The organism is Streptomyces sp. NPDC002851 (genome assembly GCF_053591935.1).
Genome location: NZ_JBSFUT010000052.1, coordinates 1 through 43867, shown reverse-complemented (window position 1 = coordinate 43867; position 43867 = coordinate 1). Strand labels below are relative to the sequence as shown.

Here is a 43867-nt window from a genome sequence, read left to right as displayed (position 1 = left end):
GCAAGAGGTCCAATGGACCAGGCCAGTGCTCTTGGGACGTCCCGGCGTGGGTGGAGGGGGGAGCGGTGGCGGAGGTGGACGGGGCGGTGGGGGAAAAGGGGGGAGAGGGGGGAAGCTGGGGTGAGGTCTCGTGGTGCAGGCGGTCGTTGAGCCAGATCGACTCCTGCTCGGGGGACATCGGGTACGAAGCGTGCGCGGGTTGCGTGGGGTGCGCGGTGTGCGTCGCCGGGTCCTGGGCCGGGGGCGGGGCCGGGTGGGGCGGTGTTGCGGGGTGGTCGTGGGGCGCGGGAGTCACGGGGTGCTTCCGGGGGTTGGGGGTTCGGTGGTCAGGGCGGAGCGGTCGACCTTGCCGTTGGGGGTGACGGGCAGGGTGGGCAGCTCGCGGACCAGGTGCGGGACGAGGTGGCCGGGCAGTGCGGCGCGCAGGGCGCGGCGGACGGCGGGTGGCGTGGTCGGGGCTCCGGGGTCGGGCGTGTAGTACAGGGCCAGGCGGCCGCCCTGGGGGACCGCGGCACAGTCGCGGACGCCGGGGACGCGGCGGGCGGCGGCCTCGGTCTCGGCGGGTTCCACCCGGTGCCCGGAGATTTTGACCTGGCGGTCGGTGCGGCCGCGGAAGTAGAGGAGTCCGTCGGCGTCCAGGGTGCCGAGGTCTCCGGTGCGGTATACCCGGATGGGAGTGCCGGGTGTGCCGGGTGTGCCGGGTGGGCTGGGGCTGCGGAGGTTGCCGGGGGCGTCCTCCGTGGTGATGGTGGTGAACCGTTCCGCTGTGGCGTCCGGGAGGCCGAGGTACCCGGCAGCGAGGCCGTCGCCGGACACACAGATCTCGCCGTCGATGAGATGAATGCGGGTGCCGGGCAGGGAAGTTGCGGTGGTTGCGGTGGCTCCGGGGGTGCCGTCGGCGCCGGTGACACCTGCGGGATCTAGGTGGCCGATGGGGATGCCGTACGGGCGGTCCGGGTCGTCCGGGGTGATGCGGTGGAGGGTGGCGAAGACGCAGGTTTCGACCGGGCCGTAGCCGTTGAACAGGGCCGTGTTCGGATGGCGGTCGAGGAAGCGGCGTATATGCGCGGGGGACGCGGCCTCGCCGCCGGTCAGGACGTGGCCGAGGCCCGTGAAGCAGTCGAGGTCCTCGTCGACGAAGAGATTGAAGAGGGACGCGGTGATCCACAGGGTGTCCACGCCGTGGTCCCGCACCAACTCCCGTAGGTCCTCCGGGAGGAGGGGCCGGGCCTCGGTCATCACGCAGGTCGCGCCGGTGAGTAGCGGTACCCATACCTCCAGCGTGAAGGCGTCCCAGGACACGGGTGCGGCCTGGGCCATCACGCGGCCGGGGCCGAGCCCGGCGAGCGGTGCGTCGGGCGGGCAGAGGCGGGTCGTGGCGCGGTGCGGGGACAGCACGCCCTTGGGGGTGCCGGTGGTGCCGGAGGTGAAGAAGACGGTGGCGGTGGAGGCTGGGGAGACGGAGGTTGGGGAGACGGAGGTTGGGGAGACGGAGGCTGGGGAGACGGTGGTACTCGGGGTCGCCATCGGAACAGGTAGCTCCGCCTCGGGCTCCGGCTCCCACACCGGCACCCCTAACCCCGTGAGAGCCGCCCCCACGACCACCACCGGTCGCAGCGCCGTCACCACGGTCCGCAGCCGTTCCCGTGGCCAGGACGGGTCCAACGCGGCGTACCCCGCACCGCACTTGAGTACCCCGAGCAGCAGCGTCACCAGTCGTGGCGAGCGGTCGAGGGCGACCGGGACGAGGGAGCCGGGGCCGACCCCGTGCCGCCGTAACTCGCTCGCGTACGTCTCGGCGGCGAGGTCGAGATCCCGGTAGCTGAGTCGCAGGGCGCCCTGGATCAGGGCGGGGGCGTCGGGGTGTAGGGCGGCGTGCCGGGCTATGCCGGTGTGGATCAGGCCGTCCGGGCCCGTGCCGTCACGCAAGGCTCTGGGCGGGAGCGTTCGCGACCGAGGCGCAGAAGTCCCCGAGCGTCTCGCTCTCGAAGAGGTCCTCGGGGGATGCCTTGACGCCGAGTTCCTTCTGGATCCGGGCGCAGATGCGGATGCCCTGTAGGGAGGAGCCGCCCACGTCGTAGAGGTTCTCGTGCAGGGGTGCCTCGGGCAGGCCGAGTACCTCCGCGATGATCGCGGCGGCCCGCTCCCCCGCGGGAGCGGTTTGCACTGGGTGCGTCGTATTCGTCATGGTCGTCCAACCCCCTCCGGCCGGTGGTTTTCGCCTCTCGAAGCCGCTCGAAGCCTTTCGATGCCGCTCGAAGTCTTCGAAGCCTTTCGAAGTCGCTCGATGCCGCTCGAAGGCTGTCGCAGGTCCTCGTAGAGGGCTTGCGCGGGCGCTCGTAGATTCGAACAACTACAGGACTGATTTGTATCAGGAGGGTCCCCTGTAGAGTGTTGGCGCCCGCCTCCTTAGCTCAGATGGCCAGAGCAACGGTCTTGTAAACCGTAGGTCGTCGGTTCGAATCCGACAGGGGGCTCAAGGACGACTGTGGGGCTCCTCCGCCGGGGAGCCCCACAGTTTTTGTGCCCGGGCCCGGGCCGGGCCCGTACCTGTTCTCGTACTCGTACGTCCCTGTTCTCGTACTCGTACATCCGCTACTGCGCGTTGATCGCCCGCAGCATGTTCAGGCGGGCCGCCCGCCGGGCCGGCCAGATCGCGGCGAGGATGCCGATGGCGAGGGCGAGGAGCAGGAAGAGCCCGAGGCGCAGCCACGGCAGTACGGTCTCGTACGTCGTGAGCGAGGACGCCGTGAGGCTGCCGCCCGCCCAGGCGAGGAAGATGCCGGTGCCGATGCCGAGGACCGCGCCGAAGAGCGAGATCACCACCGACTCCAGACGGACCATCTGCTTCACGCCGGACCGGTCGAGGCCGATGGCGCGCAGCATGCCGATCTCGCGGGTGCGCTCGAACACCGACATGGCCAGGGTGTTGACGACGCCGAGGACGGCGATGACGACGGCCATGCCGAGCAGTCCGTAGAGCATGTTGACCATGACGGTGATCGGTCCGGACTCGGCCTTGGCGAGCTGTTCCTGGTTCTGCACCTTGAGCAGCGGGCTGTTGCCGAGCGCGGTGCGCAGGTCGTGTTCGAGGCCGGTGGCGCGGCCGGGTGCCGCCTTCACCAGGATGTTGTCGAGCTTGCCGCCGCGGGCGTGCGGCAGTACGTCGCCGAGGGTGCCGAGGGCGTCGTCGACCGCGCGGGTGGGCTGGTAGACGCCTGCGACGGTGAGCTTCTTCTTCCCCTCGCCCGCCTTGTCCTTGTCCTTGTCCTGGCCCTTGCCTTTGTCATTGTCCTTGCCCTCGTCCTCGTCCTCGTCCTTGTCCTGATTCCCCGTTCCCGGGCCGAAGTCGAAGTTCGCCTCGAAGGTGTCGCCCGTGGTCAGGCCGGTCGTCTTGGCGAGGGGCTCGGAGAGCGCGACCTTGCCGGGGCCGACCGCGTCGAGCGAGCCGCTGGTGAACCGCAGCTCCGCGACCTTGGCTAGGCGCTGCGGGTCCGCGCCCGTGACCAGCGCGAACTCTCCCCCTACGTCGAACGCCGAGGACGTGACCGGCGCGGCCGCTGCGACGCCGGGAACCTGGTCGGCCTTCTTGCCGAGGCCGGTGTCCAGGCCCTCGTAACCGGCGGTGGAGATCTTGTAGTCGGCGGTGAGGCCCTGGGTCGCCTCCTCGCGCAGGGCCGCGTCCACGGAGTTCCCGGCCACGCTCAGGCCGGTGATCAGGGTGAGCCCGATCATCAGGGCGGAGGCGGTGGCGGCGGTGCGGCGCGGGTTGCGCAGTGCGTTCTCGCGGGCCAGCTTGCCGCTGACGCCGAAGAGGCGGGTGGTCAGGCGTCCCGCCACCGCGACCAGGGGCCGGGAGAGCAGCGGCGCGAGCACGATCGTGCCGGTGAGGGTCAGGATCGAACCGAGCATGGCGATCATGAGGTTGGCCTCGTCGCCGCCCTCGAGCGTGGTGACGTACAGCATGACCAGGACACCGGCCCCGGTGAGCAGCCCGCCGAGGACGTTCCTGAGCACCGTCGAGCGGACCTTCGGCGCCAGGTCGACGCTGCTCAGCGCCTCGACCGGGGCGATCCGCGCCGCCTTGCGGGACGGCAGCCAGGCGGCGAGCACGGTGACGACGACGCCGACCACGAGCGACCAGCCGAGCGCCGCCGGGGAGATCACCAAAGAGCCCTCCGGCAGCCCCGCGCCTCCCGCGTTGAGCAGTGGTCGAAGGCCCGCCGCGATGCCCAGGCCGAGCGCGAACCCGGCCGCCGACGCGCCGAGTCCGAGCAGCCCGGCCTCGACCAGGACGGACCGTACGACCTGCCGCCGGGACGCGCCCACCGCCCGCAGCAGGGCGATCTCGCGGCTGCGCTGGGCGATCAGCATGGTGAAGGTGTTGGCGATGATGAACACGCCGACGAACAGCGCGATCCCGGCGAAGACAAGGAGCATCTTCGTCAGCGCCTTGGTGTTCTCGGCGATCTGCGCGGACTGCTCGGCCGCGAGCTGTGCGCCGCTGGTGGCCATGGCGCCCTCGCGCGGCAGCAGGTCCCGTACGGAGGTCGTCAGGGCCTCGTTGTCGGTGCCGGGCTTCGAGCCGATCGCGAACTCGTCGAACCGGCCCTTGTGGAGAAAGAGTTGCTGCGCCGTGCGGGTGTCGAAGAGCGCGAGCGTGCCGCCCGCGGTCACCCGTGGGTCGTCGGTGCGGACGGTGCCGACCAGCTTCTTGGTGAGCGCCGGGCCGTCGGTGGCGAAGCGGACGGTGTCGCCGATGCGGTATCCGGCCTTCTCGGCGGTACGGGTGTCCAGGGCGATCTCGTCGGCGGCGGCCGGGCCGCGGCCCTCGCTGATGGGGTAGTGCGGGTCGGGACCGGGGGCGGGGTTCCGGTCGCGGCCGGGACGTGAGTGGGAGCCAGAATCGGAACTGGAGCCGGAACCAGAGCCGGAGCCGGAGCTCCCGCGGTCTGGGTCAGGCACGTAATTGGTGGCCAGGTTCTGCCAATTGTTGTCGGCGTTCACCGGGCGGCCGCTCTTGTCGGCGAGCGTGACGGTGCCGTTCACGAGGGGGCGTACGGAGGTGACCCCGGGCAATTCGCGGATCTTGTCCGCGAGTTCGGTGTCGAGGACGGTCTTGCGCTTGCCGTCGTCCTCGGCGGGGTCCTCGCCGGGCAGCGCCTCGGCCTGCACGGAGACGGCGACGTCCGCGAGCGACTTGGAACTGGCGTCGCGGAACGCCTGGGTCACGGAGTCGCCGAAGACGAGCGTGCCGGAGACGAAGGCGACGCCGAGCATCACCGCGAGCGCGGTCATGATCAATCGGGCTTTGTGCGCAAGGACGTTGCGCAGGGCGGTACGCAGCATGGGTATCGGTCCTGGTCCTGATCCTGGTCCTGGTACTCGTACGGGTTCGGGTTCGGGGGTACGGAGGGAGGGGTTCAGGTCGTACGGCCCCTGCCGTCGAAGAGGCGCATGCGGTCCAGGACGGTCGCGGAGGTCGGCGCGAGCAGCTCGTCCACGACGCGGCCGTCCGCGAGGAAGATGACCCGGTCCGCATACGCCGCGGCCACCGGGTCATGCGTGACCATCACGACGGTCTGCCCCAACTCCCGTACCGAGTCCCGCAGAAAGGCCAGGATCTCGGCGCCCGAGCGGGAGTCGAGATTGCCGGTCGGCTCGTCCGCGAAGATGATCTCCGGCTTGGAGGCCAGGGCGCGCGCCACGGCGACCCGCTGCTGCTGCCCGCCGGAGAGCTGCGTGGGCCGGTGCCCCAGGCGCTCACCGAGGCCCACGGTGCGGACGACCGTGTCGACCCACGCCTTGTCCGGCGTACGGCCCGCGATGGCCAGGGGCAGCGTGATGTTCTCGTACGTGCTGAGCGTGGGCAGCAGATTGAACGCCTGGAAGACGAAGCCGACCTTGTCCCTGCGAAGCCGGGTGAGCTGCCGGTCGGTCAGCCGGGACAGCTCGGTGTCACCGATCATGGCCGAACCGCCGGAGATCGAGTCGAGCCCCGCCATGCAGTGCATCAGGGTCGACTTGCCGGAGCCGGACGGCCCCATGATCGCGGTGAACCGCCCGCGCTCGAATCCGACGGAGACCGAGTCGAGCGCGACGACCCGGGTCTCACCCGTGCCGTAGACCTTGCTCAGGCCGGTGGCGCGGGCGGCGTCCCCGGTCGCGGCCGGGGCGTATGCGGGCGAGGGCAGGGGTGCGGGGGCGGACATGACGGCTCCTGGGATAGCGGGATAGGACGTTGACGGCACGTCCATCCTTGGCGCGCGACGGCGCCGAACCGTCGGCCTCAGGGTGTGAATACGGGGCCTGTCCCAGGTCGGGGGAGAGGGGCGTGCGTAGTCCCGGAGGCTGATGGGGGATCTGCCTTATGGCAGATGCTCGGGTCCGGCAGCGTACGGATGAGATCAAGCTGATCGGCGTACGAGGTCGAGCTGGTCGTCGTAGGAGATCGAGCCCGTTGGCGTACGAAGTGGAGCTGATCGGCGTACGAGGACGAGTTGGTGAGCGATCCCGCCGCGACGGGCGGCCCTTTCAGTCCGAGACCGGCCTGGTCAGCGTACGAGACCGGCCTGGTAGGCCAGGATCGCTGCCTGGACGCGGCTCGTGGAGCCGGTTTTTTCCAGGATCGCGCCGACGTGAGTCTTCACCGTGCCGACGCCGATGCCGAGTTGGCGGCCGATCTCGAGGTTGGCGTGGCCCTGCCCGAGCATCGCGAGGACCTCGCGCTCCCGGTCGGTGAGGGCGGCGATGCGTTGCGCCGGACCGGATTCCTTTGCCTCTGCTCCTGCCCCTGCCTGTCCTTGTCCCGTCGGCGAGGTCGGCGAGCTCGGCGAGGTCGGCCCGGTCGGCCCGGTCGCCGGGGTGCCCTGGAGCATCCGCTGGATGACCGTCCCCGTGACCCCGGGCGAGAGGACGGCGTCGCCCGCGGCGGCGGCCCGTACCGCGCTGATGAGCTCCTGCGGCCCCTCGTCCTTGAGCAGAAAGCCGGTGGCGCCGGAGCGCAGGGCGTGCGTCACGTTCTCCTCGTCGCCGAACGTGGTGAGCATGACGACCTGCGGCGCCGGGTCGAGGGCGACCATCTGCTCGACCGCGGCGAGCCCGTCGAGCACCGGCATCCGGATGTCGACGAGCGCCACGTCGGGCCGGGTCTCGGCGGCGAGCCGGACGGCTTCGGCGCCGTTCACGGCCTCGGCGACGACATCGATGCCCTCGGCGTGCCGGAGGATCAGCCGGACGCCGTGCCGGATCATCTCCTCGTCGTCGGCGAGCAGGACGCGTACGGGGCTGGGGACAGGGCTGGGGGTGTTCATCGGCGCCTCGGAGCTGTGCATCGGGGGGTCATCCGGCCTTCCACGGCGGTGTCCGGGACACCATCGGTACGGTGAAGCGGTCGATGGCGATCAGCGTGTCCCGCTCGAAACAGTAACGGGTGATGCGCAGCCGACCGGGCCCCTCGGCCCCCTCGGCCCTCTCGGCCCCCTCGGAGCCGTTCCGATCGGACCGCGCGGGCAGCGCCTCCTCGGCCCCGACCATCGGATAGACGCAGCTGGTCGCCGACTCGGGGTGGGCGGGTTCGCGTCCGGTCGCGGCCGCGCGTACCGCTTCGCTGTCGCCCCAGACTGCCTCCATGACCTTGTCCCGGTCCATGCCGATCCGGGGCTCCTCGGGCGGCCGGTAGCCGGGGTCCGGCCGTGCCTGGAACAGCAGGATGATCCCGAACAGCATCATCACGCCGACGCCCGCGAGCCCGAGGAGTCCGGTGAGGGCGCTGACGGCACGGCGCGGCAAGTCGGAGAACGCCCGGCGCGGGGGTGGGTGTCCGGTGCCCGCGTCGGCCCCGTGGGCCTCCGTAAAGCCGTAGTCGGAAAGGCCGTGGTCAGAAGGGCCGTAGTCGGATTCCCCGGCCCGTGAGCCACCGTCGCCCGTGCCCGCCGCCACCCCCGGCTCCGCCGGAATCACGGCCGTCACCGCGAACCCCCCGGACTCCGTCGGCCCCGCCTCCAGGCTGCCGCCGAGCAGCGCCACCCGTTCCCGCAATCCGGTGAGCCCGCGCCCGGACCCGAGCCCGGTGGCGACGCCGGGCTCGGGTCCTGACCTGGGCCGCACTCCGTTGCGTACGACGATCTCGACGCGCTCGTCGGTGTGCGTGACCGTCACCGTGACATGAGCCCCGGCGGCGTACCGGTGCACATTCGTGAGGGACTCCCGCACCACGCGGTGCACGGCCCGGCGCACCCGGGCCTCGCGTCCGTCCAGATCGGCCCCGTGCCAGGCGAACTCCACGGGGATGCCGCCCCGCCGCGACTCCTCGACCAGAGCTTCGACGTCGGCCCGGGTGCCGGTGGCGTCGGTCAGGGCGCTGGTGCCGGTGTCGCGCGCCAACGGGCCCAGGACGCCAAGCACTTCGCGCAGCTCACGCATGGCGTCGCCGGTGGCGCGGCGTACCAGTGCGGCCTCGTCGCGCAGCTCGGCCGACTGGCCGCTGCTCTGCAGGGCCATTTCCAGGCCGCCCGCGTGCAGCGAGATGAGGCTGAGCCGGTGGCCGACGAGGTCGTGCATCTCGGCGGCGATCCGGGACCGTTCGTGGATCCGGGACTCGCTGTCGGCGAGGCGGCGGGCCTCCTCGGCCGCGGCGGTACGTTCGCGCAGCGCCCGGAGCAGCCGTTCCTGCTGCCCGGTGCTGGTGCCGAGCAGGCCGGGTACGACCACCACGGTCGCGGAGAGCACGGTGCCGAGCGCCAGGCCGAAGATGTGGCTGCCCATCCCGATGAACGGCGCGGACACGGCTGCGGTCAGCATGGCGAGCCCTGAGGCGCCGAGCAGGACGGCGGCGCGGCGGCGTGGCACGACCTGGCGTCGGGCGGTGGTGTACGCGATCACGGCGACCGGCAGGCCCGCGGCGGGCAGCAGGCCCATGATCGCGCCCGCGCCGAGCAGGCTGACGGCCGGAAACCGGCGGCGTACGACGAGCAGCGCGAGCATGGCCGTGCCGAGCGCGAGCATGACGTCGCTGTCGAGGGTCTCGCCGAAGCCTTCACCGAAGCCGCCATAGGTGAGGAGCATCAGCCCCCCGGCTCCGGTGGCCTCGGCCAGGGCCCGCAGAACCAGCAGGCTCCGGCGCTGCTCCCGAGGTGCGTCGGGGTCGCCGAGGGCGGTGAAGAGGGGGGCCATGGCATTCAGTATCGGCCGCGGGACGGGCGCGGCCGTGGTCCCTGGGGGTGAGCGGCCGTGGTCCCTGGGGGTGAGCGGCCGTGGTCCCTGGGGGTGATGCGTGCCTCTGCCGAAGGGGGGACGACATGCGCATTTACCTCGGCACCCGCTCCTCAATCGGAGGCGCGACCGATGTGGGTGACCAGAATGCGGATCACGTCGTCGTCCATGAGGTAAAGGGCCCGATCGCTGCCGACCCGGAGGCGTCGGTAAGCACTGCCGTACGGCGTGGAGTTGGCGGGTCGTGGGTCCTCGGCGAGGCGGTCGACGGCCTCGTACAAGGCGCTCAGCCCGTGGGGGTCCTCCTTCAGGAACCGCACGGCCGTGTTCGTGGCCTCTGGCTCCCAGATAATGGTGTACGTCACGCACGCAGCCCCAACAGCCGGCCGACCTCTTCGTGCGACATGCCCTCGCCGAGCGTGCCCTCCGCCTTGCGCCGTTCCCGCTCGGCGATCGCGAGCGAGTCCTCCAGGTCCTCTATGACCTGTGGTGACACGAGGAGCGCGGCGACGTGACCGTGATCGGTGAGCGCGATGGTCTCGCGGCCGTGCGCGGCGCGGCGCACCAGGTCCCCGAGCTCGGAGCGGGCCTTGCTGATGGCAATCTCAGTCATGCCTACACGATTGCAGAAGGTTCACCTTGTGGCACCTTGTGGGCATTTCTGGTTGCCGGTTGCACTCAGCGCGGGCCCCTCATTCCCCTCATCTCTCTTCACCTCGGAAGGCTTCCAGAAGGTGCTCGACCCGGCCGGGGCCTGAGCCGCACCCCCGGCAGCAGCCCGGGGCTCGTGCCTAGGATCGGCCCGTGATCGACGACATCCGCGTCCCGGAAGAACTCGCCCGTACGCAGATCAAGTACAACGGCGACGCGGGCCGCGCCTTCATCGACGAACTCCCGCGCCGCGCCGCCGACTTCCTGGAGCGCTGGGAGCTGCGGCTCACCGGCCCGTCCATGTACGGCATGGCTTCCCTCGTGCTCCCCGTGGAGCGGGTCCTCGACGGCACCCCGGCCGTCCTGAAGCTCCAGCTCAACGACGAGGAGAGCGAGGGCGAGGGGCCCGGCCTGCGCCGCTGGGGCGGTAACGGGATCGTGCGCTTGCTCGCCCACGACGTGGCCAGCAACACCCTGCTGCTCGAACGCCTCGATGAGACCCGCCACTTGTCGAGCCTCGACGACACTCGTGCCGCCACCCGCATCCTCGCCGGGCTCCTCGCCCGGCTCACCGCCGTGCAGGCCCCCGCCGGGATCCGCCGCCTCGGCGACATCGCGCAGGGCATGCTCGACGCGGTACCGAGCGCCGTGCGCTCACCGCTCGTCGGCGCCGGTTCCCGTGCTGGTACCCGTGCCCGGCAGACGCTCCTGAGCTGCGCCTCCGCCGTACGGGATGTCATCGATGAGCCCGGCGACCGGCTGCTCCACTGGGACCTGCACTTCGACAACGTCCTGGCCGCCGACCGCGAGCCCTGGCTGGCCATCGACCCCAAGCCGCTCGCCGGTGACCCGGGCTTCGACCTGATGCCCGCGCTCTTCAATGAGCTGACGGACGGTTTCGACGAGGCCGAAGTCCTGTACCGCTTCGACCTGTTGACGGAGGTCGTCGGCCTGGACCGGCAGCGGGCGGCGGCATGGACGATGGGCCGCGCCCTGCAGAACCTGCTCTGGAACATCGAGGACGCCGAAGACGCCAAGGGTGTCAAGGACGCCAAGGACGCCAAGGGCGCCGACGTCGTCGAGGACGGGCTGGACCCGGACCAACTGGCCATCGCGGAACTTGTACGGGACCGCAGGCTCGGTTAGGCCCGTGCATCGGCCGAGGCTTCGGCCAGGGCCCGCAGCCCCTCCGCGCAGGAGGCGTACCGGGGGTGCCAGCCCAGCTCCGTGCGGGCCCGGTCGGTCGACAGGCGGATCCTGGACGACATGATCGTGTGCGCGTACGACATCGGGCGCATCAGCCACAGCGGCACCCGCAGCGGCTGCGGCGCCCCGAACGCCTCGGCCGCCGCCCGGACATGGCTGCCGAAACCGGTCGGGGTGGCGTCGGCGATGTTGTACGCATGGCCCGGAGCTCCGTGTTCCACGGCGGCGACCGTCGCGGTGGCCGCGTCGCCGAGCTCGATCCAGGGCAGCACCCGGCCCTGGTCGTCCGGCACCGGCAGGCTCCGCTTGCGCAGCAGTGCCACCAGGGCCTCGGTGCCGCCGGGCCCGTAGAAGAGCCCGAAGCGCAGCGCGATGCCGTCCAGGCCGGGCGTGTTGAAGGCCAGCTCCTCCTTGGTGCGCATCGCCGCGATGTGCCGTTCGAGCTCCGGGGTGCGGCCGGGCGGCCCGAACACGTCCTTCTCCTCGACGAGTTCGTGGTCCCCGAAGTCCCCGTACCCGTATCCGAACGTCATCGACTCGACGACGAACCGGCGCGCTCCGGTGGCCTGCGCCGCCTCGATGAGATACCGGGTGCCGGTGGTGCGCAGCGCGTTGGTGGCGTACATGTCGCGGTGGCGCATGGGCGGCTTGCGCAGCGCGGTGGCCGCGTGGATGACGGTGTCGTACGTCGTGCCGTCCACCGCCCGCAGCAGGGCGTCGCGGTCGAGCAGATCGGCGCGCAGGTCGTTGCCGGCGCCGCGGCTGAGCCCGGTGACGCGGTGCCCCGCGGCGGTGAGCGCGCGGGTGAGATGGCGGCCAAGGACACCGCTCGCGCCCGCCAGGAGGATGGTCTGGGAGGTGTGCGGGGGCTCCGGGGCGGCGCGCGGGGTCGGCGCGGTCCCCGGGGTCTGCGGGGACTGTGCGGTCTGCGGGGGCTGTGGGGACTGTGGGGTCTGTGCGGTCTGCGGGGACTGTGGGTTCTGCGCGGTCTGCGCGGTCTGAGGGGTCCGCCGGGTCTGCGGCGGCTGTGGGGTCTGCGCGTTCCGCAGGGTCTGCGGCGTGCTCGAGGATGCGTTGTCTGGGGTGGTCATCGCTCTCCCCGTCCTGGTGATGTGGTGGCTCCTTGTGGTGGCTCCTGTCCGTTCCGACGGCGGCGGGGCCGGGAAGGTGACATCCCCGTGTCCCGCTGCCCGCCGTGCCCGGCTACCGTGCGGTCATGATCCGTACCGCGACCCCCGCCGACGTCCCCGCCATCCACGCCATGATCCGTGAGCTCGCGGAGTACGAGAAGGCCCTGCACGAGGTCCGGGCCACTGAGGACCAGCTTCGCACCGCTCTCTTCGGTGAGCACCCCGCCGTACACGCGCTCATCGCCGAGGACGAGAACGGCGCCCCGGTCGGCTTCACGCTCTGGTTCCTGACCTTCTCCACCTGGCGCGGGACGCATGGCATCTACATGGAGGACCTGTACGTCCGCCCCGAGGCCCGCGGCGGCGGTCACGGCAAGGAGATGATGGCCGAACTGGCCCGCGTCTGCGTGGCCCGCGGCTATCAGCGCCTGGAGTGGGCGGTGCTCGACTGGAACAAGGTCGCCATCGACTTCTACGACGCACTGGGCGCCCGCCCACAGGACGAGTGGACCGTCTACCGCCTGACCGACGACGCGCTGGCACGGCTCGGCGGGACGTTGTAGCCGGACCTCGGGAGGGGCCCCGGGGTGGGGGCTCAGGCGGGGGTCTCTGCCGGGCCTCGGGAGGGACCTCAGGAGGCGTCGAGAGGACTGACCTTGATGCCTATCTCCGCCGCGAACACCGGGGCCAGATCCATGAGCTGGGTCGGCGAGATGACCGCACCCGCAAGCCGGTCCGCTCCTCGTATCAGGTCGAGCTCGGTAGCGCGGCGCAGATCGACGTCGGTCATGCGTACGCCGCTGAGGTCCGCCCGCTTCAACGCGCAGTCGACGAACTCGACCCGCTCCAACGACGCACCGCCGAAGTCCGGCTCCGCAAGCACACAGTTCTCGAACACCACGTCTCTGAGGCGGGACTTGCGCAGGTTCAGGTAGTCGATCTTGCCGCCGCGGATCACCACCCGCTCCAGGACCGCGCCGTGCACCTGAAGCCCACCCAGACGGGCGTCCACCAGCTCCACGTCCCGCAGCGCCGCCCCCGCGAGATCGGCGCCCACGCCACGTACCGCCGTCAGCCGGGAGTCGATGAATCGGGCGTTCCGCAACGACGTCTCGTCCAGGGCGCAGCGCTCAAGGGCACAATCCAGGAACCGGGCACCCTCGCCCCGTTGCCCCGTCAGATCGGCGTCGGCGAACAGCAGTCCGTCGTAGTCGCCGTCCGGCGAGAGCCCGGTCCCGCCGGTCCCGCCGGTGCCGCCGACGCCACCTACGCCGTCGTACGGGGTCAGGGGAGGCAGCCTGAGCTCGGGCCGCCGGGCCGGGCGAACCGGGCGGGCCGCGCGGGCCGCGCGAGCCGCGGGTGGATTCGGGGGCGGTCGTCGTGCCATGTCCCCATGGTGGAGCACGCCACTGACAATCCCCGTCGCACGCTTGTGACCTGCGGATTTCCGGAGATGTCACAGACGCGGGACCTTCGTCCGTCGGTACCTGTGAGACGTAGAGACAGACATAGAGACAGACGTAGCGGAGGAGACGCAGTCATGTCGCAGCCGTACCGCATCACCGTTGTCGGCGGCGGGTTCGCCGGGCTGACCGCGGCCATCACCGCCGCCGAGGCGGGTGCCGACGTCACCCTGTACGAGTCCCACCGGGAGCTCGGCGGCCGCGCCCGCACCACAGTGACCGGCCCCTACCGCACCAACGAAGGGCCGCACGCCCTCTACAACGGCGGCCCCCACTGGGCCTGGCTGGCGCAGCGCGGTCTCATCGGTTCGCTCGCCAAGCTGCCGTTGCGCGAGCTCACGCGGGCACAGGTGCGGCACGGCGGCCGACTGCGCCGGGTGCCGCCGCTCGGCATGCTGAAGCTGCTGCTCCGCAAGGCCGAACAGGCGCCCGTGGACCGGGACTTCTTCAGCTGGGCGGCCGGTGAGGTAGGCGAGGAGGGGGCGCGTGCGGCGGCGCACTACGTCGCCGTGGGGCTGTTCCACCACGACCCCGGCTCGCTCTCCGCCGCGTTTGTGCACGAGCGGCTGCGGCGTACCACCAAGCTGCCTCCGGAGGCGCACTATCTGCGCGGCGGCTGGGGCGGCCTCGTGGAGCGGATGGCCGGGCACGCCCGGAACCTGGGGGTCCGGATCGAGACCGGGGCGCGCGTGGACGCGCCGCCGGAGGACGGGCCCGTGGTCGTCGCTACCTCGCTCGCCGCGGCCCGGCGACTGCTCGACGACGCGTCCCTGCGCTGGGAGAGCGGCCGCACGGTCCTGGTCGACCTGGCGGTACGGGCCCGGCGCGGGGACCTGTTCATCGTCTCCGACCTGGACGCGCCGGGCTGGATCGAGCGGTTCTCGGCCGCCGATCCCACCCTCGCGCCGCGCGGCGAGCAACTGATCCAAGGGCAGGTGCCGATCGGCCCGGACGAGCCGCGCGACGCCGGTGAGCGGCGCGCCGATGACCTCCTCGACCTGGGGTTCCCCGGCTGGCGCGAGCGCACCGTCTGGCGGCGCACGGCGCTCGCGGACGGCCGCAGCGGCGCCCTCGACCTGCCGGGCGCGACCTGGCGGGACCGACCGGCCGTCGACCGGGGCGACGGGGTCTTCCTCGCGGGCGACCAGGTGGCGGCGCCCGGCGTGCTGGCGGAGGTCTCCTTCAACAGCGCGGTGATGGCGGCGACGCTCGCGGTGCGGGCGGCCAAGGAGACCAACAAGGCCAACAAGGCCAACAAGGCGAGTAAGGCCAACAAGGTCAGCACGCCGTTGACTTGAACCTAGGTTCAAGTTGCAGTCTGGCTGCCTCATCCCGGTCCACGCCGTGTGCGGACCACGAGGTGTGCGGGCCACGCCGTAAGTGGTTCACACCGTCTTCGGTTCACACCGTCTTCGATCCATGCCGCATACGGTCCATGCCGCATTCGGTCCATGCCACATGCGGTGCCCGCCGAATCCGGGTTTACGCAGCCAAGGGAGCCGCCGCCATGCACGCCATCCGCCAGTACGCCTTCGGTCCGGCCGAGAACCTCGTGTACGAGGACGTCAAGGATCCCGAGCCCGGCCCGGGTCAGTTCCGTATCGCCGTCGCGGCGTCCGGCGTACACCTCCTGGACACCGTGATTCGCGCGGGCATGCAAGGCCCGTTGCCCGAACTGCCCGCGCTGCCGACCATTCCCGGCCGCGAGGTCGCCGGTGTCGTCGACGCGGTCGGGGAGGGCGCCGACCCCGCCTGGCTCGGCCGCCGCGTCGTCACCCACCTCGGCTTCGCGCCCGGCGGCTACGCCGAACTGGTCACCGTCGACGCGGACCGGCCACACGAGATCCCGCCCGGGCTCGACCCGGCCACTGCCGTCGCCATGATCGGCACCGGGCGCACCACCCTCGGCATCCTGCGCTTCGCGGAGCTGGACGCGGATTCCGTGGCGATCGTCCCCGCGGCCGCGGGCGGCATCGGCACGCTCCTCGTGCAGTACGCCAAGAATGCCGGGGCCACCGTCATCGGCCTCGCGGGCGGCCCCGAGAAGACCGCCCGCGTACGGGCCAACGGGGCCGACCTCGCCCTCGACTACACCGACCCCGCGTGGCCCGACCTGATCCGCGGGCGGTACGGGGACCGCCCGGCCACCGTCCTCTTCGACGGCGTCGGCGGCGACGCCGCGCGCACCGCCGTCGACCTGCTCGCCCCCGGCGGTACGCACCTCGTCTTCGGCTGGTCCGGCAAGGGCCTGCACGACGGAGAACCCCTCACCATCCCCGAGGCCGAACTGGCCGCACGCGGCATCGAGTCCATCCAGGTCCTCGGGCCCGCGATGCTCGCCAAGGCGGGCGGCGACAACCCGCTGCGCACCCTGGAGGGCGAGGCCCTCGCGGAGGCGGCGGCAGGACGCCTGCGGCCCGCGGTAACGCGCTTCCCGCTGGCGGAAGCGGCCGCGGCCCATCGCGCACTCGAGTCGCGAGGGACGGTCGGCAAGGTGGTTCTGGAGCCGTAGCCGTGAGCGGTGCGGTGTGTGCCACTCACCCCCCACCACTCACCACCCATCACCCATCACCGGAACCCGGGCAATCCACCCCTACCTATGCTGTTCTGGAAGTTATGAGTACTCCCTCCGACGGGCCGATACCGACCGACGGGCGGCCCCTGCCGACGGCGGCCACCGCCGCTCCCGCAACGCCCGTCGCCCCGCCCGATCCCCGCCGCTGGTGGGGCCTGGTCGTCATCGCGTTGGCCCAGCTCATGGTCGTACTCGACGCGACGATCGTGAACATCGCGCTCCCCTCCGCCCAACGCGACCTCGGGATGTCCGACGGCAACCGGCAGTGGGTCATCACCGCCTACACCCTCGCCTTCGGTGGCCTTCTGCTGCTCGGCGGCCGTATCGCCGATCTCGTCGGCCGGAAGCGGACCTTCGTCATCGGCCTCATCGGCTTCGCCGGGGCGTCCGCGCTCGGCGGTGCCGCCGCCGGGCCCGGCATGCTCTTCGGGGCCCGCGCGCTACAGGGCATCTTCGCCGCCGTACTGTCCCCGTCCGCGCTCTCGCTGCTCACCACGACGTTCACGGACCCGAAGGAGCGCGGCAAGGCGTTCGGCATCTATGGCGCCATGGCGGGCGGCGGCTCCGCGATCGGACTGCTCGCGGGCGGGCTGCTCACCGAATACCTGAACTGGCGCTGGTGCCTGTACGTCAATGTCCCGATCGCCCTGATCGCCGTGCTCGGTGGCCTCACGATGCTCCGAGACCGGCCGGGCCACGCGGGCGCCCGGCTCGACGTGCCCGGCGTCCTCCTTGGCTGCGGCGGCCTGGTCGCTCTCGTGTACGCGTGCAGCGAGGCCGAACCCCGCGGCTGGACCGACCCGCTCGTCCTCACCCTGTTCGCTGTCGCCGTCGTCCTCCTCTCCGCCTTCGTGTGGTGGCAGAAGCGGGCCCCGAAACCGCTCCTGCCGCTGCACATCCTCAGGGACCGCAACCGCGCGGGCTGCTTCCTGACGATGGGCCTGGCCACCATCGGCATGTTCGCCGTGTTCCTCTTCCTCACCTACTACATGCAGCTCGTCCTGGGGTATTCGCCGATCAGGACCGGGCTCGCCTTCCTGCCCATGACGGCTGCCATCATCACCGGCTCCACACAGGTGGCGGCCCGCCTTCTGCACCATGTCCCGCCACGCGCCCTGATGGCGCCGGGCATGCTGACCGCCGCGCTGGGCCTGACCCTGCTCACCAGGCTCACCCCCGACGGTGGCTACGCCTCCCACGTCCTGCCCGGAATGCTGCTCGCCGGCTTCGGCATGGGCCTGACTTTCATGCCGGTCTTCGCCACCGCCACCGCGGGCATCGCGCCCCAGGACGCCGGGGTGACCTCCGCGACCGTCAACACCGCGCAGCAGGTGGGCGGTTCCATCGGCACGGCCCTCCTCAACACCATCGCCACCACCACGACGACCACGTACGTCGCCACGCACCTGCGCGACCCTGCCGACCGCGCCGAGGTGGTCCGCGAAGGCGTCGTACACGGCTTCACCGTGGCCATCTGGTGGGCAGCCGGAATCATCCTGCTCGGCAGCTTGGTAGCGGCCCTGATGGTGACGGCCCGCGCCCCCAAACACACCCCCAGCGAACCACCCCCGGGCGCCGCCCTCGGACCAGGACCACCCCCTGGGCTGGGCCCGGGACCGGCACCCGGACTGGGATCCGGACTGGGATCCGGACCGGCGTCCGGGCCAGGGCCAGGGGCCGGGCCGGATACCTCTCCCCGCCCCGGCCCGACGAGATCACCGTGAACCCCGTCCGACGAGATCACCGTGAACCCCGTCCGACGAAGAACCGCGTGGCTCCCGGGACTTGGGACCCGGGAAGAGACTCACACCCGCGGAAACCGAGCCTGCAGCTCCCAGATCGCGGGATTGTCGAGCAGGTCCTCATGCAGATCGCCCAGATCCGCGATCAGGTCATGCAGGAAGTCCCGGGCTTCCCGGCGCAGTTCGGCGTACGGGAAGGAGAGCGGCGGCTCGTCCGCGGGCTGCCACTCCGCCTCGATATCCACCCAGCCGAACCGCCGCTCGAAGAGCAGCCGGTCCGAGGATTCGGTGAAGTCGAGCTCGGCGTGCTGCGGCCGGGCGGCACGGCTGCCCAGCGGGTCCCGGTCGAGCAGCTCGACGATGTCGCACAGCGCCCACGCGAAGTCGAGCACCGGCACCCATCCCCAGGCTGTGGACAGCTCCCGGTCCTTCTGGGTGTCCGCGAGATAGACGTCACCGCAGAACAGGTCGTGCCGCAGGGCCTGCCGGTCCGCACGGCGGTAGTCGGTCTGCGGCGGGTCGGGGAAGCGGTTGGAGAGGGCGTAGCCGATGTCGAGCACGCCCGTGATGGTGTCATGGCGGCCCGCGCCCACTCACCGCAGCAGTCTTCTCGGCTCACGGCAACAACCTCCTTTCCTTGGCCACCGCCACCGCTCCCGCCCGCGTCTCCACGCCCAACTTCTCGTAGATCCGGCCGAGATGGGTCTTCACCGTGGCCTCGCTGATGAACAGGGCGCGGGCGATCTCCCGGTTGCTCAAGCCCCGGGCGAGCTGGCCCAGAATGTCCCGCTCGCGGCTGGTCAGCTCCGGCCGCGGGCTGCGCATCTGGGCCATGACACGGCTGGCGACCGGTGGCGACAGCGCCGTACGTCCCTGCGCCGCCGAGTGGATCGCCGCGAACAACTCCTCCGGCCGCTCCGCCTTCAGGAGATAGCCCGTCGCGCCCGCCTCGATGGCGCGGGTGACATCCGCGTCGGTGTCGTACGTCGTCAGGACCAGGACATGCACTTCGGTGGCCGCGATGCGCCGGGTGGCCTCCACGCCGTCCATCCCGGGGCCCAGCTGGAGATCCATCAGGACCACGTCCGGGGTCAGCTTCGCGGCGAGCGCGACCGCCTCCTCGCCGGTTCCGGCCTCGCCGACGACCTCGATGTCCGGGGCACTGCCGAGCAGGGCGAGCAGCCCGGCGCGTACGACGGTGTGGTCGTCGCAGAGCAGGACGCGCACCGGACTGGTCGATTCCGGGGTGGTCATGGGCGGGGCTCCAGGGGTATCGCGACGGAGAGCACCGTGCCCTCGCCGGGCGCGGACTCCACGGTCAGGGTGCCGCCCAGCTGGGCGACCCGGGCGCGGATGGCGGGCAGACCGTGCCCGCGTATCCCGTCCGGCGAGGTGGGTATCGTGGTCGGGTCGAAGCCGCGCCCGTCGTCCGCGATGTCGAGGACGACCTGGTCCTCGAAGTGGACGAGGGTGAGCTGCGCGGTGGCCGCACCGGAGTGCTCGCGTATGTTGGCCAGCGCGCCCTGCGCGATGCGGAGCAGCGCCGACTGCACCCGCTCGGGCAGCGGCGGCTCGCCGCCCGTCGCCCCTTCTCCTCCGGTGTCCCCTTCGACCCGGCAGCGCACCGTGAGCCCGCCGCCCGACTCCCGCTCCGCGAGCGCCCGCAGGGCGGACCCGAGCCCGCCGCCCCCGGCCAGGTCCGCCGGGGCCAGGTCGTGCACAAAGCGGCGGGCCTCGGCGAGGTTGCGTTCCGCAAAGGACTCGGCCGTCCGGACGTGGGCCCGGGCCGCCGCCGGGTCCGTGTCCCACACCCGGTCCGCGGCCTGGAGCAGCATCTGCTGGCTGGACAGGCCCTGGGCAAGGGTGTCGTGGATGTCCATGGCGAGGCGCTGCCGCTCGGCGAGCGTGCCCTCGCGGCGCTCGGTGGCGGCGAGCCGCGCACCCTGCTCCCGCATCCGCTCCGCCTGGTGCCGCATGTGCACGAAGACGGTGACGGCGATGGCCGCGACCGCGGGCGGCGCGAACACCAGATTCGGGTCGAAGCCGTCCGCGAGCCGGAGTTGGGCGGCCACCACGAACGCGGTGAGCCCCACGACCAGGAAGAACGCGGGCCGGTCGGGCAGCGTGCGCAGGCCCGTATAGAGCAGGGGCACCGCGCACCAGGCGAAGCTGGGCGCGAGCTCCACCAGGACCATCCACGTGACGACCACCGCGCAGAGCCAGAACACGCGCCGCGTCGTGGGCTCGGCGTCCACGCCGCGGGCGGGCCCGCCGAGCACGTAAAGCAGCGCGAGCAGGGCGCTCAGCGTGACGATCCACGTGGTCGTGGGGGAGCCGGGGTGCCGGATGAGATAGCGGGCCAGGGACGCGCCGAGCAGCACGAAGAACGCGGTGTGCAGCACCGCCGCGAGCCGTCGAGTCCCTTGATCCTCCATTCGCCCATCGTCACCCGCCGCCGCGGCCCCCGCATCAACCGATCGGTCGACCCTCTTGTCGTCCGAGACGCGCGCCGGACAGAGCCGGTACGCCGACAAGGAACGGCAGGTTCCGGGCTGAGGATCGAAAGCGAGCGGCACCGCAGACCATGCGACCGCACCTCACGCTTCATCGCTCCCGAAAGGACCGCACACCCATGAACCTTCGCGCCCGCATCCTCACCGGCACCGCCCTGACCGCGGCCCTCGCCGCCGGCACGTTCGGAGCCGTATCGGCCAACGCCTCCTCGGCCCCGACGTCCGCGGCCCCGGCCAAGGCCCCCGCCGCCGCGACCGCGGACGCCGCGAGCGGCAACCTGCGCAAGACCACCCACCTCACCATCGACGCCGCCACCGAGGCCGCACAGGCCACCCTCGACGCCGCCGAGAAGGACAACCAGCGCGTGACCGTCGCCGTCGTCGACCGGGACGGCAACACGATCGTGACGCTGCGCGGCGACGGCGCGGGCCCGCAGTCCTACGAGTCGGCGGAGAAGAAGGCGTTCACGGCGGTGTCGTGGAACGCCCCGACCTCCGAGCTGGTCAAGCGCCTGGAGCAGGCCCCGAACCTGAAGGACATCCCCGGCACCCTGTTCCTCGCGGGCGGCGCCCCGGTCCAGGCCAAGGGCGCCCCGATCGCGGGCATAGGCGTGGCCGGCGCCCCCAGCGGCGACCTGGACGAGAAGTACGCCCAGGCGGGCGCGGCCACGCTCTCGCGCTGAGCGCCGGCGTGGACGGGGTGCCCCCACGGGGGCGCCCGAGTCGGGTGCTCCCACACTGACCCCGACATCAGGCCCACATAGCATCACCAGGGTGATACGACGACATCTCGCTCACCGCGCGCCCCGGTCCCTGGCCCTCGCCGCGGCCACCGCACTCGTCCTCTCGGCCTGCGGCGACACCGGCGTCCAGGGTGAGCCCGGAGCCGCGGGCGTGCGGGACCCGTACTTCCCGAACCTCGGCAACGGCGGCTACGACGTCACCCACTACGACCTGAAACTCGGCTACTACGCGGATGTGGAGGAGCTGGACGGCGAGGCGGTGATCACGGCTCGCGCCACCCAGGACCTGAGCGCCTTCAACCTGGACCTGGCGGGCCTGGACGTCGAGAAGGTCACGGTCGAGGGCAAGCAGGCCCGCTTCAACCGGGACCGCGACGAACTGACCGTCCGCCCCCGCGACGACCTGCGCGCGGGCGAGACGTTCCGCACCACCGTTCGCTACTCCGGCAAGCCACGCACCATCACCGACAAGGACGGCGCCGAGGAGGGCTGGCTGCCCACCGAGGACGGTGCCGTGGCCCTCGGCGAACCGGCCGGGTCCATGGCCTGGTTCCCCGGCAACCACCACCCCAGTGACAAGGCCGCCTACGACATCGAGATCACCGTCCCGGAGGGCCTGAAGGCCGTCGCCAACGGCGAGTTGACGGACGAGCACCCCGCCGACGACGGCGACGGCACGACGTTCGTCTGGCACAGCGCCCAGCCCATGGCCAGCTATGTGGCGACGGTGGCGATCGGCACGTACGACATCGAGAAAACGGAGGTGAAGAACGCGACACGCAAGGGAGGGCTGCCCGTCTACACGGCGGTGGACCCCTCCCAGACCGAGGCGAGCGAGGACATCCTCGCCGAGCTCCCCGACATCATCGAGTGGCAGGAACTCAACTTCGGCCCCTACCCGTTCTCTTCGGTCGGCGCGATCATCGCCCAGGAGAACGACGCGGGCTACGCCCTGGAGACCCAGACCAAGCCGGTCTACCCGGGCGCCCCGGACACCGAGTTGATGGTGCACGAGCTGGCTCACCAGTGGTTCGGCAATTCCGTGACGCCGAAGACCTGGCAGGACATGTGGCTGAACGAGGGCTTCGCGACCTACGCCGAGTGGCTGTGGAGCGAGGACCAGGACGGCCTCACGGCTCAGGAGATCTTCGACCAGGTGTATGCGGGCAAGGGCGAGTACGTCGAGGACCAGATCGGCGACGCCGGGGCGGTCAGGGAGATCTGGGCCTACCCACCGGCGAAGCCGACCGGGCCCGAGGCCATCTCGGACAGCCCGGTGTACTACCGGGGTGCCATGGTCATCCACAAGATCCGTGAGGCCGTCGGCGACGACACCTTCTACGACATCGTGCAGGGCTGGACGCGGGACCACCGCCACGGCAACGCGGACACCGCGGAGTTCAAGCAGTACGTGGAGAAGAAGGCGGGCAAGGACCTGTCGGCCAAGGTCTGGGACCCGTGGCTGCACGGAGAGGGCAAGCCACGGCGACCGTAGGCAGAGGGGCTGCGGACCGTTGGCCGACGGGCTACGGACCGTAGGTCGACCGGGCTTGGACCGTTGGCCGATGGGCTACGGACCCCGGGGCCGAAACCGGCCTTGGACCGTTGGCCGACCGGCTAGGCGCCTCGGCTGTGTCCGCAAAGTCGCTGACTCGTAGGCCGATTACGTCACGGGGCCGAGGTGGCCTTCGAGGACGGTTCGGGTGATCAGGGGGCGGTGCCAGAGGGCGAGGAGTTCGTTGGCGAGGTCCACGATCGGGAGCAGGGGCGGGTTGCCGTGCACGGTGATGGCCGCGGCCGACAGGCTGCGCGGGACGGCTCCGGCGTCGAGGAGAACGCGCCACTCCTCCGGGCCGAGCTCCAGGAACTCCAGGGGCAGTTCGGCGATCTCCAGTGGGTCGGCGAGCGTCCCGGGGTAGGCGGTGAGGGTCCGGAGGCGGGGTAGCCCGGCGACGGGGGCGAGGCTGAGCGGCGTACCTTCCCATACCCCGATGCAGAGGACCTCCAGGCCGGGGTGGGCGGCGGACTGGACGTCGGGCAGGCTCCGGATGTTGACGTGAGCCACGGCGGGTGGCTGGTTCCAGCCGCGGCCGGGGCGTTCCTTCGGGCTCTGGTTCAGTACGAGGTCGGTGAGGGAGTCGGCGATCAGTTCGGCGCCGACGCTCTGCTCGTGGTCGAGCACGATGACCTGCCCGGTGTGGCCGTGCGGGCCCGGTGTCAGGTCGACCGCGAGCCGGTCGCCCCCGCCGGTGTCGCCGAACACGATCCAGCCGGGTGAGCCGACCAGGTCCTGCACCGCGGCGTCGGGCGCGGTGACGGACGCCTCCGTGGCCGCGTGCGACCAGGGGGACGGGCGGGACGACGTGTCGGCGATGTACAGCCCGTCCAAGGAGAGGAGTTCGCAGCCGACCGCCATACAGACGCGTTCCGCCGCGTCGTAGTCGTCGCCCCAGTCCTCCCACCGGGCCCGGGTCACTCGGTAGAGCGCCTTGAGTTCGTCGGGCAGCGCGATGCCGAGGCGCGTCTCCACGGCGGCGATGTCCGTCTCGGTGGCGCCGATGGCGTCGGGGAGCCGCTCGCGCAGCACCCGTTCCAGCGCGGCCGGGTCCGCCGACGGGGCCGGTCCCGCCCCAGGTATGGGGTCGGGCAGTCGGCGCCAGGGTTCGGGGACGGCGTTCTCGACCAGGACGAGCGCGCCCGGGTGCGGGCGGCCGATGCCGGGCTCCACGGCCTGGCCGGGATGGAGCAGGTGGAGCACGGCCCTGCCGGAGGGGGAGAGCTCCGCCGTGAACGAGATGCTGTCGGCGCCGGTGTCCGCGAGTGCGCTCTGCACCCGCTGCACCGCGTCGAACTCGGCCCGCATGTCGTCGACCTGGGCGGCCTGGCCGGGCGGTGGGAAGTGCCGCTGGATCGGCAGGCTCCACGAGCCGCGGCCGATCTGCCCCGCCAGCGGGCTGCCCGAGCCGGTGAGGTGCTCCGCGTTGCCGGACTGAAGGAGCCTCAGCAGTGGCTCCCAGGTGGCGAAGTCATGGATCGGGGTCAACGGGGCGGCCTCCGGTCGTTCCGTGCACGCAGCGGCGTACCTGAATGCAGCGACGTAAAGGAGGTGATTATTACGGCAGATGGCCGCAGGCCGGGCGACCGGGGTCGGGTCAGAGCTCCTTGAGCATCAGCGAGCAGGGCCGCTGCCGCTCCAGGTCCTCGCCCTCGCCGACCAGCGCGTAGCCGAGCCGGGTCCAGAACCACCCGGCCTGGTCGTTCCCCTCCAGGATGGCCAGACGCACTGCTTGCCGCCCCGCGGCCCGGAACCGGTCCTCGACGAGTCCCGCCAACTCCCGTCCCAGTCCGGCCCGTTGACGGCTTCCGTGGACGAGCAGCAGGCCGATCCAAGGGTCCGGGTCCGCCGGGTCCGGGTGCTCGCCGAGCGCGATGGCGAGCCCGACCAGCTCACCGTCCACGCGGGCGAGCAGCACCTCGGCCGAGGGGTGCGCGAGCTCGTCCGCGAGGGCCCGCACGACCTGCGCCTCGGTGATGTGCTCGGGGTCGGGAAAGTCCCCGCTGAGCGCGAAGAACTCCGGGTTGGAGGCGTACACGCCGGTGATCTCGGTGAGCACCGAGCGGGGCAGCGTGCCATCGTCGTCCAGGGCGAGCGGTTCGAGGATCATCCCGGCAGCGTAGGCCCTGTGCCGACAGAGCCTCGCGGCGGGCGGCAACGGAGGGTTCCTGGTGCGCAGGGGCGGGGCCCTGGCGCAACGAGACGGTCCCTGGTGCAACGGGGCAGGCGGGGCCCCGGGGCAGAACCGTGGGCCATTGCGCAAAGGCGCGGGCCCCCAGCCGGTCGGCCAGGGGCCCGCGTGCCGCGGTGGGAGGTCGGCTCAGATGTTGACGCCGAAGTCCTGGGCGATGCCCGCGAGGCCGGAGGCGTAGCCCTGGCCGACGGCGCGGAACTTCCACTCCGCGCCGTTGCGGTAGAGCTCGCCGAAGACCATCGCGGTCTCCGTGGCGGCGTCCTCGCTCAGGTCGTAGCGGGCGATCTCGGTGCCGCCGGCCTGGTTGATGATGCGGATGTACGCGTTGCGCACCTGGCCGAAGTTCTGCGAGCGGGACTCCGCGTCGTAGATGGAGACCGGGAAGACGACCTTGTCGACGTCGGCGGGCAGGCCCGCCAGGTTGACGTTGATCGCCTCGTCGTCGCCCTCGCCCTCGCCGGAGCGGTTGTCACCGGTGTGGACGATGGTCTGGTCCGGCGACTGCTTGTTGTTGAAGAAGACGAAGTGGCCGTCGGTGAAGACCTTGCCGTCGGCCTTGACCGCGATCGCGGAGGCGTCGAGGTCGAAGTCGGTGCCCGTAGTGGTGCGGACGTCCCAGCCGAGGCCCACGGTGACGGCGGTCAGGCCCGGTGCCTCCTTGGTCAGCGAGACGTTGCCGCCCTTGGACAGGCTTACAGCCATGGAAGTCCCTTTCCCCTAGATACATGCGTGCGTGCGGAGTTGGGCTCCCGCACTTCTTGCGGGAGCTCCGGCTCCGTCCGAGACGAAGCTACCGTCACCGGCATTAACGCCGCCGGGGGACCTTCGGTTCCCGGTTCCCGGTTCTGCGCATGGACCCAAGGCCCCGAGCCAAGGACCCAAGACTCCGAGCCAAGGACCCAAGGCTCCGAGCCAAGGCCCCAAGGCCCCGAACGCAAGAACCCAAGACCTCGAGCGCAAGGACCCAAGGCCCCGGAAGTGGACTAGACCTTTCCCGCGCCGCCCGCCACACTGTCCGGGTGAGACATGTCATCGCCCTTGACGTGGGCGGCACCGGGATGAAGGCCGCCCTGGTCGCCGCGGACGGCACCCTGCTGCACGAGGCCCGGCGACCCACCGGCCGGGACCGCGGCCCCGACGCCGTCGTCGACGGCATCCTCGGCTTCGCCGCCGACCTGCGCGCCCACGGCGAGCGGGAGTACGGCGAGAGCGCCGCGGCGGCGGGCGTGGCGGTCCCCGGGATCGTCGACGCCGAGCGTGGCATCGCGGTCTTCGCCGCCAACCTCGGCTGGCGCGACCTGCCCCTGCGCGAGCTGCTCAGCAAGCGGCTCGGCGGCGTTCCGGTGGCGCTCGGCCACGATGTGCGTACCGGCGGCCTCGCGGAGGGGCGGCTCGGCGCGGGCCGGGACGCCGACCGGTTTCTGTTCGTGCCGCTGGGCACAGGCATCGCCGGAGCCATCGGCATCGGCGGGCGGATCGAGCCCGGGGCGCACGGAAGCGCGGGCGAGATCGGTCATGTCGTCGTACGCCCCGACGGGCCGCCCTGCGGCTGCGGCCAGCGCGGTTGCCTGGAGCGGCTCGCCTCCGCCTCGGCCGTCACCGCCGCCTGGGCCGAAGCGAGCGACGACCCCGGGGCGGACGCGGCGGACTGCGCCAAGGCCGTGGACGCGGGCGATCCACGGGCCGCCGCCGTGTGGCGGGAGGCCGTGGGCGCGCTGGCCGACGGGCTGCTCACCGCGGTCACCCTTCTCGACCCGCGCACCCTGATCATCGGTGGCGGACTGGCCGAAGCCGGGGAAACCTTGTTCACACCGCTGCGGGCCGCCGTCGCGGAGCGCATCACCTTCCAGCGGCAGCCCGAGATCGTCCCCGCCGCGCTCGGGGACACCGCCGGCTGCCTGGGCGCGGGCCTGCTCGCCTGGGACCTCGTCGGCCACACCGTCAACGCCCCACCACCGTCCGCACGAACCGCCGCCGTCCCGTCCTCGCGAACCACCCCGGAGCCCGGCTCCGCACCGGCCCCCGAGGAATCCGTCCCGCCTTCCCGATCCACCCCGGAGCCCGGCTCCGCACCGGCCCCCGAGGAATCCGTCCCGTCCTCCCGATCCACCCCGGAGCCCGGCTCCGCACCGGCCCCCGAGGAATCCGTCCCGTCCTTGCGAACCACCCCGGACCGCGCCCCCGAACCGGCCCCCGAACCAGTCCTCGAAGAACCTGCCCCGTCCCTCCGATCCACACCGGACCCCGCCCCCGCACCGGCCCCCGAAGAAACCGCCCCGTCCTCCCGAACCACCCCGGACCCCGCCCCTGACCCCCACCCCGACCCCGCCCCACGGAGGTAACCACCTGATGGCCGCACGCAAGGTACTCACCGGCGCCCGGGTGGTGCTGCCGACCGGAACCGTTCCCGACGGCCGGGTCATCGTCGACGCGTCGGGCCGGATCGCCGGGCACGCCCCCGCCGGGACCCCCGCCCTCGACTTCTCCGGGCACTGGATCGTCCCCGGCTTCGTGGACATCCACAATCACGGTGGCGGCGGCGCCTCCTTCACCTCGGGCACCGCCGAGGACGTGCTCACCGGCGTGCGCACCCACCGCGAGCACGGCACCACCACGCTCGTCGCCTCCACCGTCACCGGCGAGATGGACTTCCTCGCGCACCGGGCCGGTTTCCTCTCCGAGCTGGTCGAGCAGGGCGACCTGGCGGGCATCCACTTCGAGGGCCCGTTCATCGCGCCGTGCCGCAAGGGCGCGCACAGCGAGGAGCTGCTCCGCCACCCTGATCCGTCCGAGGTCCGCAAGCTGATCGACGCCGCTCGCGGCACCGCACGGATGATGACCCTCGCCACCGAGCTCCCCGGCGGCCTGGACTCCGTACGCCTGCTCGCCGAGCACGGTGTGATCGCCGCGATCGGCCACACCGACGCGACGTACGAGCAGACGAGGGCCGCCATCGACGCGGGCGCCACCGTGGCCACGCACCTCTACAACGCGATGCCCGGCCTCGGCCACCGCGCCCCCGGCCCGATCGCCGCGCTCCTCGAAGACGAGCGCGTGACGGTCGAGTTGATCAACGATGGTACGCATCTGCACGCCGCCGCCTTCCAGTTGGCCTTCCACCACGCGGGCCCCGACCGCGTCGCCCTGATCACCGACGCCATGGACGCGGCCGGTTTCGGCGACGGCCGGTACATGCTCGGCCCGCTCGAGGTCGAGGTGAAGGACAGCGTGGCGCGGCTCGTCACCGCCGACGGCGGCGCCGGTTCCATCGCGGGCTCCACGCTCACCCTCGACCGCGCCTTCCAGCGCGCCGCCACCGTGGACAAGCTCCCGGTCGAGGACATCGTCCGCGCCATCTCCGCCAACCCGGCCAAGCTGCTCGGCATCTACGACCGCGTCGGCTCGCTCGAGCCCGGCAAGGACGCCGATCTCGTCGTTCTGGACGCCGAGTTCGCTCTGGTCGGAGTGATGCGCAAGGGCGAGTGGGTGGTTGCGCCCGATGCCGCCCGCCTTGGTTGATTTGCTCATCCGCGGCCGTACGGGAGTCGTACGGAGTTGAGCAGGCGGTTGGCCCGGACCTCTGGGCCAACCGCCTTCTCTTTGGCATGATCGCCCCCGGCGCGCACACAACCGCACGCCCACACGCGCAGATCCGCGCAGGAGCACGCACGACGACGGAGTCCGGGGGTGGTCACCGTGATCCTCACGGTCACACTGAACACCGCCCTCGACCTCACCTACCGCGTCCCGCGCCTCACCCCCCACACCTCGCACCGCGTCACCGAGGTCACCGAACGCCCCGGCGGCAAGGGCCTCAACGTCGCCCGGGTGCTCGCCTCCCTCGGCCACGACGTGACCGTCACCGGATTCGCGGGCGGCGGCACCGGCCGGGCCCTGCGCGACCATCTGGCCGCGATACCCGGCGTGCGGGACGCGCTGCTCACCGTCTCCGGCGCCACCCGCCGTACCGTCGCCGTCGTCGACGCCACCACCGGCGACACCACTCAGCTCAACGAACCGGGCCCGCTGATCGAGCCCGCCGAGTGGACCGACTTCCTCGGCGCGTACGCCGAACTCCTGCGCGGCGCCGAGGCCGTGGCCCTGTGCGGCAGCCTGCCGCCCGGCGTGCCCGTCGGCGCGTACGCCCAGCTGATCCGCGCCGCCCGCGCGGCCGACGTGCCGGTGCTCCTGGACACCAGCGGCGAACCGCTGCGTCGCGGCATCGCCGCCCGCCCCGACCTGGTCAAGCCCAACGCCGACGAGCTGGCCGAACTCACCGGCTCCCACGAGCCGTTGCGCGCCACCCGCGATGCCCGCCGCCGCGGCGCGCACACCGTCGTGGCCTCGCTCGGCCCGCGCGGCCTGCTCGCGGCCACCCCGGACGGCGACTGGCGGGCGGGCCTGCCGACCCCGGTCCGCGGCAACCCGACGGGCGCGGGCGACTCGGCGGTGGCGGGCCTCCTGTCGGGCCTCGCGGAGTCGGCACCGTGGACGGACCGCCTGACCCGGGCGGCCGCCCTCTCGGCGGCGACGGTTCTGGCGCCCACGGCGGGCGAGTTCGACGGCACGGCGTACGAGGACCTTCTCGATCGGGTCGAGGTCAGCCCGATCAGCCCGTCCGGCGCTTGAGGACGAGCGCGTTCTTCAGCGCGATAAGGCAGGGGTCTGGGGGCGCAGCCCTCAGTGGGGAGAAGACGAACCGGGCAACGGCCCGACGAGAGAGGGGCAGGGGCACCATGACACTCGTCACCACCGGTGAACTCATCGCGGAGGCGAAAACCGCAGGCCACGGCCTGGCCGCCTTCAACGTCATCACCCTCGAACACGCCGAGGCCATCGCCACCGGAGCCGAGCACTCCGGCCGCCCCGCCGTCCTGCAGATCTCCGAGAACGCCGTGAAGTTCCACGGCGGCCGCCTCACCCCGCTGGCCGCCGCGGTCGCCGCCGTGGCCCGCGCGTCCGAGGCGCACCTCGCGCTGCACCTCGACCATGTCGAGTCCGTCGGGCTGCTGCGCGCCGCGCACGCGGAGGGCTTCGGCTCGGTGATGTTCGACGCCTCGAGACTGCCGTACGGCGAGAACGTCAAGGCCACGGCGGACGCGGCCCGTTGGGCCCATCAGCGCGGCATCTGGCTGGAGGCGGAGCTCGGCAAGGTCGGCGGCAAGGAGGGTGAGCCGCCGCTGGACGCGCACGCGCCCGGGGTGCGCACGGACCCGGCCGAGGCGGTCGCCTACGTCGCGGACACCGGCGTGGACGCCCTGGCCGTAGCCGTCGGCTCCGCGCACGCGATGACCGAGCGCACGGCCGCCCTGGACCACGCGTTGATCGCCGAGCTGCGGAACGCGGTCCCGGTGCCGTTGGTCCTGCACGGCTCAAGTGGCGTACCGGACGCGGAGATTCGCCGGGCGGTCGCCTCCGGCATGGTGAAGATCAATGTCGGTACGGCCCTCAACACGGCCTTCACGGGCGCCACGCGCGCCTTCCTCGAGGCCCACCCGTCGACGGTCGACCCGCGCAAGTACCTGGTGGCGGCGCGGGAGGCGATGGCGTCGACGGTCGCGCACTTCCTGGAACTCGTCGGCCCGCACCGGCCCTGAGAGCCGGAGACGGAGAGAACCGGGGAGAGGCGGGCCCTAGTTCTTGGGCCACCCGTTCACCAGCCACACCTGGTCGAGATTGGCCTCGCACTGGTCCCCGGTCTCACAGGAGATCTTGAGGGTGTTGGTGCCCTTGGTGAGGTTGATCTGGGCGTAGGTGTTGGTCCAGCCCTTTTCCCAGTCGCCCTCCGCCGCATTGGCGAAGTTGTCCATGTTCAGCTTGCGCTGCTCGGGCTTGCCGTTGACGGTGAGCGTCGTCGTCGCGGCCTTGCCCGGGACGCCGTACGCCACATAGAGGGTGTACTTGCCGTCCTTCGGGATGTCGCTCACGGTCCAAGTGGCCGATGCGCCGGGCGTGTTGAGCCCCTGGACGTACGTGCCCGAGCGGGAGCCCGGGATGTCGGAGGACGTGGACGTGCCGCCCGCCAGGGTCAGCGCCTTCGCGTCCTCCTTGGGCAGCTCGACCTTCTTGTCGCCGGAGCCCTGGTTCTGGCCCTGGTCCGCGTTCTCCTCGCCGGAGCCCTGGCTCTGCCCGGCCGACGCGCCGCTGTCGCCGCCCGCGGTGTCGGTGCCGCCCGCCTGGGCGTTGCCCCCGTTGCCGAGTATCGCGACGCCGATGCCGACGACCACGGCCGCGACCACCGCGATCGCGCCGATGAGCAGCCCCTTGGTGTTGGGACCGCGCCCCCGGCCCCGGCCGCCGTCGGCGGTCATCGACTGTTGACGCGTGGTGTCACCCTGGCTGCCGCCGGGCAGCGTCTCGGGCGCCGCGTAGTGCGCGTTCTGGTGCGGAATCCGGGCCTGGGCCTGCTGCCCGTGCTGCTGCTGCCCGTGCTGTCCGTACTGCCGCTCACCGACCGTGCGGACCTGGTTGTACGAGGAGCGCGGGCCGGGGTAGCCGTAGCCGCCGGTGCCCCCGCCGGGCGGCGTGGCGCCCGCCGCCTGCCCGTCGGCGTACAGGTAGCCGAACGGGTCGTCTTCCTCGGGCGTGCTCGCGCCGTTGTTGCCGGGCGTGGTCATCCCTCGGTCACTCCTCATACGGGGTTGAGTACGTCGAGTACTGATACGGCTGGCCGGGTGCAGGTGGCCGTACTCCAATCCCGCGAGCCTACCGGTTCCCACGGGCCACGCACCGGGCCTTCGTCGCACTCACCGCGCTGACCTGCGGTTATCCGGCCCGCCTGTGCTGTTTTGCACGAGATCGTTTCTCGATGTACATCCGTTGGTCGGCAGACTGGAGCACTTCGTCCGCGGACATGCCGCAGGAGGCCCAGCCGATACCGAAGCTGGCACCGACCCGGACCGCGCGGCCGTCCACCCGGATCGGCGGGATGATCGCGTTCCGCAGGCGCACCGCGAGATCCTGGGCGTCGGCGCGGCCGAGCCCGTCCGCGAGCACCACGAACTCGTCGCCGCCGAGCCGGGCCACCGTGTCCCCGTCCCGCACCCCGCTGGTCAGCCGGCGGGCCACCTCGACGAGGACGGCGTCGCCGACGTGGTGCCCGAAGCGGTCGTTGATCGACTTGAAGCCGTCGAGGTCGCAGAAGAGGACGGCCAGGCCCTTGGTGCCGTCGTCGGTCTCGCCCTCGGGCGCGACGGTGTGGACGTGGTGGTCGTACGCCTCATAGGCCTCGTACGCGGCGGAGGCGCGGTGGCTACGCGCGTCGCTGTCGTACCCGCCGGGGCTGTGGCCGTGGCCTTGCCCGTGTCCGTCGCCGTCGTTCCGTTCGTACGCGTGGCCGTTCTCCACGGATTCGTACGCGTCATAGGTCGGCGAACCGCGGTGGGCGGCAGCCGAACCGCCGTAGGCCGCATCGACCGGCCCGGCTCCGGCCGCGTCGACCGTGCCGAAGCCGTCCGGCGACGCCGTCTGCGGGCGACGGCAGAGCCGGGAGCCGAGCCGGGCGCGCAGCTCGGCCGAGTTGGGCAGGCCGGTGAGGGAGTCGTGCGAGGCGCGGTGGGCGAGCTGGAGCTCGCGGCGCTTGCGCTCCTCGATGTCCTCGACGTGCGTGAGCAGGAAGCGCGGCCCGTCCGCGGCGTCCGCGACCACGGAGTTGCGCAGCGAGACCCACAGATACGTTCCATCGCGCCGCCCGAGCCGCAGCTCGGCCCGCCCGCCTTCGGCGGAGGTGCGCAGGAGCGTCCCGATGTCTTCCGGATGCACGAGATCGGAGAACGAGTAGCGCCGCATGGCGGAGGCGGGCCGTCCGAGGAGCCTGCACAGCGCGTCATTGGTGCGCAGGATCCGTCCGTGCTGGTCGCCGCCCATTTCGGCGATGGCCATGCCGCTCGGCGCGTACTCGAAGGCCTGCCGGAAGGACTCCTCGCTGGCCCGCAGTGCCTGCTGCTCGCGTTCGAGGCGGACCAGGGCGCGCTGCATGTTTGCTCGCAATCGAGCGTTACTGATTGCAATGGCGGCCTGGAATGCGTACATCTGGAGCGCCTCGCGCCCCCAGGCGCCCGGGTGGCGGCCGTTCCGCGGCCGGTCGACGGAGATGACGCCGAGGAGCTCGCCGCCGCTCGCGCTGGTCGTGTACATGGGTGCGTAGAGCCGGTCGAGGGGGTGCCACTCGTCGGCGAACCGGGGCTCGGGGCCGTCGGTGTGCCACTGCGGCACGTCGTCCTCGACGAGCACCCAGCCCTCGTGGTGGGGGATGAACCGCAGGTCGCCCCAGGCCTCGCCCATGTTCAGGCGGCGTTCCCAGGACTCTCTGGAGCCGACCCGTCCGGTGATCAGGGCTTCGGCCGCCGGGCTTCCGGCGAAGGCGGCGACGACCAGGTCGCCGTCGGGGCGTACGAGGTTCACGCAGGCCAGCTCGTAGCCGAGGCCGTTCACCACGCCGTCGGCGACGGTCTGCAGCGTGTCCGCCAGGCTCCGGGCGGTGTTCAGGTTCGCGACCACCTGATGCAGCTGCCGCAGGGTCGCAAGACGGACATAAGGCTCCGACTCGGTCTCCATGCTCGCTCTCCCCGAGACTTCGACAGCAACTCCAGGATTCGCATCGCTCTTGGTGTGGGATGGGCCTCCGCCACTGAATCACAGCGAGCTGCCCACTCGGTACACAGGGTCAACAAAATATGGATCCTGTGACTCAAGTCACAGCGGAGAGTGAGGGGATGGGGCGCGGAGCGGCGCTCGTCCCGAGGTTTCCGCTGGCCTTTGCCGGCGTTCCCGGAACGCAAACCGGGTGAACTTCTCCGTCCTACGGTGCCGAACTCGGCCTGCGGACCTAGGACCTGAACGGCCTTCGCTCGGACCGGGGCCCGATGCGGGGGCCGGGGGTGCCCGGTTAGCGTCTTCGACGTGTCCACCGTGCTGAAGCCTGAAGCCCAGACCCATCCTGTAGGGGTGAGCAACGACGAGTTCCGTGCCGCCATGTCCCGGCTTGCCGCGGGCGTGGTCCTGGTGACCGCGCACGAACCCTCACTCGGCGAGGGCGGCCCGGTCCCGGAGGACGTCGGCATGACCGCTACGGCCTTCATGTCGGTCTCCCTCGACCCGCCCCTGGTCCTGGTCAGTCTGCGCGAGGGCTCCCGCATGGACGACCTGCTCGCGGAACAGCCGCGCTGGGGCGTCTCGGTGCTCGCCGAGAGCCAGCGCCATATCGCGGGCCGCTTCGCGATGAAGGGCCGGATCAGCGACCGTCTCCTCTTCGAGGACATCGCGTACGTACGAGGAGAGGCGTCCGGCGCACCTCTGGTGGGCGGCGCCCTGGCCACCCTGGAGTGCGAGACGGAACAGCGCGTCCCGGCGGGCGATCACACCCTGGTCATCGGCCGCGTCCTGACGGCCGCACTGCCGAGCGGCGACGGCGGCCCGCTGACGTACTTCCGCGGCCGCTACCGTCACCTGGGCTGAGCCCGGAGCCCGGAGCCCGGAGCCCGGAGCCCGGAGCCCGGAGCCCGGAGCCCGGAGCCCGGAGCCCGGAGCCCGGAGCCCGGAGCCCGGAACTTCCGTACCCCGCAACGGAATTCCCGGCCGAAGACCGCTTCCGCGATCCCCGACCGGGACGTCATCGGACCCGTCAGATGCGGTCGGCCACGATGAGCAGGTAGTGGAAGCTGCCCTCCTTGTAGGCGGTGAGGAAGGGGTCCTCGATGCCGGTGGCCACGGAGGACTTGGCGCGCAGTTCCCAGTAGGGGATGGTGTCCGGGGTCAGGTCGATGACCTGGATGGGGACGAGGTTGTTGGCGGCGAGTGCCTTGAAGTACTCGCTGCGGGGGTGGATGTTGCAGGTGTAGTGCTCGTCGATCTTGGCGACGGCCTTGGAGCGCATGCCGGTCACGTCGTTGGAGCAGCCGGTGATGCACACGTAGCGGCCGCCGTACTCGAGGAGCCGGGCGAACTCCCCGTACAGCTCGAAGAGATCGACGTACATGGTCGTCTCGTTGGTCCAGATGGCGCGGCGCGAACCGGTGTCGAGACGGGTGTCGAGCATGTTGCGGAAGTGGAAGCGGACCTTATCGGCCACGCCCCGCTTGGCGGCCTGCTCGTTGGAGAAGGCGGCCTGCTGCTCGGAAATGGTCACGCCGTCCACGTAACAGCCGAAGCGGGCGTTGGCCATGATGCTGGAGCCGCCGCGGCCGGAACCGGCGTCGAGGAGCCGGTCGTTGGCGGCGATGTCGCCCAGGTGGTCGAGGAGCACCTCGGCCTGGGCGGACTCCAGGCGGTGCAGCTCCTCGATGATGCGCTGGTCGCGGGTCTGCTCCGGACCGGCCAGGACGGATGGGTCGTAGTCGCCGAGGCCGTAGTGGTGGTGGTAGAGGTCGTCGACCTCGCCGAGGCGGATGTTGACCGGGTCCTTCTCGGCGTTCCAGTACTCCGCGACCGACTTCTGGTAGTCGGTGCGCAGCACGGTGTCCACGGCGGTCGATTCAATCTTGGTGGAGATCTTGGACATGGAGTGGGGGGTCCTTACTCGGAGGGGGTGAGGGCGGGCGACGGGGCAGGTCGGCTCAGGCCGCGTCGGCGTCGCCGTGGTAGCGGCCGCTGGTCGCGTGCCATTCACGGCTGCCGCCGAGCCAGGCCCACGTGCTGGCAAAGAAGCGACGCAGCTCGGGGGAGCCGACGGCGGAGAGGGCGGCGGCCTCCGCCTCGAAGGTGTGCATCAGCTCGTTGTGGATCTCGACCGTGCGGTCGACCGCCTCCTCGAGGGAGCACTGGTCCTCGGCGGCGATCAGCCGGGGCAGGCTGGTGTCCGTCGGGTCCTCCTTGCCCATGGAGTACAGGTCGTTGACGATCACCGCGGCCGAGCCCGCCATGGTGAACGCCCGGCGCACCCGCGGGTCGGAGAACTCTTCCTGTGACACCTCGTATCCGGCGACCGCGTCGACGAGGACCATGCACGGGATGAAGCTGTTCTCGTGCCGGTGCATCAGGAACTCCCAGACCGGCGGCGTCTGCTGCTTGGCGAGCCAGACGCCTTCCTGGTTGTACGCCACGAACATGATCGCCAGTTCGTGGCGCAGCCTGCGCACCTGTGCGGCACTGGCGTACTGAAGGAGGTTGTCCAGGCTGGAACGCAGCGCCCGCGCGACCGGGTCCGCGCGGACGACCTCCTCCAACTGTGGTGCGTACGCCATCGGGAGGTGGGCCTGGTCGATCACGGAGTGGGCGATCGCCAGGCGCTGCCCGAGGAGTTCGGGACGCGCCTCCTCCACCTCGCCGTCCACGTAATGGTCGTCGACGGCCCACTCGGCGAGTGCGCACTTGGCCGCCGCGAGGAGCCGGTCGGGGTCGTCCGACTCCGGGTGCGCGAGCATGATGAGCCGCCCGAAGTCCCCTTTGCGCACCCGGTCGAGCTCGCCGGGGTAGATCCCGACCTCCTCGGCCCACTCGACGAGGCGCTCGGTGACGGTCTCACCGAGGGCCCGGTCATCGCGGACGGCGGGCGGGCAGTGCAGCTTCCGGGTGAGGTCGGCCGCCGGTGCGGATTCCTGCTGTGGCTCCGGGCTCCGCAGGCGGGTACCGGAAGTACCCAACCCGGTGGGCCCGCTGGGCAGTTGAGGAGCCGGAGGCCGCACCTCGGGAGCGGGCGTCCGGATCGGCGGTACCGAGGTAGTCGCCAAGGTGGGGATCTTGGTCGCAGACGTGCCGAGCCCGGTCGGACCGGACGGCAGTCGTGGTCCGCGCGTCGCCTTCGCGGGGTCCGGCGGGCGCGGTGTCTGGGCGCGTGCGGGCCCCCGCGAGGCGTCGCCGACCGCGGTGGGGAGCCGAGGGGGCGCCGTTGCCTGTGCCGACAGCAGCGCCCGTACCAGCCCCGCCACATCGTGGCCGGCCGCGGGTGCGGTGACCCGGGAGATCAACGACACCGTCGTCAGCTCCCGTTCGTGCGGGTGACCTCGACGTTCTCCAGGATGCCGAGCGCGTCCGGCACCAGTACCGCCGCCGAGTAGTAGGTGCTGACCAGGTACGAGATGATCGCCTGCTCGCTGATGCCCATGAACCGCACGTTCAGGCCCGGCTCGACCTCGTCCGGGAGCCCCGTCTGGTGCAGGCCGATGACGCCCTGGTCATCCTCGCCGGTACGCATCGCGATGATCGACGACGTGCCCTGCTTGCTGACCGGGATCTTGCCGCATGGCAGCAGCGGCACCCCGCGCCAGGCGGGCAGGTGGTTCCCGTTCATCTCGATCGAACCGAAGTAGATGCCCCGCTTGTTGCACTCCCGGCCGAAGGCGGCGATCGCCTTGGGGTGGGCGAACATGCAGCGGGTGCTGCGCCGCATGCTCAGCAGCTCGTCCAGGTCGTCCGGGCTCGGCGGGCCCGCGAAGGTGGAGATCCGCTGGTCGTAATCGGCATTGTGGAGCATGCCGAATTCCTTGTTGTTGACCAGCTCGTACTCCTGGCGCTCCCGCAACGCCTGGATCGTGAGGCGCAGCTGCTCCTGGGTCTGGTCCATCGGCTCGTTGTAGAGGTCGGCGACCCGGCTGTGCACCCGCAGGACGGTCTGCGCGACGCTCAACTCGTACTCACGCGGCTTGAGTTCGTAGTCGGCGAACGTCTGCGACAGGGTCGCCTCGCCCACATGCCCCGAGCTCAGGTCGATCTCGGACTCACCGGACTTGTTCAGCTTCTTGTGTCCGTTGGCACTGAACCCCTGCACGTGGTTGCGCAGCTGCTCGTACTGGTCGGCGACGGCCTTGTACGCCGTGAGCGGCAGCGTCAGGACCGTGGTGTGGGTCGCCGCGCGCGCCGTGAACTCCCACTTCTTGCTGCCTCCGGCGATGATCTGCCCGCCGAAGGCGTCCCCGTCGGCAAGCAGCCCGATCACCGACTCGTCGCCGTAGGGGCCCTCGCCGACCTTCTCCACCTTGCCGTGCGCCACGAGGTACACGTGATCGGCCTTGCGGCCCTCCTGCACGATGATCTGGCCCGGATCGAACTCCTTCTGCACGAACTTCTCGGCCAGCGCGCCGAGCGCCTCGTCGTCGGTGAACCCGCGCAGCGGCGGCAGCTCACCCAGCTCCATCGGTACGACCTGGACCTTCGACCCGGTCTTCACGAAGGTCACCCGGCCGTCGCCGAGGGTGTACGACATGCGCCGGTTGACCCGGTAGGTCGCACCCGGCACGTTCACCCACGGCAGCATCCGGGACAGCCAGCGCGAGCTGATGCCCTGCATCTGGGGTTCGGACTTGGTGGTCGTGGCCAGATTGCGCGCTGCCGCGGTGCTGAGGCTCTTCTGCGCCTGCTGTTCCTGCGCCGCCTCGGTGCCTGACGTCGGTGCTGTCACTGTCTCGGTCGCCATGACTTCCTCATTCCTGTGGGCAGTGGCATAGATGTGACGGCAGCACTTGCCGTCACGCTCCGTGCACATGCGTATCAGGTTTGAGTTACGTTAAGTAATCGGTAAGGGCGGCGCGCGAAAGCAGAGAAAGGGCGGTCAGTGCGCCTCGTGCGCCCCCATGTATGAGATTGATGCAGCTCAGGGCGGTTGCGGGTCAAGTATGCGCTGACACTCGATCCCGGGGTGACGAACCAGAAGGGCGCGCCGCGTTTAGCCGTTCGTCACGTTGGGCGACGAGTGCGCGCAGACGGGGCGCCCGGGGATTCCGTGGGGTCGCCGTCCTGTCCCGCCCACCCGCCCCCGCTTCCTGAACCGGGGCCCCGGCATCCCGGCTGCGCCCTCGAACGTGGCGCGAGCGTGGGCGCCGTGATCATTCCACTGCTCAGAGTGGCGGCACGGGCGTAGTTCTGAGGGCGCATTCAGCTGGGCATGGCGGGGGGGCCTGCTCGACCACGCCGCCGACCTGCTGGGCGATGGCCGGGCGACTCCCGATCAACTCGACACAAGGTCAGTGACCGGCGCCGTCCGGTTGCAGCTGTAGTTCGCCGACCGTCTGGCCTCCGCCGGTCTCGCCCGTCGGGCGGAATCCGAGCCGCAGATCCGGATGCCGAGTGCGGCGTAGATGTTGTCCGGAGTGATCTTCTCCAGGCGGAGTGTGCTCGTCATGGTGGATCTTCCTGGTTGCCCAGCGGGAGGCCCCAGCGGGAGACCTCAGAGGGAGCCCCCAGGGGGTCTAGCCCCAGTCCCGCCCTGAGCGGCCCCGCTTCACGTCGCTGCGGGCCTTCTTGTTGCGGAGGCGGCGTTCGTTGATGCCTCGGGGGATCTTGGTCGGGCGGCGGGGGCGGGGCGGGGGTGCCGTCGCCTCGGCCAGGAGGGCCGTCAGGCGGGTGGCTGCCATTTCGCGGTTGCGCCACTGTGAGCGGTGCTCGGAGGCGCGTACCGTCACGACGCCGTCCACCAGGCGAGGCGCCAGACGTTCCAGGGCGCGGGCCTTCCAGGGCTCCGGCAGCGACCGGGTGTTCGCCAGATCGAACCGCAACTCCACTTGCGAGTCCGAGGTGTTGACGTGCTGGCCGCCCGGGCCGGACGAACGAGAGAAACGCCACATGAGCTCGGCCTCCGGCAGGACGACCGAGCCGCGGATGACGTGAGGACCAGGACTTCTCATAGCGATGTCCATGATCCCCCTCTGACCGGTCCCCGTCACCCTGTTATTCGGCTGCTCTTCGGCGCTACCGTCACACCCCCGTCAGGATCACGCTCCGCGTGAGGTTGCGCGGGCGGTCCGGGTCGTAGCCCTTCGCCTCCGCCAGCGCGACCGCGAGCCGCTGCGCGCGGATCAGTTCGGCCATCGGGTCGGCCTCCTGGCGCGCGACCAGATGGCCGCCGACCCGGTCCACGTCCCCGGCGAGGCCCTCCGGGAGCGGGCCGAACATCCACGCCACCCGGCCGGGGCCGGTGATCGAGATCGGTCCGTGGCGGTACTCCATCGCCGGGTACGCCTCGGTCCACGCACCGGCCGCCTCGCGCATCTTCAGGCCCGCCTCCAGGGCCAGGCCGTACGTCCAGCCGCGGCCCAGGAACGTCCACTGTTCCGCCGACACGACCGTCTCCGGCAGCGGCTCGGTGATCGCCAACTCCGCGTCCACGGCCGCCTCCGCCACCGGCTTCACGCCCGGCAGCACGTCCGATACGTCGCCCAGGCCCGCCCTCAGAAAGGCCAGAGCCGTCGTCGCGAAGCGGGTCTGGACCACCGACTCCTCGTCCGCGAAGTCGAGCACCGCCACCGCGTCCGCCGCGTCCATCACAGGGGTTTTCGGATCGGCCGTCAGGGCCACCGTGGGCGTGCCGCCGCGCACCGCCGACAGGAGGTCGAGGACCTCCGTCGTCGTGCCCGAGCGTGTGATCGCCACCACGCGGTCGTACGAGCGGCCCCTCGGGAACTCCGACGACGCGAAGGCGTCGGTCTCGCCCTGCCCCGCGGCCTCGCGCAGCGCGGCGTACGCGAGGGCCATGAACCAGGACGTGCCGCAGCCGGTGACGGCCACCCGCTCGCCGGGCCGTGGCAGCCCCTCGAAGTCGGCGGCGGCTGCCGCGCGGCGCCAACAGCTGGGCTGGGTGGCTATTTCTGCTGCGGTACGGGACATGCGGACCTCGTCACCTTTCGAACCGGCAGACCGGGATTCCGGCAGGACGTGATGTGCTTAGCAGCAGCTCGGGGCGGTGGGCAATGGTGCCCCTGCGCCGATCGGATCACTCGCGGCCGCCCCGGCGGCTCACAGCGGCCTCGTTGCCGAAGTGATATCTCGGTGGTGTAGACCTTAGGTCCGGACGCGGGGAGACTCTCCGTTCGTTCAACAGGCGCGCCGCGGGGGGCGAACTGCTCTGACTCTGCTTTCAGTGCTGATTCGGCGCCACATTTGGTCAAACGAGTCAACTGGCACATGAGAGTGGGAAGCGGCTGTGCAGCGGCGCATACCGAGGCGGACGGGGCTGACGGCGGCGGTGGCCGCACTGGGAATGACGGCAACTCTCGCCGGCTGTGGAACGAGCGTCGGCTCGGACGATGTGACGCTCAAGCTGGTGGCGGCCGACTACGGGGAGAACGCGGCGAACAGCTCCACCAAGTACTGGGCCAAGGTGACCCGCGCCTTCGAGGCCAAGAACCCCGGCATCAAGGTCGACGTCAAGGTCTACTCCTGGAACGAGGTCGACGCCAAGGTCGCCGCCATGGTCAAGAAGGGCAACGCCCCCGACATGGCCCAGATCGGCGCGTACGCCGACTACGCCGCCCAGAACAAGCTCTACAGCGCGGACGACCTGCTCTCCATCCCCGTACAGGCCGACTTCCTGCCCACCCTCACCGAGGCCGGTGAGCTGCGGCGGATCCAGTACGGCATGCCGTTCGCGTCCTCGACCCGGCTGCTCTTCTACAACAAGGAGCTCTTCCGGAAGGCCGGGATCACCGATACCCCCAAGGACTGGGACGACCTCGCCGAGGACGCCGACCTGCTCAAGGGCGCGGGCGTGAAGTACCCGTTCGCGCTGCCGCTCGGCCGCGAGGAGGCCCCGGCCGAGACCCTGATGTGGATGCTCTCCGGCGGCTCCGGCTACACCGACAGCGTCGGCTCGTACACCCTCGACTCGAAGGAGAACGTCCACACCTTCGAGTGGCTGAAGGAGAACCTCGTCAGCAAGGGCCTGACCGGCCCGGTCGAGCCCGGCAAGCTCAACCGGCAGGACGCCTTCGACGCCTTCTCGCGCGGCGAGGTCGGCATGCTCAACGGCCATCCGACGCTGATGAAGCAGGCCGAGAAGGGCGGCGTGAAGTACGGGATGGTGCCGCTGCCCGGCATCCGCGGCAAGGCCAAGTCCGCGATGGGCGTGGCCGACTGGATGATGGGCTTCAAGCAGCACGGGCACCGCGTGGAGATCGGCAAGTTCCTCGACTTCGTCTACAGCGAGAAGAACGTCCTCGCGTTCTCCGAGCGGTACGACATCCTGCCGGTGACCTCGTCCGCGGCCGACGCGATGGCCGAGGACCCCAAGTACAAGCACCTGCGCGGGTTCCTCGAGGAGCTGCCGCACTCGGAGCTGTACCCGGTGGGCAAGACGTCCTGGGCGAAGGTGAGCGCGGCCGTGAAGAAGCGGATCGGCGCTGCCGTCTCCGAGACGAGCAGCCCGGAGTCGGTGCTCCAGGAGCTCCAGAACGACGCCGTGACCGCGGAGAGCGCGGAGTAGCCGCGCCGCGGGGGCATCTTCCGGACCTGCCGGACCACGCGTGCGTGCTGTCGGGTCGGTTGCCGCATCCGGGGGGCTTGCGCCCCCAGACCCCGCTCGCCGGACGGGCTGTTGGCGACCGGCGGCGTTGTCAGTGGGGGTCGCTAGGGTTTTCGTATGTCCGACGCCGCTGAGACCACCGACACCGCTGACGCCGCCGAGACCGCCACGACTCCCGGGCCCGCGCCCGGCTCCGGCCCTGGCCGCGGCGGCCTGTCCGACCGTGATCGCGCCGTGCTCGCCCTGGAGCGGCGCGGGGCGGTCGCGGCCGGGCCGAAGGAGCGGGCGATACGTGAGCGGCTCGGCATGTCTCCGGCGCGGTACTACCAGGTCCTGAACGCCCTCCTGGACGATCCCCGCGCCCTCGCCCACGACCCGGTGACGGTCAACCGGCTCCGCCGCATACGACAGGCCCGTCGGCAGCGCCGCTGAGGGGGGGCGGCGGCCGCAGTGCGCCCGTACGCCATGGGTGCGCCGCTACGCCGCTTGGATAAGGTCACCCCATGGGCAGCCACCCGCACACGCGTACGTCCGAACTGCCGGAGCCGTCGACTCCCGCGGGGCGTGAGGGCCTGACGGCCCTGCTCGCCCGGCCCGAACGGGCCGTCGTGGCCCTGGACTTCGACGGCACGCTCGCCGAGATCGTGGCCGACCCGGAGCAGGCCAGGGCGCACCCGGACGCCGTCCCGGCGCTCGCCGCGCTCGCCCCCAAGGTCGCCTCCGTGGCCGTGGTCACCGGGCGTCAGGCCGGGGTCGCGGTGCGCCGTGGCGGCTTCGCGGGCGTCCCGGGCCTGGAGCACCTGGTCGTCCTCGGGCACTACGGCGCCGAGCGCTGGGACGCCGTCTCCGGAACGGTCAGCGCCCCCGAGCCACCGCCCGGCGTCGCCGCCGTACGCTCGGAACTCCCCGGATTCCTGGAGGAGTTGGGCGTCTGGAAGGGCACGTGGATCGAGGAGAAGGGGCGCGCGGTCGCGGTGCACACGCGGCGGGCCGAGGACCCGCAGGCCGCGTTCGAGGCGCTGCGCGACCCGCTCACCGAGCTCGCCGCCCGGCACGGCCTGATCCTGGAGCCCGGCCGGATGGTCCTGGAGCTGCGGCCCTCGGGCATGGACAAGGGCGTGGCGCTCGAGCGGTACGTCCGGGAGGTCGGCGCCGAGTCGGTCCTCTACGCCGGGGACGACCTGGGCGACCTGCCCGCCTTCGCGGCGGTCGAGAAGCTCCGCTCGGACGGCGTGCCGGGGCTCCTGGTGTGCAGCGGTAGTGACGAGGTACCGGATCTGGTGGACCGCGCGGATGTGGTCGTGCCGGGGCCGTCGGGCGTGGTCGTGTTGCTCGCTGCGCTGGCGGACCGCATGGGCGGCTGACGGCTCGTCCGGGGCTTTTCCCCTATCCCGCCCCTTCCCGTAACTGGGGGCAAGCCCCCAGACCCCCATGTCCGCCCAGGGGGGGTACCTCCCTGCTCGAGCGAAGCCGAGAGCTTGGGGGAGGGCGTCGTCCTCAAACGCGGGACGGGCTGAGAGGTACCGCCCCTCCGGGGGGGGGGTGGGGGAGGTGGGGGCGTGCGCCGAGCGGTGGTCTCCCACCCAAAACGCCGGACGGGGCTGGGAGGTACCGCCCCTCCGATCAGGTGCTGGCGCATCGGCAGGGCGAGGAGGGACTCGGCCAGCCAGTCGGCCACGTCGTCCGCGGTCCCCTCGATGCCACCGGCCGAGCGG

38 protein-coding genes, 1 tRNA gene and 1 pseudogene are annotated in these 43867 nt (G+C 71.5%); 16 read left to right on the top strand and 24 right to left on the bottom strand.

Annotated elements, in window-relative coordinates:
• Positions 1-291 precede the first annotated feature (291 nt).
• Positions 292-1929, bottom strand: a complete 1638-nt coding sequence (locus tag ACWD10_RS35095) for an AMP-binding protein (protein ID WP_451097742.1) — start codon at positions 1927-1929, stop codon at positions 292-294.
• Positions 1922-2167 (bottom strand): phosphopantetheine-binding protein, encoded by a 246-nt coding sequence (locus tag ACWD10_RS35090; protein ID WP_451097741.1) that lies wholly within the window; start codon positions 2165-2167, stop codon positions 1922-1924. The genes ACWD10_RS35095 and ACWD10_RS35090 overlap by 8 nt, the downstream gene beginning before the upstream one ends.
• A 236-nt stretch (positions 2168-2403) precedes the next feature.
• Between ACWD10_RS35090 and ACWD10_RS35085 the strand changes: the two genes are divergently transcribed.
• Positions 2404-2477 (top strand) — tRNA-Thr (locus ACWD10_RS35085).
• Positions 2478-2595: 118 nt separating this feature from the next.
• Here ACWD10_RS35085 and ACWD10_RS35080 read toward each other — a convergent pair.
• From ACWD10_RS35080 to ACWD10_RS35055, 6 genes are all read right to left on the bottom strand, one after another.
• The gene (locus ACWD10_RS35080; protein ID WP_451097740.1) at positions 2596-5349 is read right to left on the bottom strand and encodes an ABC transporter permease; all 2754 of its coding nucleotides are present in this window, start codon (positions 5347-5349) and stop codon (positions 2596-2598) included.
• A gap of 74 nt (positions 5350-5423) precedes the next feature.
• Complete coding sequence (locus ACWD10_RS35075; RefSeq protein ID WP_451097739.1) at positions 5424-6212, bottom strand: ABC transporter ATP-binding protein; 789 nt, start codon at positions 6210-6212, stop codon at positions 5424-5426.
• Positions 6213-6554: 342 nt separating this feature from the next.
• Positions 6555-7334 (bottom strand): response regulator, encoded by a 780-nt coding sequence (locus ACWD10_RS35070; RefSeq protein ID WP_451097738.1) that lies wholly within the window; start codon positions 7332-7334, stop codon positions 6555-6557.
• A gap of 7 nt (positions 7335-7341) precedes the next feature.
• Complete coding sequence (locus ACWD10_RS35065) at positions 7342-9174, bottom strand: sensor histidine kinase (RefSeq protein WP_451097737.1); 1833 nt, start codon at positions 9172-9174, stop codon at positions 7342-7344.
• 152 nt (positions 9175-9326) lie between these two features.
• Positions 9327-9578: a type II toxin-antitoxin system RelE family toxin gene (locus ACWD10_RS35060; protein ID WP_451097736.1), complete on the bottom strand. Its 252-nt coding sequence runs from the start codon at positions 9576-9578 to the stop codon at positions 9327-9329.
• On the bottom strand, positions 9575-9826 hold the full coding sequence (locus tag ACWD10_RS35055; protein WP_451097735.1) for a type II toxin-antitoxin system Phd/YefM family antitoxin: 252 nt from the start codon (positions 9824-9826) through the stop codon (positions 9575-9577). Before ACWD10_RS35055 ends, ACWD10_RS35060 begins: the two co-directional genes overlap by 4 nt.
• Positions 9827-10017: 191 nt before the next feature.
• Here ACWD10_RS35055 and ACWD10_RS35050 point away from each other — a divergent pair, with 191 nt between their 5' ends.
• Positions 10018-11010, top strand: coding sequence for an aminoglycoside phosphotransferase family protein (locus ACWD10_RS35050; RefSeq protein WP_451097734.1), 993 nt, complete (start codon positions 10018-10020; stop codon positions 11008-11010).
• On the opposite strand, the gene ACWD10_RS35045 is transcribed toward ACWD10_RS35050, so the two are convergent.
• Positions 11007-12161, bottom strand: a complete 1155-nt coding sequence (locus ACWD10_RS35045; RefSeq protein ID WP_451097733.1) for an NAD-dependent epimerase/dehydratase family protein — start codon at positions 12159-12161, stop codon at positions 11007-11009. The genes ACWD10_RS35050 and ACWD10_RS35045 overlap by 4 nt on opposite strands.
• Before the next feature lie 125 nt (positions 12162-12286).
• Between ACWD10_RS35045 and ACWD10_RS35040 the strand changes: the two genes are divergently transcribed.
• Entirely contained in the window at positions 12287-12763 is a 477-nt protein-coding gene (locus ACWD10_RS35040) for an N-acetyltransferase family protein (RefSeq protein ID WP_451097732.1), read from the top strand.
• 68 nt (positions 12764-12831) lie between these two features.
• Here the strand turns inward: ACWD10_RS35040 and ACWD10_RS35035 are convergent, their stop codons facing one another.
• On the bottom strand, positions 12832-13587 hold the full coding sequence (locus ACWD10_RS35035) for a pentapeptide repeat-containing protein (RefSeq protein WP_451097731.1): 756 nt from the start codon (positions 13585-13587) through the stop codon (positions 12832-12834).
• A gap of 153 nt (positions 13588-13740) precedes the next feature.
• Between ACWD10_RS35035 and ACWD10_RS35030 the strand changes: the two genes are divergently transcribed.
• The 3 genes from ACWD10_RS35030 (at position 13741) to ACWD10_RS35020 (ending at position 17962) form a co-directional block, all read left to right on the top strand.
• Positions 13741-14961, top strand: coding sequence for an FAD-dependent oxidoreductase (locus ACWD10_RS35030; protein WP_451097730.1), 1221 nt, complete (start codon positions 13741-13743; stop codon positions 14959-14961).
• A gap of 209 nt (positions 14962-15170) precedes the next feature.
• Positions 15171-16175 (top strand): zinc-binding dehydrogenase, encoded by a 1005-nt coding sequence (locus ACWD10_RS35025; protein WP_451097729.1) that lies wholly within the window; start codon positions 15171-15173, stop codon positions 16173-16175.
• Positions 16176-16279: 104 nt separating this feature from the next.
• Positions 16280-17962 carry an MFS transporter gene (locus tag ACWD10_RS35020; protein WP_451097728.1) on the top strand — a complete coding sequence of 561 codons (1683 nt, stop codon included), beginning with the start codon at positions 16280-16282 and terminating at the stop codon, positions 17960-17962.
• Between the two features lie 80 nt (positions 17963-18042).
• On the opposite strand, the gene ACWD10_RS35015 is transcribed toward ACWD10_RS35020, so the two are convergent.
• The 3 genes from ACWD10_RS35015 to ACWD10_RS35005 are packed head-to-tail and all read right to left on the bottom strand — an operon-like array spanning position 18043 to position 20415.
• A complete protein-coding gene (locus ACWD10_RS35015) occupies positions 18043-18540 on the bottom strand; it encodes a hypothetical protein (protein WP_451097727.1) in 498 nt (165 codons plus the stop codon).
• A 55-nt stretch (positions 18541-18595) separates the two neighbouring features.
• The gene (locus tag ACWD10_RS35010; protein ID WP_451097726.1) at positions 18596-19234 is read right to left on the bottom strand and encodes a response regulator; all 639 of its coding nucleotides are present in this window, start codon (positions 19232-19234) and stop codon (positions 18596-18598) included.
• Positions 19231-20415 (bottom strand): sensor histidine kinase, encoded by a 1185-nt coding sequence (locus ACWD10_RS35005; RefSeq protein ID WP_451097725.1) that lies wholly within the window; start codon positions 20413-20415, stop codon positions 19231-19233. The genes ACWD10_RS35010 and ACWD10_RS35005 overlap by 4 nt, the downstream gene beginning before the upstream one ends.
• 197 nt (positions 20416-20612) lie before the next feature.
• Between ACWD10_RS35005 and ACWD10_RS35000 the strand changes: the two genes are divergently transcribed.
• Positions 20613-21176 (top strand): GlcG/HbpS family heme-binding protein, encoded by a 564-nt coding sequence (locus ACWD10_RS35000; RefSeq protein ID WP_451097724.1) that lies wholly within the window; start codon positions 20613-20615, stop codon positions 21174-21176.
• 91 nt (positions 21177-21267) lie between these two features.
• Positions 21268-22731: a M1 family metallopeptidase gene (locus ACWD10_RS34995; protein ID WP_451097723.1), complete on the top strand. Its 1464-nt coding sequence runs from the start codon at positions 21268-21270 to the stop codon at positions 22729-22731.
• A gap of 168 nt (positions 22732-22899) precedes the next feature.
• Here ACWD10_RS34995 and ACWD10_RS34990 read toward each other — a convergent pair whose 3' ends face one another.
• The 3 genes from ACWD10_RS34990 to ACWD10_RS34980 form a co-directional block, all read right to left on the bottom strand.
• A complete protein-coding gene (locus ACWD10_RS34990) occupies positions 22900-24279 on the bottom strand; it encodes an SMI1/KNR4 family protein (RefSeq protein ID WP_451097722.1) in 1380 nt (459 codons plus the stop codon).
• Between the two features lie 109 nt (positions 24280-24388).
• On the bottom strand, positions 24389-24901 hold the full coding sequence (locus ACWD10_RS34985; protein WP_451097721.1) for a GNAT family N-acetyltransferase: 513 nt from the start codon (positions 24899-24901) through the stop codon (positions 24389-24391).
• Between the two features lie 210 nt (positions 24902-25111).
• The gene (locus ACWD10_RS34980; RefSeq protein WP_451097720.1) at positions 25112-25687 is read right to left on the bottom strand and encodes a TerD family protein; all 576 of its coding nucleotides are present in this window, start codon (positions 25685-25687) and stop codon (positions 25112-25114) included.
• A 317-nt stretch (positions 25688-26004) separates the two neighbouring features.
• On the opposite strand from ACWD10_RS34980, the pseudogene ACWD10_RS34975 reads away from it, so the two are divergent.
• The 4 genes and pseudogenes from ACWD10_RS34975 to ACWD10_RS34960 form a co-directional block, all read left to right on the top strand.
• Positions 26005-26934, top strand: a pseudogene (locus ACWD10_RS34975) (ROK family protein); the annotation flags it as partial.
• 400 nt (positions 26935-27334) lie between these two features.
• The gene (nagA, locus tag ACWD10_RS34970) at positions 27335-28504 is read left to right on the top strand and encodes an N-acetylglucosamine-6-phosphate deacetylase (protein WP_451097719.1); all 1170 of its coding nucleotides are present in this window, start codon (positions 27335-27337) and stop codon (positions 28502-28504) included.
• Between the two features lie 177 nt (positions 28505-28681).
• Entirely contained in the window at positions 28682-29614 is a 933-nt protein-coding gene (locus ACWD10_RS34965) for a 1-phosphofructokinase family hexose kinase (protein WP_451097743.1), read from the top strand.
• A gap of 107 nt (positions 29615-29721) precedes the next feature.
• A complete protein-coding gene (locus ACWD10_RS34960) occupies positions 29722-30582 on the top strand; it encodes a class II fructose-bisphosphate aldolase (protein ID WP_451097718.1) in 861 nt (286 codons plus the stop codon).
• Positions 30583-30618: 36 nt separating this feature from the next.
• Here ACWD10_RS34960 and ACWD10_RS34955 read toward each other — a convergent pair whose 3' ends face one another.
• Entirely contained in the window at positions 30619-31602 is a 984-nt protein-coding gene (locus ACWD10_RS34955) for a carbohydrate-binding protein (RefSeq protein ID WP_451097717.1), read from the bottom strand.
• 148 nt (positions 31603-31750) lie between these two features.
• Positions 31751-33541 (bottom strand): diguanylate cyclase CdgB, encoded by a 1791-nt coding sequence (cdgB, locus tag ACWD10_RS34950; protein WP_451097716.1) that lies wholly within the window; start codon positions 33539-33541, stop codon positions 31751-31753.
• 390 nt (positions 33542-33931) lie between these two features.
• On the opposite strand from cdgB, the gene ACWD10_RS34945 reads away from it, so the two are divergent.
• Positions 33932-34441, top strand: a complete 510-nt coding sequence (locus tag ACWD10_RS34945; protein WP_451097715.1) for a flavin reductase family protein — start codon at positions 33932-33934, stop codon at positions 34439-34441.
• A gap of 166 nt (positions 34442-34607) precedes the next feature.
• Here the strand turns inward: ACWD10_RS34945 and ACWD10_RS34940 are convergent, their stop codons facing one another.
• The 6 genes from ACWD10_RS34940 to ACWD10_RS34915 form a co-directional block, all read right to left on the bottom strand.
• On the bottom strand, positions 34608-35483 hold the full coding sequence (locus ACWD10_RS34940; protein ID WP_451097714.1) for a geranyl diphosphate 2-C-methyltransferase: 876 nt from the start codon (positions 35481-35483) through the stop codon (positions 34608-34610).
• A 55-nt stretch (positions 35484-35538) separates the two neighbouring features.
• On the bottom strand, positions 35539-36894 hold the full coding sequence (locus ACWD10_RS34935; RefSeq protein WP_451097713.1) for a family 2 encapsulin nanocompartment cargo protein terpene cyclase: 1356 nt from the start codon (positions 36892-36894) through the stop codon (positions 35539-35541).
• Positions 36895-36899: 5 nt separating this feature from the next.
• Positions 36900-38333 carry a family 2B encapsulin nanocompartment shell protein gene (locus tag ACWD10_RS34930; protein WP_451097712.1) on the bottom strand — a complete coding sequence of 478 codons (1434 nt, stop codon included), beginning with the start codon at positions 38331-38333 and terminating at the stop codon, positions 36900-36902.
• 531 nt (positions 38334-38864) lie between these two features.
• Positions 38865-39038, bottom strand: a complete 174-nt coding sequence (locus ACWD10_RS34925) for a hypothetical protein (RefSeq protein WP_451097711.1) — start codon at positions 39036-39038, stop codon at positions 38865-38867.
• 67 nt (positions 39039-39105) lie between these two features.
• Positions 39106-39552, bottom strand: a complete 447-nt coding sequence (gene arfB / locus ACWD10_RS34920; protein ID WP_451097710.1) for an alternative ribosome rescue aminoacyl-tRNA hydrolase ArfB — start codon at positions 39550-39552, stop codon at positions 39106-39108.
• Positions 39553-39610: 58 nt separating this feature from the next.
• On the bottom strand, positions 39611-40519 hold the full coding sequence (locus ACWD10_RS34915; RefSeq protein WP_451097709.1) for an SIS domain-containing protein: 909 nt from the start codon (positions 40517-40519) through the stop codon (positions 39611-39613).
• 373 nt (positions 40520-40892) lie between these two features.
• Between ACWD10_RS34915 and ACWD10_RS34910 the strand changes: the two genes are divergently transcribed.
• The 3 genes from ACWD10_RS34910 to otsB all read left to right on the top strand — a co-directional run bounded on the left by ACWD10_RS34910 (position 40893) and on the right by otsB (position 43516).
• Entirely contained in the window at positions 40893-42113 is a 1221-nt protein-coding gene (locus tag ACWD10_RS34910; protein ID WP_451097708.1) for an extracellular solute-binding protein, read from the top strand.
• A gap of 156 nt (positions 42114-42269) precedes the next feature.
• A complete protein-coding gene (locus tag ACWD10_RS34905) occupies positions 42270-42584 on the top strand; it encodes a DUF3263 domain-containing protein (protein WP_451097707.1) in 315 nt (104 codons plus the stop codon).
• A 71-nt stretch (positions 42585-42655) separates the two neighbouring features.
• A complete protein-coding gene (gene otsB, locus ACWD10_RS34900; protein WP_451097706.1) occupies positions 42656-43516 on the top strand; it encodes a trehalose-phosphatase in 861 nt (286 codons plus the stop codon).
• Positions 43517-43867 lie beyond the last annotated feature (351 nt).

Excerpts from the sequence above, each read along its gene's own strand:
- ACWD10_RS35040 (WP_451097732.1), top strand. The coding sequence starts at position 12,287 with ATGATCCGTACCGCGACCCCCGCCGACGTCCCCGCCATCCACGCCATG.
- ACWD10_RS35080 (WP_451097740.1), bottom strand. The coding sequence starts at position 5,349 with ATGCTGCGTACCGCCCTGCGCAACGTCCTTGCGCACAAAGCCCGATTG.
- ACWD10_RS35075 (WP_451097739.1), bottom strand. The coding sequence starts at position 6,212 with ATGTCCGCCCCCGCACCCCTGCCCTCGCCCGCATACGCCCCGGCCGCG.
- ACWD10_RS34985 (WP_451097721.1), bottom strand. The coding sequence starts at position 24,901 with ATGATCCTCGAACCGCTCGCCCTGGACGACGATGGCACGCTGCCCCGC.
- ACWD10_RS35005 (WP_451097725.1), bottom strand. The coding sequence starts at position 20,415 with ATGGAGGATCAAGGGACTCGACGGCTCGCGGCGGTGCTGCACACCGCG.
- ACWD10_RS35020 (WP_451097728.1), top strand. The coding sequence starts at position 16,280 with ATGAGTACTCCCTCCGACGGGCCGATACCGACCGACGGGCGGCCCCTG.
- cdgB (WP_451097716.1), bottom strand. The coding sequence starts at position 33,541 with ATGGAGACCGAGTCGGAGCCTTATGTCCGTCTTGCGACCCTGCGGCAG.
- arfB (WP_451097710.1), bottom strand. The coding sequence starts at position 39,552 with ATGGACATCGCTATGAGAAGTCCTGGTCCTCACGTCATCCGCGGCTCG.
- ACWD10_RS35035 (WP_451097731.1), bottom strand. The coding sequence starts at position 13,587 with ATGGCACGACGACCGCCCCCGAATCCACCCGCGGCTCGCGCGGCCCGC.
- ACWD10_RS34905 (WP_451097707.1), top strand. The coding sequence starts at position 42,270 with ATGTCCGACGCCGCTGAGACCACCGACACCGCTGACGCCGCCGAGACC.
- otsB (WP_451097706.1), top strand. The coding sequence starts at position 42,656 with ATGGGCAGCCACCCGCACACGCGTACGTCCGAACTGCCGGAGCCGTCG.
- ACWD10_RS35045 (WP_451097733.1), bottom strand. The coding sequence starts at position 12,161 with ATGACCACCCCAGACAACGCATCCTCGAGCACGCCGCAGACCCTGCGG.
- ACWD10_RS35065 (WP_451097737.1), bottom strand. The coding sequence starts at position 9,174 with ATGGCCCCCCTCTTCACCGCCCTCGGCGACCCCGACGCACCTCGGGAG.
- ACWD10_RS34940 (WP_451097714.1), bottom strand. The coding sequence starts at position 35,483 with ATGTCCAAGATCTCCACCAAGATTGAATCGACCGCCGTGGACACCGTG.
- ACWD10_RS35000 (WP_451097724.1), top strand. The coding sequence starts at position 20,613 with ATGAACCTTCGCGCCCGCATCCTCACCGGCACCGCCCTGACCGCGGCC.
- ACWD10_RS34955 (WP_451097717.1), bottom strand. The coding sequence starts at position 31,602 with ATGACCACGCCCGGCAACAACGGCGCGAGCACGCCCGAGGAAGACGAC.
- ACWD10_RS34980 (WP_451097720.1), bottom strand. The coding sequence starts at position 25,687 with ATGGCTGTAAGCCTGTCCAAGGGCGGCAACGTCTCGCTGACCAAGGAG.
- ACWD10_RS34960 (WP_451097718.1), top strand. The coding sequence starts at position 29,722 with ATGACACTCGTCACCACCGGTGAACTCATCGCGGAGGCGAAAACCGCA.
- ACWD10_RS34930 (WP_451097712.1), bottom strand. The coding sequence starts at position 38,333 with ATGGCGACCGAGACAGTGACAGCACCGACGTCAGGCACCGAGGCGGCG.
- ACWD10_RS34910 (WP_451097708.1), top strand. The coding sequence starts at position 40,893 with ATGACGGCAACTCTCGCCGGCTGTGGAACGAGCGTCGGCTCGGACGAT.
- ACWD10_RS35055 (WP_451097735.1), bottom strand. The coding sequence starts at position 9,826 with ATGACTGAGATTGCCATCAGCAAGGCCCGCTCCGAGCTCGGGGACCTG.
- ACWD10_RS34915 (WP_451097709.1), bottom strand. The coding sequence starts at position 40,519 with ATGTCCCGTACCGCAGCAGAAATAGCCACCCAGCCCAGCTGTTGGCGC.
- ACWD10_RS35010 (WP_451097726.1), bottom strand. The coding sequence starts at position 19,234 with ATGACCACCCCGGAATCGACCAGTCCGGTGCGCGTCCTGCTCTGCGAC.
- ACWD10_RS35025 (WP_451097729.1), top strand. The coding sequence starts at position 15,171 with ATGCACGCCATCCGCCAGTACGCCTTCGGTCCGGCCGAGAACCTCGTG.
- ACWD10_RS35070 (WP_451097738.1), bottom strand. The coding sequence starts at position 7,334 with ATGCACAGCTCCGAGGCGCCGATGAACACCCCCAGCCCTGTCCCCAGC.
- ACWD10_RS35030 (WP_451097730.1), top strand. The coding sequence starts at position 13,741 with ATGTCGCAGCCGTACCGCATCACCGTTGTCGGCGGCGGGTTCGCCGGG.
- nagA (WP_451097719.1), top strand. The coding sequence starts at position 27,335 with ATGGCCGCACGCAAGGTACTCACCGGCGCCCGGGTGGTGCTGCCGACC.
- ACWD10_RS34925 (WP_451097711.1), bottom strand. The coding sequence starts at position 39,038 with ATGACGAGCACACTCCGCCTGGAGAAGATCACTCCGGACAACATCTAC.